Source organism: Streptomyces venetus, assembly GCF_039540295.1.
Lineage (GTDB): Bacteria > Actinomycetota > Actinomycetes > Streptomycetales > Streptomycetaceae > Streptomyces > Streptomyces venetus.
Genome location: NZ_BAABET010000005.1, coordinates 114,530 through 171,753 on the forward strand (window position 1 = coordinate 114,530; position 57,224 = coordinate 171,753).

At 70.2% G+C, this 57,224-nt stretch carries 48 protein-coding genes and 1 tRNA gene (2 of these 49 running past the window's edge); 25 read left to right on the forward strand and 24 right to left on the reverse strand.

Features of this window, described 5'->3' with window-relative positions; genetic code table 11:
* Window positions 1-677: the 5' portion of an ABC transporter ATP-binding protein gene (locus ABEA82_RS17595; protein ID WP_345662467.1), read on the reverse strand. Its footprint begins 112 nt before the window's first position; 677 of the gene's 789 nt are visible here — the first part of the coding sequence; the start codon lies at window positions 675-677; its stop codon lies beyond the left edge, outside the window.
* A gap of 385 nt (window positions 678-1,062) precedes the next feature.
* Between ABEA82_RS17595 and ABEA82_RS17600 the strand changes: the two genes are divergently transcribed.
* The 4 genes from ABEA82_RS17600 (at window position 1,063) to ABEA82_RS17615 (ending at window position 5,313) form a co-directional block, all read left to right on the forward strand.
* Window positions 1,063-2,556, forward strand: a complete 1,494-nt coding sequence (locus ABEA82_RS17600) for an MFS transporter (RefSeq protein ID WP_345662468.1) — start codon at window positions 1,063-1,065, stop codon at window positions 2,554-2,556.
* 20 nt (window positions 2,557-2,576) lie between these two features.
* A complete protein-coding gene (locus ABEA82_RS17605; protein WP_345662469.1) occupies window positions 2,577-3,092 on the forward strand; it encodes a GNAT family N-acetyltransferase in 516 nt (171 codons plus the stop codon).
* A gap of 170 nt (window positions 3,093-3,262) precedes the next feature.
* Entirely contained in the window at window positions 3,263-3,703 is a 441-nt protein-coding gene (locus ABEA82_RS17610) for a DUF485 domain-containing protein (protein ID WP_345662470.1), read from the forward strand.
* Entirely contained in the window at window positions 3,700-5,313 is a 1,614-nt protein-coding gene (locus ABEA82_RS17615) for a sodium/solute symporter (RefSeq protein ID WP_345662471.1), read from the forward strand. The genes ABEA82_RS17610 and ABEA82_RS17615 overlap by 4 nt, the downstream gene beginning before the upstream one ends.
* 258 nt (window positions 5,314-5,571) lie before the next feature.
* On the opposite strand, the gene ABEA82_RS17620 is transcribed toward ABEA82_RS17615, so the two are convergent.
* The 4 genes from ABEA82_RS17620 to ABEA82_RS17635 form a co-directional block, all read right to left on the reverse strand.
* Window positions 5,572-6,459, reverse strand: coding sequence for a coiled-coil domain-containing protein (locus tag ABEA82_RS17620; protein ID WP_345662472.1), 888 nt, complete (start codon window positions 6,457-6,459; stop codon window positions 5,572-5,574).
* 141 nt (window positions 6,460-6,600) lie between these two features.
* On the reverse strand, window positions 6,601-7,062 hold the full coding sequence (locus tag ABEA82_RS17625) for a carboxymuconolactone decarboxylase family protein (protein WP_345662473.1): 462 nt from the start codon (window positions 7,060-7,062) through the stop codon (window positions 6,601-6,603).
* 209 nt (window positions 7,063-7,271) lie between these two features.
* A complete protein-coding gene (locus ABEA82_RS17630) occupies window positions 7,272-10,073 on the reverse strand; it encodes an SUKH-4 family immunity protein (protein WP_345662474.1) in 2,802 nt (933 codons plus the stop codon).
* A gap of 8 nt (window positions 10,074-10,081) precedes the next feature.
* Window positions 10,082-11,086 (reverse strand): SMI1/KNR4 family protein, encoded by a 1,005-nt coding sequence (locus ABEA82_RS17635; RefSeq protein WP_345662475.1) that lies wholly within the window; start codon window positions 11,084-11,086, stop codon window positions 10,082-10,084.
* Between the two features lie 376 nt (window positions 11,087-11,462).
* Between ABEA82_RS17635 and ABEA82_RS17640 the strand changes: the two genes are divergently transcribed.
* Window positions 11,463-12,068, forward strand: coding sequence for a YwqJ-related putative deaminase (locus ABEA82_RS17640; RefSeq protein ID WP_345662476.1), 606 nt, complete (start codon window positions 11,463-11,465; stop codon window positions 12,066-12,068).
* A 56-nt stretch (window positions 12,069-12,124) separates the two neighbouring features.
* A complete protein-coding gene (locus tag ABEA82_RS17645) occupies window positions 12,125-12,619 on the forward strand; it encodes an SUKH-3 domain-containing protein (protein WP_345662477.1) in 495 nt (164 codons plus the stop codon).
* Window positions 12,620-12,656: 37 nt separating this feature from the next.
* On the opposite strand, the gene ABEA82_RS17650 is transcribed toward ABEA82_RS17645, so the two are convergent.
* Window positions 12,657-13,955 (reverse strand): sensor histidine kinase, encoded by a 1,299-nt coding sequence (locus tag ABEA82_RS17650; RefSeq protein WP_345662478.1) that lies wholly within the window; start codon window positions 13,953-13,955, stop codon window positions 12,657-12,659.
* Between the two features lie 167 nt (window positions 13,956-14,122).
* Between ABEA82_RS17650 and ABEA82_RS17655 the strand changes: the two genes are divergently transcribed.
* The 8 genes from ABEA82_RS17655 to ABEA82_RS17690 all read left to right on the forward strand — a co-directional run bounded on the left by ABEA82_RS17655 (window position 14,123) and on the right by ABEA82_RS17690 (window position 20,623).
* Window positions 14,123-14,983, forward strand: coding sequence for a hypothetical protein (locus tag ABEA82_RS17655; protein ID WP_345662927.1), 861 nt, complete (start codon window positions 14,123-14,125; stop codon window positions 14,981-14,983).
* Window positions 14,984-14,997: 14 nt separating this feature from the next.
* Window positions 14,998-15,073 (forward strand) — tRNA-Gln (locus ABEA82_RS17660).
* Window positions 15,074-15,204: 131 nt separating this feature from the next.
* Window positions 15,205-16,650 (forward strand): bifunctional UDP-N-acetylglucosamine diphosphorylase/glucosamine-1-phosphate N-acetyltransferase GlmU, encoded by a 1,446-nt coding sequence (gene glmU, locus ABEA82_RS17665; RefSeq protein ID WP_345662479.1) that lies wholly within the window; start codon window positions 15,205-15,207, stop codon window positions 16,648-16,650.
* Window positions 16,651-16,779: 129 nt separating this feature from the next.
* Window positions 16,780-17,760, forward strand: a complete 981-nt coding sequence (locus ABEA82_RS17670; protein ID WP_345662480.1) for a ribose-phosphate diphosphokinase — start codon at window positions 16,780-16,782, stop codon at window positions 17,758-17,760.
* Between the two features lie 189 nt (window positions 17,761-17,949).
* Window positions 17,950-18,546 (forward strand): 50S ribosomal protein L25/general stress protein Ctc, encoded by a 597-nt coding sequence (locus ABEA82_RS17675; RefSeq protein ID WP_003990804.1) that lies wholly within the window; start codon window positions 17,950-17,952, stop codon window positions 18,544-18,546.
* A 69-nt stretch (window positions 18,547-18,615) separates the two neighbouring features.
* On the forward strand, window positions 18,616-19,218 hold the full coding sequence (pth, locus tag ABEA82_RS17680) for an aminoacyl-tRNA hydrolase (RefSeq protein ID WP_345662481.1): 603 nt from the start codon (window positions 18,616-18,618) through the stop codon (window positions 19,216-19,218).
* A gap of 54 nt (window positions 19,219-19,272) precedes the next feature.
* Complete coding sequence (locus ABEA82_RS17685) at window positions 19,273-19,764, forward strand: hypothetical protein (protein ID WP_345662482.1); 492 nt, start codon at window positions 19,273-19,275, stop codon at window positions 19,762-19,764.
* A 148-nt stretch (window positions 19,765-19,912) separates the two neighbouring features.
* The gene (locus ABEA82_RS17690) at window positions 19,913-20,623 is read left to right on the forward strand and encodes an LPXTG cell wall anchor domain-containing protein (protein ID WP_345662483.1); all 711 of its coding nucleotides are present in this window, start codon (window positions 19,913-19,915) and stop codon (window positions 20,621-20,623) included.
* Between the two features lie 66 nt (window positions 20,624-20,689).
* On the opposite strand, the gene ppc is transcribed toward ABEA82_RS17690, so the two are convergent.
* On the reverse strand, window positions 20,690-23,422 hold the full coding sequence (gene ppc, locus ABEA82_RS17695; RefSeq protein WP_345662484.1) for a phosphoenolpyruvate carboxylase: 2,733 nt from the start codon (window positions 23,420-23,422) through the stop codon (window positions 20,690-20,692).
* Window positions 23,423-23,719: 297 nt separating this feature from the next.
* Here ppc and ABEA82_RS17700 point away from each other — a divergent pair, with 297 nt between their 5' ends.
* Window positions 23,720-24,739: an acyl-CoA desaturase gene (locus tag ABEA82_RS17700; RefSeq protein WP_345662485.1), complete on the forward strand. Its 1,020-nt coding sequence runs from the start codon at window positions 23,720-23,722 to the stop codon at window positions 24,737-24,739.
* Window positions 24,736-25,413: a TetR family transcriptional regulator gene (locus ABEA82_RS17705; RefSeq protein WP_345662486.1), complete on the forward strand. Its 678-nt coding sequence runs from the start codon at window positions 24,736-24,738 to the stop codon at window positions 25,411-25,413. The genes ABEA82_RS17700 and ABEA82_RS17705 overlap by 4 nt, the downstream gene beginning before the upstream one ends.
* Window positions 25,414-25,449: 36 nt before the next feature.
* On the opposite strand, the gene ABEA82_RS17710 is transcribed toward ABEA82_RS17705, so the two are convergent.
* Window positions 25,450-26,268 carry a trans-aconitate 2-methyltransferase gene (locus ABEA82_RS17710; RefSeq protein WP_345662487.1) on the reverse strand — a complete coding sequence of 273 codons (819 nt, stop codon included), beginning with the start codon at window positions 26,266-26,268 and terminating at the stop codon, window positions 25,450-25,452.
* A gap of 113 nt (window positions 26,269-26,381) precedes the next feature.
* On the opposite strand from ABEA82_RS17710, the gene tamR reads away from it, so the two are divergent.
* Window positions 26,382-26,879, forward strand: a complete 498-nt coding sequence (tamR, locus tag ABEA82_RS17715; RefSeq protein WP_345662488.1) for a MarR family transcriptional regulator TamR — start codon at window positions 26,382-26,384, stop codon at window positions 26,877-26,879.
* Here the strand turns inward: tamR and ABEA82_RS17720 are convergent.
* On the reverse strand, window positions 26,838-27,605 hold the full coding sequence (locus ABEA82_RS17720; RefSeq protein ID WP_031117914.1) for a LuxR C-terminal-related transcriptional regulator: 768 nt from the start codon (window positions 27,603-27,605) through the stop codon (window positions 26,838-26,840). The genes tamR and ABEA82_RS17720 overlap by 42 nt on opposite strands.
* A gap of 303 nt (window positions 27,606-27,908) precedes the next feature.
* Between ABEA82_RS17720 and ABEA82_RS17725 the strand changes: the two genes are divergently transcribed.
* The 4 genes from ABEA82_RS17725 (at window position 27,909) to ABEA82_RS17740 (ending at window position 30,915) form a co-directional block, all read left to right on the forward strand.
* On the forward strand, window positions 27,909-28,364 hold the full coding sequence (locus ABEA82_RS17725) for a GNAT family N-acetyltransferase (protein WP_345662489.1): 456 nt from the start codon (window positions 27,909-27,911) through the stop codon (window positions 28,362-28,364).
* 282 nt (window positions 28,365-28,646) lie between these two features.
* Window positions 28,647-29,099 carry a hypothetical protein gene (locus ABEA82_RS17730; RefSeq protein ID WP_345662490.1) on the forward strand — a complete coding sequence of 151 codons (453 nt, stop codon included), beginning with the start codon at window positions 28,647-28,649 and terminating at the stop codon, window positions 29,097-29,099.
* Between the two features lie 92 nt (window positions 29,100-29,191).
* Window positions 29,192-29,842 (forward strand): hypothetical protein, encoded by a 651-nt coding sequence (locus ABEA82_RS17735; protein ID WP_345662491.1) that lies wholly within the window; start codon window positions 29,192-29,194, stop codon window positions 29,840-29,842.
* A complete protein-coding gene (locus tag ABEA82_RS17740; protein WP_345662492.1) occupies window positions 29,839-30,915 on the forward strand; it encodes a hypothetical protein in 1,077 nt (358 codons plus the stop codon). Before ABEA82_RS17735 ends, ABEA82_RS17740 begins: the two co-directional genes overlap by 4 nt.
* 55 nt (window positions 30,916-30,970) lie before the next feature.
* Here the strand turns inward: ABEA82_RS17740 and galK are convergent, their stop codons facing one another.
* From galK to galT, 3 genes are read right to left on the reverse strand one after another with little or no spacing between them, the layout of a single operon-like run.
* Window positions 30,971-32,158, reverse strand: coding sequence for a galactokinase (galK, locus tag ABEA82_RS17745; RefSeq protein WP_345662494.1), 1,188 nt, complete (start codon window positions 32,156-32,158; stop codon window positions 30,971-30,973).
* Between the two features lie 27 nt (window positions 32,159-32,185).
* Window positions 32,186-33,148, reverse strand: coding sequence for a UDP-glucose 4-epimerase GalE (galE, locus tag ABEA82_RS17750; protein ID WP_345662495.1), 963 nt, complete (start codon window positions 33,146-33,148; stop codon window positions 32,186-32,188).
* Window positions 33,145-34,206, reverse strand: a complete 1,062-nt coding sequence (gene galT, locus ABEA82_RS17755) for a galactose-1-phosphate uridylyltransferase (RefSeq protein ID WP_345662496.1) — start codon at window positions 34,204-34,206, stop codon at window positions 33,145-33,147. The genes galE and galT overlap by 4 nt, the downstream gene beginning before the upstream one ends.
* Before the next feature lie 164 nt (window positions 34,207-34,370).
* On the opposite strand from galT, the gene ABEA82_RS17760 reads away from it, so the two are divergent.
* Together ABEA82_RS17760 and ABEA82_RS17765 are read left to right on the forward strand one after the other, a co-directional pair.
* Entirely contained in the window at window positions 34,371-36,050 is a 1,680-nt protein-coding gene (locus ABEA82_RS17760) for a sodium:solute symporter family protein (protein WP_345662497.1), read from the forward strand.
* 18 nt (window positions 36,051-36,068) lie between these two features.
* Window positions 36,069-36,383, forward strand: a complete 315-nt coding sequence (locus tag ABEA82_RS17765) for a hypothetical protein (RefSeq protein WP_345662498.1) — start codon at window positions 36,069-36,071, stop codon at window positions 36,381-36,383.
* 93 nt (window positions 36,384-36,476) lie between these two features.
* Here the strand turns inward: ABEA82_RS17765 and ABEA82_RS17770 are convergent, their stop codons facing one another.
* The 12 genes from ABEA82_RS17770 to rsmI all read right to left on the reverse strand — a co-directional run bounded on the left by ABEA82_RS17770 (window position 36,477) and on the right by rsmI (window position 55,133).
* Window positions 36,477-37,196, reverse strand: a complete 720-nt coding sequence (locus tag ABEA82_RS17770; protein WP_345662499.1) for a hypothetical protein — start codon at window positions 37,194-37,196, stop codon at window positions 36,477-36,479.
* Window positions 37,193-41,734, reverse strand: a complete 4,542-nt coding sequence (locus ABEA82_RS17775; protein WP_425588530.1) for an RICIN domain-containing protein — start codon at window positions 41,732-41,734, stop codon at window positions 37,193-37,195. Before ABEA82_RS17775 ends, ABEA82_RS17770 begins: the two co-directional genes overlap by 4 nt.
* Before the next feature lie 403 nt (window positions 41,735-42,137).
* Window positions 42,138-42,830, reverse strand: coding sequence for a helix-turn-helix transcriptional regulator (locus ABEA82_RS17780; protein WP_345662501.1), 693 nt, complete (start codon window positions 42,828-42,830; stop codon window positions 42,138-42,140).
* Between the two features lie 236 nt (window positions 42,831-43,066).
* Window positions 43,067-44,914: an outer membrane protein assembly factor BamB family protein gene (locus ABEA82_RS17785; RefSeq protein ID WP_345662502.1), complete on the reverse strand. Its 1,848-nt coding sequence runs from the start codon at window positions 44,912-44,914 to the stop codon at window positions 43,067-43,069.
* Window positions 44,915-44,984: 70 nt separating this feature from the next.
* The gene (locus ABEA82_RS17790) at window positions 44,985-46,784 is read right to left on the reverse strand and encodes an outer membrane protein assembly factor BamB family protein (RefSeq protein ID WP_345662503.1); all 1,800 of its coding nucleotides are present in this window, start codon (window positions 46,782-46,784) and stop codon (window positions 44,985-44,987) included.
* A 192-nt stretch (window positions 46,785-46,976) separates the two neighbouring features.
* Window positions 46,977-48,788: an ABC-F family ATP-binding cassette domain-containing protein gene (locus ABEA82_RS17795; protein WP_345662504.1), complete on the reverse strand. Its 1,812-nt coding sequence runs from the start codon at window positions 48,786-48,788 to the stop codon at window positions 46,977-46,979.
* A gap of 114 nt (window positions 48,789-48,902) precedes the next feature.
* The gene (locus tag ABEA82_RS17800) at window positions 48,903-49,805 is read right to left on the reverse strand and encodes a 4-(cytidine 5'-diphospho)-2-C-methyl-D-erythritol kinase (RefSeq protein WP_345662505.1); all 903 of its coding nucleotides are present in this window, start codon (window positions 49,803-49,805) and stop codon (window positions 48,903-48,905) included.
* The gene (gene rsmA, locus ABEA82_RS17805) at window positions 49,802-50,689 is read right to left on the reverse strand and encodes a 16S rRNA (adenine(1518)-N(6)/adenine(1519)-N(6))-dimethyltransferase RsmA (RefSeq protein ID WP_345662507.1); all 888 of its coding nucleotides are present in this window, start codon (window positions 50,687-50,689) and stop codon (window positions 49,802-49,804) included. Before rsmA ends, ABEA82_RS17800 begins: the two co-directional genes overlap by 4 nt.
* 176 nt (window positions 50,690-50,865) lie before the next feature.
* Complete coding sequence (locus ABEA82_RS17810; RefSeq protein WP_345662508.1) at window positions 50,866-52,437, reverse strand: resuscitation-promoting factor; 1,572 nt, start codon at window positions 52,435-52,437, stop codon at window positions 50,866-50,868.
* A 154-nt stretch (window positions 52,438-52,591) separates the two neighbouring features.
* On the reverse strand, window positions 52,592-53,482 hold the full coding sequence (locus tag ABEA82_RS17815; protein ID WP_345662509.1) for a TatD family hydrolase: 891 nt from the start codon (window positions 53,480-53,482) through the stop codon (window positions 52,592-52,594).
* Window positions 53,483-53,561: 79 nt separating this feature from the next.
* Entirely contained in the window at window positions 53,562-53,984 is a 423-nt protein-coding gene (locus ABEA82_RS17820; RefSeq protein ID WP_345662510.1) for a hypothetical protein, read from the reverse strand.
* A 303-nt stretch (window positions 53,985-54,287) separates the two neighbouring features.
* Window positions 54,288-55,133 carry a 16S rRNA (cytidine(1402)-2'-O)-methyltransferase gene (gene rsmI, locus ABEA82_RS17825; RefSeq protein WP_003990834.1) on the reverse strand — a complete coding sequence of 282 codons (846 nt, stop codon included), beginning with the start codon at window positions 55,131-55,133 and terminating at the stop codon, window positions 54,288-54,290.
* A gap of 85 nt (window positions 55,134-55,218) precedes the next feature.
* On the opposite strand from rsmI, the gene ABEA82_RS17830 reads away from it, so the two are divergent.
* Window positions 55,219-56,973 (forward strand): dolichyl-phosphate-mannose--protein mannosyltransferase, encoded by a 1,755-nt coding sequence (locus tag ABEA82_RS17830; RefSeq protein ID WP_345662511.1) that lies wholly within the window; start codon window positions 55,219-55,221, stop codon window positions 56,971-56,973.
* 138 nt (window positions 56,974-57,111) lie between these two features.
* Window positions 57,112-57,224, forward strand: the 5' portion of a protein-coding gene (locus ABEA82_RS17835; protein WP_345662512.1) for a penicillin-binding transpeptidase domain-containing protein. 1,519 nt of this gene lie beyond the right edge of the window; 113 of the gene's 1,632 nt are visible here — the first part of the coding sequence; its start codon is at window positions 57,112-57,114; its stop codon lies beyond the right edge, outside the window.

The window sequence follows — 57,224 nt, forward strand, 5'->3', positions numbered from 1 at the left end:
TCCGCGTAGGAGGCGGCGACCGGGTCGTGGGTGACCATCACGATGGTCTGGCCCAGTTCGTCGACCGAGCGGCGCAGGAAGCCGAGCACCTCGGCGCCGGCGCGCGAGTCGAGGTTCCCGGTCGGCTCGTCCCCGAAGATGATCTCGGGCCGGGCCGCCAGGGCCCGCGCCACGGCGACGCGCTGCTGCTGGCCGCCGGACAGCTGGGTGGGCCGGTGCCCCAGCCGCTCGGCGAGCCCGACGGTCTCCACGACCCGCGCCAGCCACTGCTTGTCGGGCTTGCGGCCCGCGATGTCCATGGGCAGCGTGATGTTCTCCAGCGCGTTCAGCGTGGGCAGCAGGTTGAACGCCTGGAAGATGAACCCGATGCGGTCCCTGCGCAGTCGGGTGAGCTTCTTGTCCTTCAGGCCGGTGATCTCGGTGTCGTCGAGGTAGATCTGACCGCCGGTGACGGTGTCGAGTCCGGCGAGGCAGTGCATGAGCGTGGACTTGCCGGACCCCGAGGGGCCCATGATCGCGGTGAACTGGCCGCGTGCGATGTCCACGTCGACGTGGTCGAGGGCGACGACACGGGTCTCACCGGACCCGTACGCCTTCACGACCTGCCGAGCCCGCGCGGCAACGGCCGTACGCCCTCCAGTACCCCCGTGCCTGGGAATGGTCACAGCCGATGTCACGGTATGTCTCCTATGTCGGTCAGCAGTTGATGACGTGCCTCAAGTCTTCCGGCGGGGTGGGGTCCCGCGCCCTGGTGCTCAGCGCAGTCTTTTCCTGTGGAAAACCCCACCCCCGCCGGTGTGTGAAACCGCCCCCCAGCGGCGTAAAGCCAGGTTAAGGACGGCCCCCCGGGCGTCTCGTCCTCCGCCGGTACGAACCCTCCCCAGGTCGTAGTACGGAGGTACCCCTAGGGGCAGTCCACCGAAGGGTGGAGACGCTCTCAGGGTTCGCTCCACCCCACGGCCCATTCAGGCTCCACCCTCCCGCGATGTCAGGGTCAAGTGGGAAGCTGTCCGGCGGCAGATAGGTGCAAGGGGCAGGCAGAACCGAGGGAAGGGTTCCGGGGTGGGAAGCACCAGACCGGCGACACATGAGGCAGCGCGTCCCGCCACGACCGGCCGGCGCGGAGCCGTCGTCGCCGCCCTGATGCTCTCGATGGCGCTGGCGGCGCTCGACGCCACCATCGTCTCCACCGCCGTCCCCCAGATCGTCGGGGACCTCGGCGGCTTCTCCGTCTTCTCCTGGCTGTTCTCCGGCTACCTGCTGGCCGTCACCGTCACGCTGCCCGTCTACGGCAAGCTCTCCGACACCTTCGGCCGCAAGCCGGTCCTGGTCGCGGGCTCGGTGCTCTTCCTGCTGGGCTCACTGCTGTGCGCGCTGGCCTGGAACATGGGGGCGCTCATCGCGTTCCGCGTCGTGCAGGGCCTGGGCGGCGGCGCCCTCCAGGGCACCGTGCAGACGCTCGCCGCCGACCTCTACCCGCTGAAGGACCGCCCCAAGATCCAGTCGAAGCTGTCCACCGTGTGGGCGGTGTCCGCGGTCGCCGGCCCGGGCCTCGGCGGGGTGCTCGCCGCGTACGCGGACTGGCGCTGGATCTTCCTGGTCAACCTGCCGATCGGCGCGGTCGCGCTGTGGCTGATCGCCCGTCACCTGCACGAGCCGCAGCGGGAGAAGGGCACGCACGCGCGCGTGGACTGGGCGGGCTCGCTCGCGGTGTTCGCCTGCGGCGGCGTCCTGCTCATCGCCCTGGTGCAGGGCGGGGTGGCGTGGCCGTGGCTGTCGGCGCCCTCACTCGCCCTGTTCGCCACGGGACTTGCCCTGGTCGCGGTCGTGGTGCTGGTGGAGCGCCGGGCGGCCGAGCCGATCATCCCGGGCTGGGTGTGGCGGCGCCGCACGATCGCGGCGGTCAATCTGGCCCTGGGAGCGCTGGGGCTGCTGATGGTCGCGCCGACGGTGTTCCTGCCCACCTACGCCCAGTCGGTGCTGGGCCTCGCGCCCGTGGCGGCCGGATTCGTGCTCTCCGTGTGGACGTTGAGCTGGCCCGTATCGGCCGCGCTCAGTCAGCACGTGTACCGGCGGATCGGCTTCCGCAACACCGCGATGCTGGGCATCGGAGCGGCCGCGCTGATCCTGTTCGCGTTCCCGTTCCTGCCGTATCCCGGTCGGGCGTGGCAGCCCACGCTGCTGATGCTGCTGCTCGGCGCCGCGCTGGGGCTGTTCCAGTTGCCGCTCATCGTCGGTGTGCAGTCGACGGTGGGGTGGGCCGAGCGGGGTACGACGACGGCGTCCGTGCTGTTCTGCCGGCAGACCGGCCAGACGATCGGCGCGGCGGTTTTCGGCGCGATCGCCAACGGGGTGCTGGCCGCCAGGCTCGGTGGCGCGAGCGACCTCGACTCGGTGACCCGGGCGCTCGCCTCGGGCACCGCACCGGAGGTGACCCGGCGGGCGATCGCCGACGCGGTGGACGCGGTCTACCTGGGTGCCTCGTGCGCGGCGGCCCTGGCGTTCCTGGTGCTGCTGTTCCTGGCGCCCCGGAAATTCCCGGTTCTCACGGACTGACGGTACGTATCCTCCCGCCCATGGTGACGTTGGAGCCCCTTCACGCGGATCACGCGGACGCACTGCTGGCCTTCGAGTGGGAGAACCGGGCGTACTTCGCCCGCACGGTGCCGGACCGCGGGGACGCCTACTTCACCGCGGCGGGCTTCGCCGCACGCCTGCGGGCGCTCCTGGCGGAGCAGCACGCGGGCGTGTGCCGCTTCCATGTCGTCCTCGGGGAGGAGGGCGAGCTGATCGGCCGGGTGAACCTGATGGACCTGGTGGACGGCAGCGCCGAACTGGGCTACCGCGTCGGCGAACGCGCGGCGGGCCGGGGCGTGGCGTCGGCGGCCGTCGCGCAGGTGTGCCGGCTGGCCGCCACCGACTACGGGCTGACGTCCCTCACCGCCGTCACGACCCTGGACAACGAGGCGTCCATGAGGGTCCTGGCCCGCAACGGCTTCACACGCGTCGAGGACACGACCGTCGACGGCCGTCCCGGGGTCCGTTACGTACGCCGGCCTCTCGACTCCGGGCCCGGGCCCGCGTCGGCGTGACGCGTCGGCACGGGTAACACCCGAGGTCGAAAGGGTAAGCGCATACCGACCAATCAGTTTGGCGAAACCCTCGCGCAGTCCGGGTACTCCGAAGTAACGTGCGTGGCCGCCTGCCCCCCACCTCCCTGCGGTCCGCCGCACCGGACCCGACCCGCGCAAGGAGCACCGGGATGTCCTACGACCCACCGCCCTCCCACCCGTACCGACCGCCCGGTTACTCCCCCTCCTACGACAGCTATCCCTGGGTGCCGCAACCGGAGCCGGAACCGGCGGCCGCGAGGCGTCCCCAGCACCACTACCCCGCGCTCGGGCACCACAGCGACCTGAGGGTCCTGCGCAGCGCCTACCGGTGGCAGCGGCGGGTGGCCACGCTCACGGCGCTCGGCTACTTCATCCTGTTCCTGCTGCTGTCCGCGTTCGCGCCGTCCTTCATGACGAGCACCGTCACCGACGGCCTGCCCACCGGCCTGCTGCTCGCGCTCGTCCAGGTCCCCGTCACCTGGCTGGCGATCGCCCTGTACGAACACACGGCCCGCCGCCATGTCGACCCGATCGCGGAACGGATCCGCAAGCAGGCCGAGCTGGACGCCAGGCGGGAGGGGGCACGGTGACCACCGAGTTCAGCGGCAACGCCCAGGCGATGTCCCTGGTCGGCTTCTCCGCCGTCGCCACGATCACGCTGCTGCTGTGCGTGATGACGGGCCCGGACCGGGACGACCTCGACGAGTTCTACACGGGCTACAGCTCCCTGTCCCCCATGCGCAACGGCCTGGCGATCGCCGGTGACTACATCTCCGCCGCGACCGTCCTCGGCACCGGCGGCGTGATCGCCCTGTTCGGCTACGACGGGACCGTCCTGGCCCTGAGTACGGCCCTGTCGCTGATGCTGCTGATGTTCCTGCTGGCCGAACCGCTGCGCAACGCGGGCCGGTTCACCATGGGCGACGCGCTGACCCGCCGTATGCCGGGACGCGCTGTCCGCATCGCCGCCTGCGCGGTGACCCTCGCGGCGCTGGTGCCGCTGATGCTGGTGCAGTTGGCGGGGACCGGGCAGCTGATGGCGTTCGTCCTCGGCTTCTCCGGCGAGTCGCTGCAGACCGGCTGCATCATCGGCGTGGGCGCGCTGATGATCAGCTACGCGGCGATCGGCGGCATGAAGGGCACCGCCCTCATCCAGATCCTGAAGATCGTGATGCTGCTCGGTTCCGGCATCGTCGTCGCCGTACTGATCCTGAACCGCTTCGACTGGAATCCGGGGGCCCTGTTCGACGCGGCCGCCGACCACAGCGGCGTGGGCCCGGCGTTCCTCTCCTCGGGCCTGCAGTTCGCCGGCGGACCCAGCCCCCGCCTGGACATGATCACCACACAGCTGACGGTGGTCCTCGGCGGTGGCGTCCTGCCACACGTCACCATGCGCATGTACACGGCCTCCAGCGCCCGGCAGGTACGGCGTTCCATGTCCTGGGCGGTGTCCGGCGTGGCCCTGTTCGTCCTCGTCATCACGGTCGTCGGCTTCGGCGCGACGGCCCTGGTCGGACGGGCGGTGATCGCGCAGGTCGACCCGCGGGGCAACACGGCCTATCTGCTGGGCTCCCAGGCGGCGTTCGGCGCGGACGTGTCGACGGCGGAGACGTTCCTGTTCACGACCGTCACCACGGCCGTCTTCCTCACGCTGCTCGCCTCCGTCGCCGGGATGATCCTCGCCTGCGCCAACTCCCTCGCGCACGACGTGTTCGCCGCCCGGGTGCAGGAGATGTCACCGCGCCGCGAGATGACGCTGGCCCGGATCTCGGCGCTGGCGGTGGGCCTCCCGGCGATCCTCCTGGCCACACAGGTCCAGCACCGCAGTCTGCAGCCCCTGGTGACGCTGTCGTTCTGCCTCGGCGCCTCGGCCATCGCGCCCGCCCTGGTCTACAGCCTCTTCTGGCGCCGCTACACCCGGACGGGCCTGCTCTGCACCCTCATCGGCGGTTCGCTGGCCGTCCTGCTGCTGATGCCGGGCACCAACCTGGTCTCCGGCTCGCCCGTGTCGGCGTTCCCCGACGCCGACTTCAACTGGTTCCCGCTCACCACCACCGGCCTGGTCACCATCCCCCTGGGCTTCGCCTTCGGCTGGCTGGGCACGCTGCTCTCCGGCCGTCGCAAGTCGGAGGAACAGCGCCACCAGTACGAGGCGGTGGAGGGCTGGATCCTCGCGGGGGCGACACGCAAGGACCGCTGACAGCGACCCCGCCCCGGCCGGCGGCCGCCGCACAACGGACACGCAGACGGCACGGCAGCCGAGAAGCCGCCGTGCCGTGCCATGCGGCACCGCACCTCGGGGCGGCACCGCACCTTCCATGCAGGACCGCACCTTCCGGGCGGCACCGCACCCTCCGTGCGGGACCGCACCCTCCGTGCGGGACCGCACCCTCCGGGCGGCACCGCACCTTCCGTACAGGACCGCCCCCTCCGTGCGGGACCGCCCCAGTACCGCAGGTCAGTCCGCCGCCGACTGCCCCGCCCACGCCGCCAGGTTGGCGTGGACGCGGTCGATGTGCGCCCGCACCACCTCCGCGTGCCGGGTGTGCTCGCGGAGCACCCGGTCCGTCTCCTGGTCGACGGACTCCGCGCGCTCACGGGCCTCGGCGACCAGCACCTCGGCACGCGCCTGCGCCTCCTCCTGCCGGGTCCGGGCCGAGATCTGGGCGTCGGCGAAGGCCTGTTCCGCCTCGGCGAGGGCCGCCTCGGCGCGCTCCACCGCCTCCGCGTGCCGCGCGTCGAGTTCCGCCGCCCGGGCCTCCTCCTCCCGCTCCACCTCGGCCCACCGCTCGGCGCGTTCCTTGTCCTGCTCGGCCAGCCGCCCGGACGTACGCAGCCGCACCTCCCGCAAGGCGGCCAGCGCCTCGCCCCGCTGTTCCTTCGCCTCGCCGCGGGCCGAGGCGAGGATCTCGTCGGCCTCGGCGCGCGCCGCGAGCAGCCGGTGCCGGGCGCGGTCGTCGGCCTCGGCCCGCACGGTGTCGGCCTGCGCCTGCGCGGACTCGCGCACATCGGCCGCGGACGTCCGCGCCTCGTTCACGAGTTGCCACGCCTCCTCCCGCGCCCGCTCCCGTACGGCCGCGGCCTCCTCCTGGCCGAGTTCGAAGAGCCGCCGGGCCCCCTCGCCGAGCGACTCGTAGGTCTGCGGCGCCAGTCCCGCCACGACCTCCCGCAGTTGCTCCAGCTCCGCGCCCATCTCCCGGGCGAGCACCGTCAGCCGGGCGGCCCGCTCCCAGGCCGCGTCGCGCCCCGCCGAGAGGGCGCCGACGTACTCGTCGACCTGCTGGGGACGGTAGCCGCGTCCCCGCACGGCCACGAAGCCGTGCGGAGACACCGATGCGCTGCTCATCCGGGGACCCCTCTCCACCACACCGACGCGAAACCGAGTACAAAACTGGATGATTTCGCACATCTTGGTGGATAAGGGGGAAGTGTTCATAACGCGACACTCCGCACCGGGGTAACGGCCCACGGCCGGGCCGCACGCCCCTCACCCCCAGGTGGTGCCCGCGGGCTCCTGGACGGTCGTGTTGATGCGGTTGAACATGTTGGTGACCGCGACGGTCAGGATCAGCGCGGAGAGCTCCTTCTCGTCGAAGTGGTCGGCCACCTCGTCCCACAGCGCGTCCGGCACCGACTCCCCCGACAGGTCCGACAGCCGCGTCATCGCCTCCGCCAGCTTCAGCGCGGCCCGCTCGGCGTCCGAGAAGAACGGCGCGTGCCGCCAGGCGGCGACGGCCGCGATGCGTTCCTCGCTCACCCCCGCCTTGCGGAGATTGGCGACGTGCCCGTGCACACAGGCGCCACAGCCGTTGATCTGACTGGCCCGCAGCCCGACGATCTCCGCCACGTCCTGCCGAAGCCCGCCCTCCCCGATCGCCTGGAAGAGGGTGCCGATGCCCTTCATCGCGCCGGGAAGGACGTACGCCGGGTTGGTCATTCGTGCCTGCATGGTCTCTGCCTCCTGCGTCGGCGGTGCTGCGCTGCTGCGCTGTCACTGCACTGACGGAGCGGCGGACCAAGGTGTGACAGCCCGGCCCGAAGAACCTGGAAGAAATCTCCGGAGAACCTTCCACCGCCCTCCCGGTACGAAAAAAGCCGGGCCCGGCCGCCCTACCAGCGACCGGACCCGGCTCCACGGACCACCTCAGCGGAGGCGCGTCACAGCAGTCCGTCCCACATCTGTTCCAGCAGCACCGACCACCAGCTCTCCGGCGATCCCAGCGCCGCCGGGTCCAGCGCGGCCAGCTGCGCCTGGAAGTCGACGGTCCAACGGCCCGCCTGCTCCTGGTTCAGCCCGAACCGCAGCCGCCACATCCGCCCGAGCAGCGCCAGGCACCGCGCGAACTCCGGCAGCCCCGTGTTCACGAACTGCGGCGGTACGGGCGCCCCGCCGGGCCCCGCCTCCACCGGCACCGCGACGATGTTCGCCGTGCCGTACTGCACACAGATCGCCTTGCCGAAGTCACTGCCCATCACCAGGTACGACCCCGCGTCCGGGGCCGGCTGCACCCCGCGCTCGGCCGCCAGCTCCGCCAGCGTCGGAACGGGCCGCCCCGGCTGGGCCTGCGCCCAGAAGAACGGACCCATGTCCACCGGCAGACCGGCCACCACCAGCGTGTGCGCCACGACCGGCGGCACACCCTGCCGGGACACGGCGGCCTGCTCGAACCGGAACACCCCCGGCCCGAACGCCGCACCCAGCTCCTGCGCGACCGCCTCCGGCGGAACCGGCGGCACCGCCTGCACCGGCGGCAACGGCGCCCGCACCGGAGCCGGACGCGCCGGACCGTCCGCCACCTGATGCAACTCGCCCTGGTGGGCCAGCAGTTGCTGCATGCCCTGCTGCCGGCTCGCATGGTCCGTGCCGTACGGCGCGATGCTCGTGATGCGCGCCTGCGGCCACTGCTCCCGGATCATCCGCGCGCAGTACGCGCCCGGCAGCTCGCACGACTCCAGCTCGGTGTGCAGCTCCAGCACCTGGCCCGGGGGCACGTTCATGGCCCGCAGCTCGTGGAAGATCTGCCACTCCGGGTGCGGCGTACCGGGCGCCGAACGCCGGATCAGCTGCTGCTCCGACCCGTCCTGCGCGCGGTAGCGCAGCACGGCCTGGTAGCCGGGACCGACCGTCGGCTGACCGGTGGGCTGCTGCGGATACCCGTACGCCGGCGGCTGCCCGGGAGCGGGCTGACCGGGCGGCGGCACCGCACCGGGCGGCGGCACCGCACCCGGCATCGCTCCGGGCGGCATGGGCGGGGCGGCGCCGGGCACACCGGCGGCACCCGGGGCGCCAGGAGCAGCGGGGGGTGCCCCGGGCGGCGCGCCCGGGGCCTGCGGCGGCGGAGGCACGCCCGGGCCGCCCGGCGGGGGCGTGGCCAGCATGGTCTCCGCGTGATGCACCGGGCCCGCACCGCCACCGGGGGCACCCGGGGCACCGGGACCACCGGGCGGATTCGGAGCTCCGGGCGGCTGCGGCGCACCCGGTGCCCCAGGAGCACCCGGAGGCGGCGGAGGCGCGCCCGGGCCCGGCCGACCGGGGTCGGCGAACACCGTGGCCGCGTGGTGGACACCGCCGGGAGGCGTGCCACCCGGCGCACCGGGCGGGTTCGGGGCACCAGGAGGCTGCGGCGCACCAGGAGGACCGGGCGGCTGCTGGGGAGGCAGCGGCGCACCCGCGACACCCGCACCCGAAGAGCCCCCGGGAACACCAGGACCACCGGGGCCACCGGGACCACCAGGAGCGGCAGGCCCGCCCGGGCCCTCGGCTCCAGGCCCCCCGGGCCCCTCAGGACCGAGCGCCGACACAAGCTGCGTGGGCACGTAACCACCCGCCGGAGTACCCGGCGCCCCGGGCCCCGACGGAGCAGGCGTGCCGCCCGGCCGCGCACCCGGCGTCCCCGGGGCGCCCGGCGGAGGCGGCGTCGTCGGACCCGCACCCCGCCCACGACCCGGCGGCGGAGCGGCCTTGCTGGTCGCGGCGTCCGCGATGTCACCGGCGTTCGGCGCGGGCGCGGGCGTACTCCCCTGCCCACCCTGCGGATACCCGTACGGCTGCCCACCCGGCGCGGGCGGAGGCGTACCGCCCTGCGGCACCCCACCGGGCGGCGTACCCGGCCCCCCGGGAGCCGCACCCGGCCCCGGCGGATAGCCGTAGCCCGGCGCACCACCCCGCGCGTTCGGCTCCTCGACCGCCGGCGACACCGCCGTCGGCGGAAGCCGGCTCCCCCCCGAGATCAGCGCCGTCTTGGCGTCGGGGGTCGCTGTCGGCGGCTGCGGCGCGTCACCGTCGGCCTCGCTCAGCGGCGGCGCGAAGACCGTCGCGGGCAGCGGCACGGAACGGTCGTCACCGGCATCCGCGTTCGTGTCCGTACCGGCCCACGGCGTCGCCCCGGCAGGCGCACCCGGCGCCACCTCCCCGGAGTCACCGGAGTCGCTGCCTCCAGCAGCCGGCCACGTCGTACCACTCCCGGAAACGGAATCCCCTGTGGAACCACCACCGGCAGGCTCACCGGCAGAAGGAGCGGCAGAAGGAGCGGAAGAAGCCGGCGCGGCGCCCGCCCCGGCACCGCCACCACCCCGCCGATCCGGAATCCCCATCTTGTCGGCGGCGTCCTGCAACCACTCCGGCGGAGTCAGCAGGAACGACGTCTGATTCAGATCCACCCGCGCGGGAGGCGCCGGCGCCGGATCCTCCGCCGCGTCCCGACGGCCGTACTCCTCCTCGTACCGGCGGATCACCTCACCCACCGGCAGCCCCGGCCACAGCGTCGCCTCGCCACTGTCACGCGCGATCACCAGCCGCTGCGCACCCCCGTCCGAACGCGGCCCGTCCGCACGGTCCTCGGCCCACACCACGAACCCGAGGTCGAACTCCCGCACCCGCACCTCACGATGCTGGTACGACGGCAGCTCCCCGTTGATCCACTCTTCCGCGCGCTCCTGCGCCTGCGCGAAGGTCACCATCGCTGACGTCACTCCCCCACAGCCGAGGACGACACCGCGCCCACCGGCGCCACACGCGCGAACCCACCGTCCACCATCAGGTTCGCCACCGTCTCCAACTCCGGCGGATTGCCCGCCAGCCGCGACAGGAAGACATCGAAGTCGTCCCCGCACGGCAGCAGCAACCGCTCCACCCGCTCCGCAGGCGGCAGCGAGGGATCCACGTCCCGCGCGTCGTCGTACGCGCAGAACCACACGGACCCGATCCGCTCGCCCTTCACCTTCACGGCCAGCAGCCCGCCCTGGACGAACGCGATCCCCAGGTAGTCCTTGGTCAGATGGTCACGCAGACACTTGTTGACGTACACCAGGTCATTGACCGCGGCCTCGTCGCGCACCGTGAAGAACGGCTGATCGATCAGCAGCCCCAGCTCCGCGTCCAGCGCGGCACCCACCGGCGCACAACCCCCCGCCGCCTTCAGGAACGACCGGTACGCGCCCGGCAGCCGGTAGCCGAGATCCTCCTCGACCCCCTGCACCTGCGACTCCGTCACCGCCACGCCCGACTTCGGCAGCCCGAAGTGCGCCGGACGCGTCTCCTGCAACGGCCGCGTGCCACGCTTGCCATGGTCGACACCCGACGTGGCCACACCGCCGTGATGCCGCAGCAACGCCTTCACCTCGACCGGAACCAGCTCCAGCCGCCGCGTGCCCACCGCGTGGTGCCACGTCCAGCCGTGCGGCGTCGCCACCGCCGGCACCGTGTCCCACAACTCGTGCCCGGACGCCGCCAGCGCCGAATTCGCCGACACGTAGTCCGTCAGCCGCAACTCGTCGACACCGAAACCCTCCGGCGGCTCCGCGATCTCCGCTGCCGCACGCGCGTAGGGCGAGAAGTCGGGGTAGCCATGCTCGTCGACCCGCACCCCCCTCGGGTGACGTGCCGCCCGGACCGGGTCCGGGAAATGCACGACCTGCCCGGCGTAGGCCGCGTTCGGCGGCGCGGCTCGCTGCCCGAGCCGACCTGTCGTCATGGCGGTTGCCCCCTGCGGCACTCTGTACGACCCGTATTCGACCACCCTCGGCGTCCTACGGCCCGTATCGACTGTCACGTCTGCTGTCTCGACTTCTCTGCACTCCACCACGCGCCCACCGCGCGGATCACCCTCCGGTTCACTGCATCGATCTCCGAACGGATCACCGCATGGCCCGCGGTGCCGACAGCCTATGCGGTACGGCGACACCGGTCACCGGCACCGGTCAGCACCCCCTCCGCTTCCGTGACCAGGCGTCACCCCACCGTGACGCCACGCCCCGGTACGGGCGTGTCACCACGCCCCAGCTTCCGCACCAGCCACGGCATTTGGCAGTCTGTGACCCCCGGGGGGATGCACGGAGGGGAAGACGATCATGAACGCGACACAGACGGGACCGCACACCGGCAGGTCCGCCGCCCCGCAAAACGGCGACCCGCGGCACGGCGACCCACGGCACGGCGACCCACGAGGCAACGACCCTCAAGCCGACGACCCACGGCACGGCGACCCCCGCATCGGCTGGAGCGCCACCGCGGCCACCCACACCCCCGTCCTCCACCACCGCCGCGACGGCATCCTCCCCACCGTCGCCGCCGCCCTCTCCGTCCGCGGCACCACCCTCACCGGCACCGCCGCCCGCGGCGACACACCCCCCACCCTGCACCCCCTCGTCCAGGACTTCCTGGACACCCTCACCAGCGCCCAACGCGACCGCTTCACCGGCCGCTGCGCCGAAACCATCCTCATCTCCCGCCACATCGCCGCCGCCGACACCGCCCGCAGCAAACGCGCGGCACGCAAACCCATGACCAACGGCGAAGCCCGCAAAGCCCTCAAACAGGCCAAACTCACCGCCCGCCGCATCCGCGAAGACGGCGACCCCCTCCACGGCAGCTTCGCCACCCCCTGCCGCGCCTGCACCGCACTCAGCGCCCACTTCGGCGTCCGCGTGGTCGACCCCGCCTCCCAGAACACCTGAGGCCACCCCCACCCCGAACACCACGCAACACGGCACCTCGACGAGACGAAGGGCAGATGCACACCGACCGCACCTCCAGCACCCGCTTCGCCGTACCCGTCGACGCCGCGCTGCGCGCCGCCGGCTGGCAACCCGGACGCTGGGACATCAAACAAGCCGAGATCTGGGCCGACGCCCTGCGCGACCACGCCTCACCCGCCGGCCACCGCCACAGCGTCTTCCCCGCCGCCGTCGAAGCCTGGGCCGAATTCGGCGGCCTCCACATCACCCCCACCGGCCCCGGCCGCCAGGTCGCCCCCGCCACCCTCCACCTCGACCCCCTGCACGGCCTCCACATGGCCCGCACCCTCGGCGACCTCGGCCGCGCCCTCGGCACCCAGGTCTGCCCACTCGGCGCCGAGACCGACCACCAAGGTCTCCTCGCCATCGACACCGACGGCCGCGTCTACACCCTCGACCACACCGGCGACTGGTACCTCGGCGCCGACATCGACCAAGCCCTCTCCACCCTCATCGCCGGCACCGAACCCAGCCGCCTGACAACCGCCTGACAACTACCTGACAACCGCCTGACAGCCACCTGACCGGCTACGACGCCGGAATCACCGCCGACACCCGAAAACCCCCCGCATCCGTCGGCCCCGACACGAACACCCCACCCAACGCCGACACGCGCTCCTTCATCCCCACCAGCCCGTTCCCCCCGGACGGCAACCGAGCCGACGACGCCGCCTCCTCCGGCGGCTCGTTCTCCACCTGCATCGCAAGCTCCGACACCCGATGCGCCAACCGCACATACGTCTTCGCACCCGCCGCGTGCTTATGGACGTTCGTCAACGCCTCCTGCACCACCCGATACGCCGTCTGCTCCACCTCCGGCGCATACGACCGCACATCCCCCTCCACCGACAGAGCCACCACCATCCCCGCCGCCGCCGACTGCCCCACCAACTCCTCAAGCTCCGCCAGACACGGCCCCTCGTCATCAGCCGCCCGCGAAGCCGCCGCCGCAGCAGCCACCCCCACCGCCGCCAACGGCACCGACGCGGCAGACACCCGCCGCCCCTCCCCACCACTGCGCAGCACCCCGAGCATCTCCCGCAACTCGGTCAACGCCTGCCGCCCCATGTCCCCCACCAGCGCCGCATTCCGCACCGCCTTCTCGGGATCCTTCCGCGCAACGGCCTGCAACGCCGCGGCATGCACCACCATCAGACTCACCCGATGCGCGACCACATCGTGCATCTCCCGGGCGATCCGCGTCCGCTCCTCGTTCCGGGCCCACTCCGCCCGCTCCTCAGCCCGCTCCGCCAGCAACTGAAGCTCCCGCTCCAGACTGTCCGCACGCTCCCGCAAGCTCTCCATCAGACGCCGCCGCGCCCCCACGTACAGCCCCAGCAGCACCGGAGGCGCCGTGAACCCCAGCGACATCGTGATCGCCGCGAAGGGCACGAACCAGTCCCCCAGCTCCAGATCCCCCCGCACCATGTCCTGCTGCGTCTTCACGAACGTCACGATGAGCGTCCCCACCAGCGACATCCCCGCCAGCGAACCGATGATCCGCCGGGGCAGCTCCGACGCGGCCAGCGTGTACAGACCGACCACGCCCATCAGGAAACCCATCTCGGCGGGCGTGATCGCGATCGAGACCAGCACCACGGCGATCGGCCACCGCCGCCGCACCACCAGCACGGCGCCGGCCAGCAGCCCGAACACCACCCCCGCCGCGACCGGGATCCCCGCGTCCCTGGCGAACGGGATCCCTTCCAGCGCGCACTCCAGCGCGGACACCACGGCCAGACTCACATCGAACACGGCACTGCGCCGTCTGCCCCACCACCACGGCCCTCCCCGGGCCGTCACATGGTCTTCCCCCGTCGCGGTCATGCCTCCAGCCTACGGGCGCCCACCGCCGGTTTTCCGATGAGTTTCCCGGACTGGCCTGCACCACACTCCGTGACCGTTCGGACGCGTTACCGCCCGATATCCCTCGAACTGCTGAATCGCTCACCGTTCGACCCCGGAAGCCTCCATTCCGCCCGGACGGTATGCGTATGACACATGCGTCTGGCAAATACGCCGACTTCGAAGGGCTGCGGGAGAGGGCGGTGGCGTTGCGACGAGCCGGCCTCAGCCTCCGCCAGATCCGCGACGAACTGAAGATCTTCAACAACGACATCCTCAACCAGCTGGTGAAGGGCGAACCGCCACCGGCCTGGACGAAGCGCCCGAACGCGAAGGACGACCTACGAGAGAAAGCGAGGGAGCTCCGACTCCAGGGCTGGACGTACGACCAGATCGAGGTGGAGCTGGGGTGTTCGAGGAGTTCGGTGTCGCTGTGGGTGCGAGATCTCCCGAAGCCCAAGCCTCGATACACCCCAGAGGAACAACGGGCGCTCATGCAGGCAGGCCTCGCACGCCTCCGCGCCACGCAGGACGAGGAGCGCAAGCAGACCAAGGAGAGTGCAGCGCAGGAGGCCGGCGACCTCACGGACAGGGAATTGTTCCTTACAGGCGTTGCCCTGTACTGGGCCGAGGGCGCCAAGAGCAAGCCGTACGACCGGCGCGAGCGGGTCGTCTTCGTCAACAGTGACCCTGGCGTGATCCAGGTCTACCTGGCCTGGCTCGACCTGCTCGGGGTGAGCAGGGAACGCCTGCGCTTCCGGGTGCTCATCCACGAATCTGCGGACATCGACGCGGCCCACCGCTTTTGGGCAGACCTGGCTGACGTCGACCCCTCAGTCTTCGCCAGGCCGACGCTGAAGAAGCACAACCCGAAAACCGTCCGCAAAAACACCGGCGCCGACTACCACGGCTGCCTCGTCGTCACCGTGGCCCGAAGTGCCGAGCTGTACAACCGCATCGAGGGCTGGTGGAGCGGCATCGTTGCCCACGCTCAAGCACGTCTCCGGTAAGGTCTGAGGCGCTGTCCCCCGTGGTGTAACTGGCAGCACACTGGTTTTTGGTACCAGCAGGACAAGGTTCGAATCCTTGCGGGGGAGCCACCAGCACCCAAGACCTCAGTTCGGGTCCCGACCGACAAACCCCCGGTCGGGACCCGCACCCATACCCCCCACAAAACCCCCCGGTATCCTGCGGATGTCACCCCACCCCATCCACAGCCGAAGGGCATCCCGTGAGCGCCAACCGCCCGGCAGCCGTCGTCGTTCTCGCAGCGGGTGAGGGCACCCGTATGAAGTCGGCCACACCCAAGGTCCTGCACGAGATCTGCGGCCGCAGTCTCGTGGGGCATGTGCTCGCCGCCGCAGGTGAGCTGAACCCCGAACACCTGGTCGTCGTGGTCGGCCACGCCCGGGAGAAGGTCACTGCCCACCTCGGTGACATCGCCCCGGACGTCCGCACCGCCGTGCAGGCCGAGCAGAACGGCACCGGGCACGCCGTACGGATGGGCCTCGAAGAGCTCGGCGGGTCCGTCGACGGGACCGTCGTGGTCGTGTGCGGGGACACTCCCCTGCTCAGTGGCGCGACGCTCCAGGCCCTCGCCGCCACTCACTCGGCCGACGGCAACGCGGTCACGGTGCTGACCGCCGAGGTGCCGGACGCGACCGGCTACGGCCGGATCGTCCGCGACGACACCGGGGCCGTGACCGCCATCGTCGAGCACAAGGACGCCACCGACGCCCAGCGGTCGATCCGTGAGATCAACTCGGGTGTGTTCGCGTTCGACGGGCAGCTGCTGGCCGACGCGTTGAAGAAGGTGCGGACGGACAACAGTCAGGGCGAGGAGTACCTGACCGATGTGCTGGGGATCCTGCGCGAGGCCGGTCACCGGGTGGGTGCGTCGGTGGCCGGCGATCACCGTGAGATCGCCGGTATCAACAACCGTGTGCAGCTGTCGGAGGCCCGCCGGATTCTCAACGACCGGCTGCTGACCGGAGCGATGCTGGCGGGTGTGACGGTGATCGACCCGGCGACCACCTGGATCGATGTCACCGTCACGTTCGAGCAGGACGCCGTCGTCCACCCCGGCACGCAGCTGCACGGCGCCACGCATCTCGCGGAGGGCGCGGAGGTCGGTCCCAACTCCCGGCTGACGGACACCCGGGTGGGTGCGGGTGCGCGGGTGGACAACACCGTGGCGGTGAGTGCCGAGGTGGGTCCGGAGGCGTCGGTGGGGCCGTATGCGTATTTGCGTCCGGGGACCCGGCTGGGTGCGAAGGGCAAGATCGGGACGTTTGTGGAGACGAAGAACGCGACGATCGGGGAGGGGACGAAGGTGCCTCATCTCTCGTATGTCGGGGACGCGACGATCGGTGAGAAGTCGAACATCGGTGCCGCGAGTGTCTTCGTGAACTACGACGGTCAGGAGAAGCACCACACGACGATCGGTTCGCACTGCCGTACCGGTTCGGACAACATGTTTGTGGCGCCTGTCACGGTGGGGGACGGTGCGTACACCGCCGCTGGGTCGGTGATCACGAAGGATGTGCCGCCCGGTTCGCTGGCCGTGGCCCGTGGTCAGCAGCGGAATATCGAGGGTTGGGTGGCTCGTAAGCGTCCGGGGAGTGCGGCGGCGAAGGCGGCTGAGGAGGCTTCCCGGGGGTCGGCCGAGGAGGGCTGACCGGAAACCGGTGCTACAAACACGGCGTACGGTGATAAGTGCATACCCGCACCCCCACCAGCTGAGACAGCCTCTCGCAAGCCGGCTGAGAGGTCATTCGAGCTGCGAAACCTCTGAGGAGAAAGTGCTGTGACCGGGATCAAGACGACCGGCGAGAAGAAGTTGATGTTCTTCTCCGGCCGCGCCCACCCCGAGCTTGCCGAGGAGGTCGCCCAGCAGCTGGGTGTCGGGGTCGTCCCGACGAAGGCCTTCGACTTCGCGAACGGTGAGATCTATGTGCGTTATCAGGAGTCGGCGCGTGGTGCCGACTGCTTCCTGATCCAGAGCCACACGGCTCCGATCAACAAGTGGATCATGGAGCAGTTGATCATGATCGACGCGCTGAAGCGTGCGTCGGCGCGGTCCATCACGGTCATCGTGCCGTTCTACGGTTACGCGCGGCAGGACAAGAAGCACCGGGGGCGTGAACCGATCTCGGCGCGTCTGATCGCGGACATGATGAAGACCGCGGGTGCGGACCGGATCCTGACCGTGGATCTGCACACGGACCAGATCCAGGGTTTCTTCGATGGTCCGGTGGATCACCTGTTCGCGCTGCCGTTGCTGGCGGACTATGTGGGCGCCAAGGTCGACAAGGGCAAGCTGACGGTGGTGTCTCCGGACGCGGGCCGGGTGCGGGTCGCGGACCGTTGGTGTGACCGGTTGGGTGCGCCGCTGGCGATCGTGCACAAGCGGCGGGACAAGGACGTCGCGAACCAGGTGACCGTCCACGAGGTCGTGGGTGAGGTCGAGGGTCGGGTGTGTGTCCTGGTGGACGACATGATCGACACGGGTGGGACGATCTGTGCCGCTGCGGACGCGTTGTTCGCGCATGGTGCGGAGGACGTGATCGTGACGGCGACGCACGGTGTGCTGTCGGGTCCGGCGGCGGACCGGCTGAAGAACTCGCGGGTGAGTGAGTTCGTGTTCACGAACACGCTGCCGACGCCGTCGGAGCTGAGCCGGGATCTGGACAAGATCTCGGTGCTGTCGATCGCGCCGACGATCGCGAGTGCGGTGCGTGAGGTGTTCGAGGACGGTTCGGTGACGAGCCTGTTCGACGAGCAGTAGGAGTCCCTGGTGGGGCTTGTGTAGATCGTTTTGGGTGTGGCCTCTCTGGCCGAGTAGACTGCTGCAGTTGCTCGGCGAGGGAGGCCGTTCCCGTTTGTGGGATGCGGTGGTCCGTTATCGACGCGCTCTTCGTAGCAGGCCGTTCGTGGCCGGGTGACCACGTCCATACCTGACTTTCGAGGAGTGAGCATGTCCGAGGTGAAGATCTCCGCCGCGACGCGCACCGAGTTCGGCAAGGGTGCCGCGCGCCGTATCCGTCGTGAAGACAAGGTTCCGGGTGTCCTGTACGGGCACGGTTCGGACCCGCTGCACGTGACGCTTCCGGGCCACGACCTGCTGATGGCGCTGCGTACGCCGAACGTCCTGATCGCGCTGGACATCGACGGCAAGACCAAGGAGCTGGCGATTCCGAAGGCCGTGCAGCGTGACCCGCTGAAGGGCTTCCTGGAGCACGTCGACCTGCTGCTGGTGAAGCGCGGCGAGCGGGTGAACGTGGACATCTACGTGCACACCGAGGGTGAGCTGGCCCCGGGTGGCTTCCTGCTGGAGCACGTGCTGAACGCGCTGCCGGTCGAGGCCGAGGCGACGCACATCCCGGAGTCGGTGACCGTCTCCGTCGAGGGTCTGTCGGCCGGTGACTCGATCCTGGCCAAGGACATCACGCTGCCCAAGGGCACGACGCTGGCTGTCGAGGAGGACACGGTCGTCCTTCAGGTTCTGGCCGCGCAGGCCGAGGAGGCCGTGGAGGGCGAGGAGACCGAGGGCGAAGAGGCCGCCGAGGCCTGATCCTCATCGTCGTCGTTTCGTCGGCCGCTGTTCCCGTGCGGAGCAGCGGCCGACGCGTATGAAGGAGACATGGACGTGACGACCGATGCCGCCGCTCCCTGGTTGATCGTGGGGCTGGGTAATCCGGGGCCGGAGTACGCGGGGAACCGGCACAACGTGGGTTTCATGGTGGCCGATCTGCTGGCGGATCGGGTCGGGGGGAGGTTCAAGCGGGCCGGGAAGGCGCAGGCGCAGGTGATCGAGGGGCGGATCGGGCCTGCGGGGCCGGCGAACCGTCGGGTGATTCTGGCGAAGCCGATGTCGTACATGAATCTGTCGGGCGGTCCGGTGAACGCGCTGCGGGACTTCTACAAGGTGCCGGTCGCGCATGTGGTGGCGATTCACGACGAGTTGGACATCGATTACGGGACGTTGCGGTTGAAGCTGGGGGGCGGGGACAACGGGCACAACGGGTTGAAGTCGATGACGAAGGCGTTCGGGTCGGAGTATCACCGGGTGCGGTTCGGGATCGGCCGGCCGCCGGGGCGGATGCCGGTGGCGGATTTCGTGTTGAAGGATTTCTCGTCGGTGGAGCGCAAGGAGCTGGACTACTTCGTGGACCGTGCGGCGGACGCGGTGGAGTGTCTGGTGATCGAGGGGCTGGAGCGGGCGCAGAGTACGTACAACTCCTGACTTGTCACCCGTCGAGGTTGACGGGCCCTTGAGGCATGGCCAATGATCCCGGCCATGCCTGCCTCTGCCGCCTCCTCTCGCCAGGCCTCGGTCACCGTGCTGCGGTTCGGGCGGTTCGCGGCGATGGGTACGGTCGCGGTGCTGATTCTGATCGCGGGTGTGTGGGCGTCGTGGGGTACGGCGCAGCACGTGATGCTGACGAAGGGCCGGGAGAGCGGCACGGTCGAGGTGACGCGGTGCGGTGCGGACATGTGCACGGGCCGGTACACGCCCTTGTCGGAGGGGTCGCAGCCGCGGGCGCGGGTCGAGCTGGAGAAGTCGGTCGCGGTGGAGAAGGGCCGGACCTACACGGTGGTCATGAAGCCCGGCGGTGATGACGCGGTTCGGTCGGGTCCGGCCGGGGTGTTGTACGCGTGGATTCCGCTGGGTGGTGCGCTGTTGCTGGCGTCGGTGGTGGTGGCGGGTGGTCTGCGGCGGACGCGGGTGGCGTGGGCGTTGGCGTTGTCGGGGGTGGGGTTGCTGACGGCGGCTTTCGTGGCGGTCTGAGGTGTTCTCGGTGTTGTCCCCTTCCTTGGTTTTCTTGGTGTGGCCGAGCGTTGTGTGTTCGTGATTGACGTGGCTTCGGGTGGGGCTGGAAGCTGAGCCGCCCCCTCCACATCTTCCCGGTCACTTCTCGAAGATGGACTGCCTGCCCATGCGTACCCTTCCCCGCCTCGGCGCTGTCTGCGCCGCTGCTTCCGTGGTCCTCCTGCTCGCTCCGGTCGCCCGTGCCACCCCTCCCGGTGACAACGGCACGGTCAAGATCCATGACGCTTCGACGGGTGAGGAGTTGCGGCGTAACGAGCCGCATGTGTGCACCTTCTACCTGGATGCTTTCGGTTTTGACGGCGGTCAGCAGGTCGACTGGCACATCGACGCCGTTCCCCCGAGTGAGAACAGGGGGGAGACGGTCGGGTCCGGTTCGCTGACGCTGGACGGCGAGGGGCACGGCCGTTCGGAGGATCTGTCGCTGCCCGACGGGCACTACAAGCTGTTCTGGAACTTCGACGGTGAGAAGGGTGCCGCGAAGCACAAGGTGTTCTGGACGGACTGCGAGGACGGGCAGGAGCCGGGTGGTTCGACGCCGTCCGGGCCGGCTTCCTCGTCGCCGTCGTCCGGGGTGTCCGAGGCGCCGTCGGGTGAGCCGGGGGCGTCGGGCGAGCCGGGGGCGTCGGCGTCGCCGAGTTCGCCGGCCGGTGGGGGTGTGACGGCGTCCTCGTCGGCGTCTGCGCAGGGCGGTGCCGGGGGTGATCTGGCCGAGACGGGCAGTGGGGCTCCGGTGGGTCTGCTGTCGGGCGGTGCGGTGGCGCTGGTGGGGTTGGGCGGGTTCCTGGTGTTCCGTCGCCGGAGGTTCGGTCGCGGCTGATGCACGACATGACCGTGCCCCCGAGCCTGTACGGGCTCGGGGGCACGGTCGTGTCCGGGAGAGGGCTCAGCCGGTGTTGCGCAGGCCGGCTGCCACGCCGTTGACGGTGAGGAGCAGGGCGCGGGAAAGCAGCGGGTCGGGCTGTTCGCCGGCTTCGACGGCGTCGCGCTGCCGCTTGAGCAGGGCGACCTGGAGGTAGGAGATGGGGTCGAGGTAGGCGTCGCGGATGGCGAAGGTCTGCTTCAGGACGGGTGCGGCGTCGAGGAGTTCCTGTTCGCCGGTGACGCGCAGTACTTCGCGCACGGTGAGTTCGTGTTCGGCCTTGATGGTGTCGAAGACGTGCTTGAGCTCGTCGGGGACGAGGGTGTCGACGTAGTGCTGGGCGATCCGCAGGTCGGTCTTGGCGAGGGTCATCTCGACGTTGGAGATGAAGTTGCGGAAGAAGTGCCACTCCTGGTGCATCTCGTCGAGGACGGTGTCGAGGCCGGCCTCGCGCAGTGCCTTGAGGCCGGAGCCGACGCCGAACCAGCCGGGGACGATCTGCCGGGACTGGGTCCAGCCGAAGACCCACGGGATGGCGCGCAGGCCGTCGAGCGAGACGCCGGAGCCGGGGCGGCGGGAGGGCCGGGAGCCCAGGTGCAGGTCGGCGAGCTGGTCCACCGGTGTCGACGCGAGGAAGTACGTCGGCAGGTCGGGGTCCTCGACGAGGCGGCGGTAGGCGGCGTGGGCGGCGTCGCTCACGACGTCCATGGCGGCGTCCCAGCGGGACAGGGCCTCGACGGACTGTCGGGGGGCGGTGTGCAGGGCGGAGGCCTGGAGGGTGGCCGCGACGGTGAGTTCCAGGTTTTCCCTGGCCAGGGACGGGATGAGGTACTTGTCGGAGATGACCTCGCCCTGTTCGGTGACCTTGATCTCGCCTTCGAGGGTTCCCCAGGGCTGGGCGAGGATGGCGTCGTGGGTGGGGCCGCCGCCGCGGCCGACGGTGCCGCCGCGGCCGTGGAAGAGGCGCAGGCGGACGCCGTAGCGGTGGGCGACGTCGCGCAGACGGCGCTGGGCGCGGTGGATCTCCCACTGGCTGGTGGTGATGCCGCCGAACTTGGAGGAGTCGGAGTAGCCGAGCATGACCTCCTGGACATCGCCCCGGAGCGCGACGAGGCGCCGGTAGGACGGGTCGGAGAGCATGTCCTCGAGGATGGTGTCGGCGGCCTTGAGCTCGTCGGTGGTCTCCAGCAGCGGGACGATGCCGATCTTGGCCCAGCCGGCGTGGAGGTCGATGAGGCCGGCTTCGCGGGCGAGGACGGCGGCGGCGAAGACGTCGTCGGCGCCCTGGCACATGGAGATGATGTAGGACTCGATGACCTCGGGTCCGAAGACTTCCAGGGCCTTCTTCACGGTCTGGAAGACGCCGAGGGTCTTCTCGCCGGGCGCGTCGACGGGTGCGGGGGTGGGGGCGAGGGGCCTGCGTGACCTGAGTTCCTTGGCGAGGAGCTTGGCGCGGTAGTCGCGGGGCATGTCCGCGTAGCGCCAGGATTCCTCGCCGAGGCGGTCGAAGAGCTGGCCGAGGGCGTGGTGGTGGGCGTCGGCGTGTTCGCGGACGTCCATGGTGGCGAGCTGGAGGCCGAAGGCGGCGAGGGTGCGGATGGTGCGGGCGAGGCGGCCGTCGGCGAAGAGACCGCCGCGGTGCTCGCGCAGGGAGCGCTGGATGATCCGCAGGTCGTCGAGGAGTTCGGCGGTGCCGAGGTAGTCGCGGCCGTCGCGGTGGGCGGTGCCCTTGGCGAGGCGCTTCTTGGTGTTCTCCAGCTTCTGCCGGATGCAGGTGGCCTTGAGGCGGTAGGGCTCTTCGGCGTTGAGGCGCTTGTAGCGGGGGCTGATCTCGGGGAGGTTCTCCAGGTCGGTCTGGAGGGAGGTCAGCAGTTCGTCGGTGGCGCCGGCGTAGCGGATGGAGTTGGAGAGGAAGCCGCGGAGTTCGTCGATGGTCTCCAGGGCGTCGTTGATGCCGTGCTCGTGCTGGAGGATGAGGACGTCCCAGGTCACCTGGGGGGTGACGTTGGGGTTGCCGTCGCGGTCGCCGCCGATCCAGGTGCCGAAGGTGAGGGGGCGGGTGTCGTCGGGGAGCTTGACGCCGGCGCGCTCCAGTTCGGCGGTGAGGTCCTCCAGGACGTCGCCGACGGCGCCCGCGTGGAGTTCGTCGAGGTAGTAGATGGCGTTGCGGGCCTCGTCGGCGGGCTCGGGGCGGACGACGCGCAGTTCGTCGGTCTGCCAGACGAGGTCGATGTTCTCGGCGAGCCGGATGTCGAGGCGGCGGCGGTCGGACTCGATGACGGGGGTCTCGAGGAGCGCGGCGACGCGCCGGAGCTTGTTGAGGACCGACCGGCGTGCGGCTTCGGTGGGGTGTGCCGTGAACACGGGGCGAACATTGAGGTGGCGAACGGTCTCGCGCAGGTGTTCGGGGTCGGCGTCCTTGAGCCGGTCGGCCGTGCGGGCGAGGAGTCCGCCTTCGGCGGCGCGGCGGGCGCGCAGCTCGCGGCCGCGGTGGACCTGCTCGGTGACGTTGGCCAGGTGGAAGTAGGTGGAGAAGGCGCGGACCAGCTTGGCCGCGGTGTCGAGTTCGGTGCCGCGCAGCAGCTCGGCGGCGGCCTCGCCGTCCTCTCGGGTGAGGCGGCGGACCTTCTCGACCAGGTCCAGGAGCTCGGGGCCCTCCTGCCGGACGAGGGTTTCTCCGAGGAGGTCACCCAGTCGGCGGATGTCGGCACGCAGCTCACTGCTCGTCGTCGTGGTCTGGTCGTCGGCACTGCTCACAGGTGCGGCTCCTTGCAGTGTTGAAGCTCGTCTGGGAGGGGAACCCGAACGGCGTCTCGCGCGGCGGGTGCCGCATACGGGCCGGACATCCGGGAAGAAATCAGAGCGGACCGCGCTGTCCGACCGACTCCAGGATAGGTGTCGGCGGGGACGCGCAGGCTCTCGGGCTCTTGCCGCCGGGCGGCGCACTGCCATACTTACGATGCCGTAGGTTACGGAACCGTAGGAAGCACCGTGCGGGTCCCCGTAGCCCGGCTACCCCCACTTCTCCATCCACATACCCCCCAGGGGACGCGTATGACCAGTAGTTCCGACGTGATCGAGAACGCCCCGAAGGCGCCCGGTCAGGCCACCGACGCCGCTGCGCCCACCGCCACGCTGGGTGGCGAGAAGAAGCGGTCCATCGAGCAGATCGCCCTCCTCCTCTTCATCACCGTCCCGTTCCTCGCTCTGCTGGCGGCGGTGCCGCTGGCGTGGGGCTGGGGGGTGAGCTGGCTGGACCTCGGTCTGCTGGTTTTCTTCTACTACCTGGGCTGCCACGGCATCACGATCGGCTTCCACCGTCACTTCACGCACGGTTCCTTCAAGGCCAAGCGGCCGTTGAAGATCGCGCTGGCGATCGCGGGGTCGATGGCGGTGGAGGGTCCGCTGGTGCGCTGGGTGGCCGATCACCGCAAGCACCACAAGTTCTCCGACGCCGAGGGCGACCCGCATTCGCCCTGGCGGTTCGGCGAGACCCTTCCGGCCCTGATGAAGGGCCTGTGGTGGGCGCACATCGGATGGATGTTCGATGAGGAGCAGACGTCGCAGGAGAAGTACGCCCCGGACCTGATCAAGGACAGGACGCTCCGCGCCATCTCCCGCCAGTTCGTCCTGTGGACGGTGCTGTCGCTGGCCCTTCCGGCGCTGATCGGCGGGCTGGTCACGATGTCCTGGTGGGGCGCGTTCACCGGGTTCTTCTGGGGTTCGCTGGTGCGGGTGGCCCTGCTGCACCACGTGACGTGGTCGATCAACTCGATCTGCCACGCGGTGGGCAAGCGGCCCTTCAAGTCCCGCGACCGCTCGGGCAACGTGTGGTGGCTGGCGGTGCTGTCCTGCGGTGAGTCCTGGCACAACCTGCACCACGCCGACCCGACGTCCGCGCGGCACGGTGTGATGCGCGGCCAGCTGGACTCCTCCGCCCGGCTGATCCGCTGGTTCGAGATGCTGGGCTGGGCGTACGACGTGCGCTGGCCGTCACGCTCGCGTATCGATTCGCGCCGTAACACCGGGGAAGGCGGCTCCCGGCGCGGGAAGGAGCCCGCCAAGGCGGCATGATGGTCGCTGTGGCGACCGACTCGAGCAGCACCCCCAGCAACGACAAGCCGCGGCGAGTGCGTCGCACCCGGATGACCGGTGCCGAGCGCCGTCAGCAGCTGCTGGAGATCGGTCGCACGCTCTTCGCCGCGAAGGGCTTCGAGGGCACGTCGGTGGAGGAGATCGCGGCGAAGGCCGGGGTCTCCAAGCCGGTGGTGTACGAGCACTTCGGTGGCAAGGAAGGCCTCTACGCGGTCGTGGTGGACCGCGAGATGCGCCGCCTGCTGGACATGGTCACCAGTTCGCTCACGGCCGGTCACCCCCGCGAACTGTGCGAACAGGCGGCCTTCGCCCTGCTGGACTACATCGAGGAGTACACGGACGGTTTCCGCATTCTGGTCCGTGACTCCCCCATCCCCCAGTCGACCGGTTCGTTCGCCTCGCTGATCTCGGACATCGCCACGCAGGTGGAGGACATCCTGGGCCGCGAGTTCAAGAGCCGCGGTTTCGACTCCAAGCTGGCCCCGCTGTACGCCCAGGCTTTGGTCGGCATGGTCGCGCTGACGGGCCAGTGGTGGCTGGACGTACGCAAGCCGAAGAAGGCCGAGGTGGCCGCACACCTGGTGAACCTGGCGTGGCACGGCCTGGACGGGCTGGAGGCGAAGCCGCACCTGATAGGGCGTCGCAAGGCGTGACGCCCTGCCGGGGCAGGTCGTCGAGAGCCTCGGCCGTCAGCCTTCCTTGCGGGCCACGGCGAACACGCGCCGGAACGGGAAGGGTGTGCCGTGCGGCCCCGCCGGATAGGCCTCGCGCAGGGCGGCCCGGTACTCGGTGACGAAGTCCTCCCGCGCCTCGGGGTCGTCGGCGAGGGCGGTCAGCACGGGCCGCAGCCCGGTCCCCTTCACCCAGTCGAGCACGGGGTCCTCGCCCTGGAGGGGGTGGAGGTACGTCGTCTCCCACACATCGGCGGTGCAGCCGAGTGAGGTGAGGTGCCCGAGGTAGGCCTCGGGCGTGAGGACGGCGTCGTCGTGGCGCAGGGTGCCGGCGAGCCGGTCGCGCCAGCGCGGCGCGTGGGTGAGTTCGCGCAGGATCCGGTGGCTGGGGGCGTCGAAGTTCCCCGGCACCTGGAAGGCGAACGTCCCGGAGGGTTTCAGCGCGTCCACCCAGTCGGCGAACCGCTCGACGTGCCCCGGCACCCACTGGAGCGTGGCGTTGCTGAGGATCAGGTCGTACGGCTCGTCGGGTACCCAGGTCCGGACGTCGGCGTATGCGAAGCCGAGGTGTCCGCCGCCCGGGGTGGTCCCCTCGTGGTCGACGTGGGCCTTGTCGAGCATCTCGGTGGAGTTGTCGTAGCCGGTGATGCGGGCGGTGGGCCAGCGGGCGGCGAGCAGCGCGGTGACGTTGCCGGGGCCGCAGCCGAGGTCGGCGATGCGGGGCCGGGCGCCGGGCAGGTCGGGGACCCGCGCGAGGAGGTCGGTGAAGGGGCGGGCGCGGTGGTCGGCGTGGCGGAGGTACTGGGCGGGGTCCCAGGTGGGGGCTGCTGCGGGCATGAGTCCTCCTGACGTCCTCGTGATGACACTCAGCGTGACAGTGAGCTTATCTTGATGTCAAGAAAATGGATGTCAAGAGACTCTACGTCGACACAACCCTTACACTGATCGTCATGGAGGACGAGGTCGACCGGCTGGTCGCAGCGTGGCGTCGTGAACGCCCTGACCTCGACGTGGAACCGCTCGAGGTGCTCAGCCGCGTGAGCAGACTGGCCCGGCATCTGGACCGGGCACGCCGACTGGCCTTCTCGGAGCACAATCTGGAGCCGTGGGAGTTCGACGTCCTGACGGCCCTGCGCCGCGCCGGCACGCCGTACCAGCTCTCGCCGGGACAGCTCCTCACCCAGACCCTGGTCACGTCGGGCACGATGACGAACCGCATCGACCGGCTGGCGAAGAAGGGCCTGGTGGAACGCCTTCCGGACCCCAACGACCGCAGGGGCGTCCTGGTCCGTCTGACGGACGAGGGCAGGGACCGCGCGGACCAGGCCCTGGCGGGTCTGCTGGACCAGGAGCGCGCGATCCTCGCGGAGCTCTCCCGCGCCCAGCGCGGCGAACTGGCGGGGTTGCTACGCCAGCTGACCGCCCCGTTCGACAACATCCCCGGCTAGGTCGACGGGCCCGACCCCGGCCCGCCGGGCCAGGGCGACCGCGGCGAGCGTGGAATGCACGCCGAGCTTGCCGAGCACGTTCTGCATATGGGTCCGCACGGTGTGCGGCGACAGATACAGGCGCTCGGCGACGGCCTTGCGCCCCAGCCCCGCGACCATGCACCGCAGCACTTCCCGCTCACGCGGAGTGAGGGACTCCACCAGCCGCTCGCTCTCGGTGCGGTGCTTGCGGGCGGCGGTCAGCTCTCGCAGCACTCCGGTGAGCAGGGCGGGGGGCAGGTGGGTCTCGTCGCGCAGCACCCCACGGATGACGGTGAGCAGCCGGGACAGCGAGCAGTCCTTGGCGACCCATCCGGAGGCCCCGGCCTGCAGGGCGAGCGCCGCCCGCCGCGGATCGTCCTTCTCCGCGAGCACGACGATCCGTACGTTCGGCTGCGCGGAGCGCACCCCCGTGACGAGGGAGATCCCGTCGACGAGCCCGTCCTCGTTGCCCTCCTGCACGGGTACGGCCGGCCGGGCGCCCGGCACCTTGCCACCCAGGTCGGCGTCGACGAGCAGCACGTCGAACCGCCGCCCCTCCGCGACGGCGCGCTCCAGGCTGCGCAGCGCGGCCGGGCCGCTGCCGGCCGCGGAGACGTCGACATCGGGCTCGGCGGCCAGGGCCGCCGCGAGTGACTCGGCGAAGATGCGATGGTCGTCGACGACCAGGACTCGGATGCGAACCACGTAACCCCCTTCCCCGAGCTCACGAAGAGCGGGGATACCCCATCGTCGGATGCCGACACCGCGCGGGTACGACGCCGGAGTGACCAGATCCGCGGCGTCTGTCCGTCCGTCCTCGCCGCGGCCTGACGGGGCGCCGCAGCCGCACGGCCGCCGCCGTGCAGAAACCGGTACCCCCACCCCGGGCGTCGTACCCGGCTGTCTCGCCCCCTGATCGGCACCAGCCCCCACCGGTGCTGTTCATCAGGGTACGGACGGGGGCCCGGAGCGGAAGGTTATTTGCAGAACTGACTGTCCGACGCGTTTATGGTGTGCCGCATGTTCCGTCTTGAGACAGAAGTCGACAAGGCCCGACGTGATCTGCTCCGCACACGCCTGCGAGAGACGAACACAGCCGCCTCCCCGGTCCTGCGCGCCCTGCGCGGAACACCCGGCGAGCGGGACGTCCCGTTGCACGTGTGGGCTGTGAACGACACCGACGAACTCGCCGGCGGGCTGGTGGGTTACACCTGGGCGGCCTGGCTCCACGTGACGTACCTGTGGGTCGACGAACGCCACCGCGGCCGAGGCCTCGGCGCCCGGTTGCTCGCGGAGGCGGAACACCTCGCCACCACGACCCGCGACTGCCGCGCGGCCCGCCTGGAGACGTGGGACTTCCAGGCGCCGCGCTTCTACGTGAAGCAGGGTTACCAGATAGCGTGCGCGATCCCTGACTATCCGCCAGGCATCACGGAGTACTTGCTGACGAAGCGGCTGGGCTGAGCGGCGGGATCGGAGTGCGTCTCCTCGGCGATCCAACGTCCCAGGTCACCGATAGCGTTGATCCGTTTGAGCCACCCCCTTCAACAGGAGCACACAGTGAACCGCCCCGCTCGGCTCGTGACGGCCGCGCTCACCACCTCCGCGGCCCTGCTGCTGACCGCCTGCGGCTCAGAGAGAGCTGAAGCACCGTCGGCTTCGCCGCCGACATCCACCTCCGCTTCCGCTTCCGCTTCCGCGAGCACGGGCGGGACGCCCCGACCCGACATCGAACTGCCTTCGGACATGAAGCTGAAGTTCGAGGGGCAGCAGACCGGGGACGCCACGAAGGACGCGATTCTCGCGGACAACGAGCAAGCCGAGGGCACGGTGTGGCAGGCCATGGCGTACGGCGACATGAAGAAGTCAGGCATGGCCTTCTACTACACGGACGACGCCCTGGCCGGCGTCTACGAGTACGCGAAGGGCGCCATCGCGAAGAAGACCAGTTGGGCCGGCACCCTGCGCTACTTCGACCGCCGGGTGACGGTGTTCGACAAGGAGTCGGCGGCTCTGACGTTCTGCGTCGACGAGAGCAGGGCGGACCTCAAGAACCGCGAGACGAACAAGATGCAGCGCACCAAGACCACGCCCAACAGCTACGTCTTCTACAACCTGGGCGTGAAGAAGAACGAGGCCGGTGTCTGGCAGACCTGGGATCTCACCGAGGACAGGGGGTCGCAGAAGTGCCAGCCCTGACCCTGTGCGCGAAGACCGCGGGCGCAAAGAACCAGGAGAGCTCGGATAACGTTGCTTCGCTTGAGCTAACTTCACCTCAACGGGAGTCCCACGTGAATCGCCCCGCCCGGCTCGCCGCAGCCGTGCTCACCGCATCCATGGCCGTGTTGATGACCGCATGCGGGTCGGGAGGAGGCGACTCGACCTCAGACCCGATCGAGGGTGCGGACAGTGGAGACGGGAAGACGTCGGCCAGCCCCGCCGCCTCGACTTCGCCGGGCGGTGTCAAGCGGCCGGAGATCACGCTCTCCAAGGACTTTCAGGCAGACTTCCAGACCTGGACGAACAGCGATCCGAAGCTTCAGGCGATCCTGAACGACGGCCGCGAGCAACTGCGGGCGAAGTACGCCGCAGTCATCAACTCGGATCTGAACTCCCAGGCAGTTGCCTTCTACAGCTCGGAAGCCACCCAGGTATCTGCTCGCAAGTGGATCAAGCAGTTCGTCCAGGACGACGACGACATCATCGGCAAGGTCACTGCCTTCAACCCCAAGGCTCTGATCAGCGACACCGGATCCGGCGTCCTCTTCTACTGCGTTGACGAGCGCCAGGCCTCCACGAAGAACCGCAAGACCGGAAAAGTCGTGAAAACTCCGGACAAGCCCGAGTCGGTCCTCCAGTATCGAACCCGGCTGGACAAGACCTCGCAGGGCGTGTGGAAGACAACGTCCGTGACCGTGGTGGCAGGTGGATGCAGCCGATGAGGCTGGCTGCGAAGGCGGGCGCTCTGGTCACCGTCTCACTCTGCGCAGTGGTCTTGTCCTCCACAGCGGCGTATGCCCTCGGAGATGACGGCATCGAGCCGCCGTCCTCGGGGGACGCGTCTGGCGCTGCATCCGGCAACACGCTGACCGCTTCGGCCACCACCACAGGCATCAAGGTCAAGCAGGTCAGCGGTGGTACCTCGGGCGGCTCCACCAAGTCGCTCGCCCCGGTGGACCCCAACTGGGAGCCTCCGGCGTGCTGGTACGAGCCCGTGGCGACGCCTCAGCAGCTCAAGAGCGCAGTGGACCGCCTGAAGAAGAACCCCAACGAAAATCTGGTGCCCGTCACCCCCACACTCAGCTGGGGGGAGGAATTGATGGTGGATCACTACGAGAAGGGGCAGGACAACACCGACAGCGGGTTCAGCTACAAGAACTACAACCTGGGCAAGAAAGGCATGTTCTGGCGAGGAGTGGTCAACAAGAACCGGGAAGACGACCCCGAGTCCGCCGCCTGCGAGCGGAACCTGTTCTGGCAGAACTCCAACACTCTCCCTGCCGACGACCACGCTCCCACCCCTGACGTCCTGGCCGGCTACGCGTACGACAAGATCAACGTGCCGCAGACCGAGGTCGAGTTGAAGCCCTCAGTCAGGTCGACCGTGAACCTGCCGACCTGGGTGTGGCTGGACAAGGCGGCCTTCAAGGAGGTCAAGGTCCGCGCCGAACTGCCCGACGCCGGCGTCTGGGCGGAGACCACGGCCAAGCCAGTCGCCCTGCACCTGAACCCGGGCACCGAGGACGCCGAGACCTATCCGGCCTCCGGCGACTGCGCGATCAATGACGACGGCTCCATCGGTACGCCGTACACCAAGGGCGATGCGAGGCGGACTCCGCCGTGTGGCATCCGGTATCTCCGCGCCACGACCGGCGCGCCATACCAGCTCAAGGCGTCGATCACCTGGCAGATCTCCTGGGAGGGATCGGGAGGCGCGCAGGGCGATCTGCCCGACGGGACCTTCGAGACGACCCAGGCGATGACGGTCCAGGAGATCCAGTCCGTCAACCGCTGACGCATGCGGGAATGCCGGGCGCCCTCGCGATGAGGGCGTCCGGCATTCAGGCGGGTCAGCGCAGGCGGCGGGCGCCCGCTGACGGGACCGCTTCGAAGACGCGGGGTGTCGTGAAGCCCGCTGCTGTGAAGGCCTCGGTCACTGCCTTGGTGATCGGGTCGACGTCCGTCTCCTCCGTGAGGACGATCGCCGAGCCGCCGAAGCCGCCGCCGGTCATGCGGGCGCCGAGGGCGCCGGAGGCGAGGGCCGTGTCGACGACCAGGTCGAGTTCGGGGCAGGAGATGCGGAAGTCGTCCCGCAGCGATGCGTGGCCCTCGACCAGGATCGGGCCGATCGCGCGGGTGTCGTCTCCCGACTCCAGCAGGGACACCACACGTTCGACGCGCTCGTCCTCCGTGACCACGTGCCGGACCAGGCGGCGGACCTCCTCGTCGTCACCGAGGCGGGCGAGGGCCGCGTCCAGCTCCTCGTAGGGGATGTCCCGGAGGGCGTTGACGCCCAGCAGGGCCGCGCCCTTCTCGCAGCCGGCGCGGCGCTTGCCGTACTCGCCCTCGCTGTGGGAGTGCTTGACCTGGGTGTCGACCACGAGGAGGCGCATGCCCTCGGCCGCCAGGTCGAAGGGGATCTGCTTCTGGGAGAGGTCGCGGGTGTCGAGGAAGAGGGCGTGGCCCGCCTCGCAACACGCCGACGCCGTCTGGTCCATGATGCCGACCGGAGCGCCGACGTAGACGTTCTCCGCGCGCTGGCAGAGGCGGGCCAGTTGCCAGCCCCTCAGACCGAGGGAGAAGAGGTCGTTCAGGGCGAGTGCGACCACGACCTCCAGGGCCGCGGACGACGAAAGGCCCGCGCCCGACGGGACGGTGGAGGCGAGGTGGATGTCCGCGCCCGTGACGGCGTGCCCGGCCTCGCGCAGGGCCCAGACCACGCCCGCCGGGTACGCCGTCCAGTTCTTGTCCGACTCGGGGGCCAGGTCGTCGAGGCGGAGTTCGGTGACTCCTCCCTCGGCTCCCTCGACGTCCGCCGAGTGCAGGCGCAGCACCCCGTCCTCGCGGGCGGACACCGCCGCGACCGCCGTGTGCGGCAGGGCGAACGGCATGACGAAGCCGTCGTTGTAGTCCGTGTGCTCGCCGATGAGGTTGACGCGGCCGGGCGCAGCCCACACGCCGTGCGGCTCGGCGCCGTACAGCTCCGTGAACCGTTCGGCGACCGCCTCGGCGACCGTGTCGGCAACAGCCTCGCTCATGCCTGACCCCTGACCCTTCCGTACGTTCTAGTTGCCGCGCCGCTGCGCGAAGTCCCACGCGTCGGCGACGATTCCCGCGAGATCCGCGCGGGACGGGTTCCAGCCCAGCTTCTCGCGGGCCGTGGCGGCCGAGGCCACCAGGACCGCCGGGTCGCCGCCCCGGCGCGGGGCCACGACCTCGGGGATCGGGTGGCCCGTGACCCGGCGGACCGTGTCGATGACCTCGCGGACCGAGAAGCCGTTGCCGTTGCCGAGGTTGCAGATGAGGTGCTCGCCGGGGGTGGCGGCCTTCAGGGCCAGCAGGTGGGCCTCGGCGAGGTCCGCCACGTGGATGTAGTCGCGTACGCAGGTGCCGTCGGGCGTCGCGTAGTCGTCGCCGAAGACGGAGATCGAGTCCCGCCTGCCCTGTGCCACCTGGAGCACCAGCGGGATGAGGTGGGACTCGGGGTCGTGGCGCTCGCCGTGCTCGCCGTACGCCCCGGCCACGTTGAAGTAGCGCAGGGACACCGCGCCCAGGCCGTGTGCCGCCGCCTCGCCGGTGATCATGTGGTCCACCGCGAGCTTGGTGGCGCCGTAGGGGTTGGTGGGGGACGTGGGCGCCGACTCGACGATCGGGACCTCGTCCGGCTCGCCGTAGGTCGCCGCCGTGGAGGAGAAGACCAGCGTGCGGACGTCCGCCTCGCGCATCGCGGCCAGCAGGGCCATGGTGCCGGCGACGTTGTTGTCCCAGTACTTCTCGGGCTTCGCGACCGACTCGCCGACCTGCGAGAACGCGGCGAAGTGCAGGACGCCGTCGTACGAGGAGTCCAGCCATTTGGCGGCGTCGCGGATGTCGCCCTCGATGAAGGTGGCGCCCGCCGGAACGCCCTCACGGAAGCCGGTGGAGAGGTTGTCCAGGACGACGGCCTCGTGCCCCGCCTCCAGCAGGTGCTGGGCGACCACGCTGCCGACGTATCCCGCGCCGCCTGTCACCAGGTACTTCCCGCTCATGAACTCGCTACCTCTCGCAGTCGCTCGGCCGCGCGCTCCGGCGGCACGTCGTTGATGAACACGTTCATGCCGGACTCGGAACCCGCGAGAAACTTCAGCTTGCCGGAAGTGCGGCGGATGGTGAAAAGCTCGAGGTGGAGCGCGAAGTCCTCACGGACGACCCCGTCGAACTCCTCCAGCGCGCCGAACGGGGCCTGGTGCCAGGCCGCGATGTACGGCGTCGGAGGCTCACCCTCACCGAAGATCCGGTCGAAACGCCTCAAGAGTTCCAGATATACCTTGGGGAACTCTGTGCGCGCGGCTTCGTCCAGGCCGAGCAGATCGGGGACGCGGCGCTTGGGGTACAGGTGGACCTCGTATGGCCAGTGCGCCGCATAAGGCACGAATGCCACCCAGTGTTCACCCTCCAGGATGACTCGTTCGTCGGCGAGTTCACGCTCCAGGACGGCGTCGAAGAGGTTCTCCCCGCCCGTCATCTCCTTGTGGGTCGCGACGGAGCGGAGCATGAGCGCGGTACGCGGGGTGGTGAAGGGGTAGGCGTAGATCTGCCCGTGCGGGTGCTGGAGGGTCACGCCGATCTCGGCACCCCGGTTCTCGAAGCAGAACACCTGCTCGACGGAGGGGAGATGGGACAGCTCCGACGTGCGGTCCGTCCACGCCTCCAGCACGAGGCCCGCCTGCTCCTCGGAGAGGGCGGCGAAGGACGCGTTGTGGTCGGAGGTGAAGCAGACGACCTCGCAGCGGCCCGAGTCGCCGGCCAGCGAGGGGAAGCGGTTCTCGAACACGACGACGTCGTACGACGAGTCCGGGATCTCGCTCAGCCGGTCGCCCTCGGAGGGGCACAGGGGGCACTCGTCGGCCGGCGGGTGGTAGGTGCGGCCCTGGCGGTGCGAGGCGATGGCCACGGAGTCGCCGAGCAGGGGGTCGCGGCGGATCTCGGACGTGGTGACGGTGCGGTCCAGCGGGCGGCGGTCGGTGGCGTCCCGCACGCTGTCGTCACGCAGGTCGTAGTAGATGAGCTCGCGACCGTCGGCCAGCCGGGTCGAGGTCTTCTTCACGCCGGACTCCTCATCCTTCAAACATAACCCAACATATCAAAACAGCCACTCTCTCAATCGTCAACATCACGATCCAACAAAGAGCATCATCAGAACGGTTCAGTTACTGAACGTGGAGGCGTAAATTCCGCGAGGTATCGGTTCACGCAACGAAGCGAGGGCTAGTGCAAACCCCCACATATCTGGCAGCCGAGCTACGTCTCCCCACGAACTGGCTCGACTACACGATCCTCGGCATCTACTTCGTCGTCGTCCTCGGCATCGGCTTCGCCGCCCGGCGCTCGGTGAAGACCAGCCTCGACTTCTTCCTCTCCGGCCGTTCCCTGCCCGCCTGGGTCACCGGTCTCGCGTTCGTCGCCGCCAACCTGGGCGCCACCGAGATCCTGGGCATGGCCGCCAACAGCGCGCAGTACGGCGTCTACACGACGCACTGGTACTGGATCGGCGCCATCCCGGCCATGGTCTTCCTCGGCCTGGTGATGATGCCCTTCTACTACGGGTCCAAGGTCCGCTCGGTCCCCGAGTTCCTGCTGCTGCGCTTCGACCGGGCCGCGCACCTCCTCAGCTCGGTCCTCTTCGCCTTCGCCGCCATCCTCATCGCCGGCGTCAACCTCTACGCCCTGGCCATCGTCGTCGAGGCGCTGCTGGGCTGGCCGGAGTGGGTGGCGATCGTCGTCGCCGGCTTCTTCGTCCTGGCGTACATCACGCTCGGCGGCCTGTCCTCGGCGATCTACAACGAGGTCCTCCAGTTCTTCGTCATCCTCGCCGCACTCATCCCGATCACCGTGCTCGGCCTGAAGAAGGTCGGCGGCTGGGACGGCCTGTCCGACTCCCTCACCAAGACCCACGGCGCCGACTTCATGACCTCCTGGGGCGGCACGGGCATCGGCAGCGACAACCCGCTGGGCGCGAACTGGCTGACGATCGTCCTGGGCCTCGGCTTCGTCCTCTCCTTCGGCTACTGGACGACGAACTTCGCCGAGGTGCAGCGCGCCCTGTCCGCGAAGAACCTCTCGGCGGCGCAGCGGACCCCGCTGATCGCCGCGTTCCCGAAGATCTTCATCGTGTTCCTGGTCATGATCCCGGGCCTGGTCGCGGCCGTACTCGTCCCGAAGATCGGCACGTCCGGCTCCGACCTCCAGTACAACGACGCCATCCCGTACCTGATGGAACAGCTGCTGCCCAACGGTGTGCTGGGCATCGCCGTGACGGGTCTGCTCGCGGCGTTCATGGCGGGCATGGCGGCCAACGTGTCGTCGTTCAACACGGTGTTCACGACGGACATCTGGGCGAAGTACGTGGTGCGGGGCCGCGAGGACGAGTACTACGTGCGCTTCGGCCGGCTCATCACCGCGGTCGGGGTCCTGGCCTCCATCGGCACGGCGTTCCTCGCGAGGTCCTTCTCGAACATCATGGCCTACCTCCAGACGCTGTTCTCCTTCTTCAACGTGCCGATGTTCGTCGTCTTCATCATCGGCATGTTCTGGAGGCGGGCCTCCATGAAGTCGGGCTTCTGGGGGCTGATCGCGGGCACCACCGCGGCGATGGTCAACTACTTCGTCCTCTACAAGCAGGACATCGTCGAGATCCCCTCCGACCAGGGCGCCAACTTCGTCTCCGCGATCGCCGGGTTCGTCGCGGGCGCGGTCGTCATGGTGGCGGTGTCGCTCTTCACAGCGCCGAAGCCGGCCGAGGAACTCCAGGGGCTGGTCTACGGCACGACCTCCCCCGGCATGGCGGAGCCACCGGCGCCCGGGGACGAGGCCTGGTACCGCAAGCCGGCGTTGCTGGGCTGGGGCGCGGTCGTGCTGGCCGCGGCCTGCTACATCCCCTTCTCGTTCTGACCGACGGAGGATTGAGAGATGTCCGAGTTCTACTCCGAGAAGGACGTGCAGCGGGAAGTCACCGACCTGGAGGGCAAGTCGGCGACCGCTGCGAAGCTGTTCGACATCCGTCGGATCATCGGCGGACTGTTCGTGATCTACGGGGTGATCGTCACGATCGCCGGCCTCACGGCGTCCGACGCCGACATCGACAAGGCGGAGGGGGTCAACATCAACCTGTGGACCGGCTTGGGCATGCTGGTGCTCGGCCTGTTCTTCCTGGTGTGGCTGAAGCTCCGGCCCGTGGCTCCGCCGCCGCCGGGGGGTGTGCCGGAGGGTGAACCGAGGGAGTGATGGCGGGCGCGCGGGTGCGCGACTGGGCGTCGCCTGCCGGTGAAGCGGAGGGGAGGGCCCCGTTCCGCTCCACCGGCTGCCGCCGACGGGCAGCTACAACTGGTGGTCGCCCCGCCAGGTGACCGACGTCATCGCGGCGAGACCACCGTTGGCGATGCCTCGGTACGTTACGGTCCGAGCCGGGCCGAGCTCCCGGGCAAGACGCTCCGACAGGTCCCTGCCTTCCTCGAACAGGCGCTGCCACTCATCGTCGTCGCCGTCGTTCATCAGCGTCGTCTCGATCGCCCCCTTCCACTGGTAGAAGGCCGTCACGAGATCATCGGACAGATGGAGGGCGGCAGCAGGATCGTCCGGAGCCAGGCTGCCGAACCCCTCCGCGTGCAAGGGATACAGGCCGTACTCGCCCTCGACGGTGATGTCGAGCGGGTGGGGTGGAGCGTCATGGGCGTCGACGGTCCAGTGCAGCCGCTCGCACCCCCAGCACACGAACTTCTCCTCCTGGTGCCGTTCGTCCCAGAAGCGGACCACCCAGCCGGGCCCGAGGTGCTTCGCCACCAGCCGGGCGATCTCCAAACCTTGCTTCACGTGCTTGCGCAGGGCCGGGCGGGCCTCGAAGCCGTCGGTGGGACGGGCCCGGTTCCATTCGGTCAGCCTGCGCACGACGTCGTCGGGCAGTCCAAGTGCGTGGTCGGCGACCGGGAGAGTGCGGGTGAAGTCCTCGACTCGGGCGTACGCCCCGGCGTCCGTGGCGTACAGCGGTGAGCCGTCGCCACGGGCCCGTACGAGGAGGTGCTCAGGATCCCTGTGAGTCATGCCGGATTCGCTCCAATCACCCGTCCCTTGTTCTGGCCGTGCTCGCCGATGGTGATGGCCACCCGTTGGGATGTCCCGTTGTACACCGTCTCGAAGATCGGCCTGGTCGGGGTCTGGTGGCCGACGATCTTCCCCTCACTCAGTGCCTTGTTGAGGAGCTTTGGAATCTCCTCGATCGGCACGCCACGCTGGGCGAAGTCTCCTCCGTGGCGGAAGACGACGTGGACGAGGCCCTTCTTCACGTCGCCGCCGTCGAGCCACGCGAGCGGCATCCCTGGCCGGGAGTACGGGACCACCCAGAAGAGGCTCTTCTGGTCGAAGTCGATCCCGGCTTCCTTGAGCTTGTTCACATACCTCATGTCCAAGCCGGGAGCAGCGGCCTTGGCACGCTCCACCATACGGATCGACAGGCGAAGCCCCATGCCGGCCTCACTGGTGGCATCCGCGAGTTTGTCCGCAGTGACGCTCTCACCGTAAATCTTCTTCAGTTCGGCCAGGACCTTCTCCGCGTCCCGGCCGGTCCTGATGGCGTCTTCGACCCGCTCGGCGAGCTTGATGGCCTTGGCGAACTTCGCCGCCATCGTGGGACCGCCGAAGGCCGCCGCTGCCCACGCGCACCCTGATCCGGTGCCGCCGTCCTCGCTGGGCGTCGCCTTGTGGTAGCAGTCGGCGAAGTCCTTGACGAACATCTCGTAGCCGAGGCTGGCCGCGAGCCCGGCGAGGTTTTTGAGCCCGGCCTTCTCCACCTCCCAGAAGCTGAAGTGGTAGGTGCGTTCCTCCTTCATCCCCTTCTTCGTGTCCGAGGTGAGGAAGAACGTGTCGGCATTCGGACAGCCGGCCTCGGTGGCGGGCACGTCTGGGTTGGCGCAGTAGTAGTAGCTGACGTGGGCGTCGAAGTGGAACTCGAACGTCACGGTGCAACCATCGAGCGTGAGGGTGCATCCGTTGAGCTGCTTGGGCTGTTCGACGAGCTCGATCTTGTCGAGGACAAAGAACGTACGTTCGACGCTGGTCCCGGACCCTGATGAGACGTTCTTATTGGCTTCCTTCCGTTCCGCGGACTCCGCTGCTTCCTGCGCTTCGTCCGCGTACTTCTGCGCGTCCTTGGCCGCTTCCTCGGCTTCAGTCGCGGCGGCATCGGCGCGGTTGGCCGCTGCCCGGGCGTCCTTGGCGGCTTCCTCGGCCGCAGCGGCGGCAGTGCGGGCGGCTTCGGCGTCGAGGGCTGCCTGGTCGGCCGAGTCGCGGGCGTTCTTGGCGTGGTTCTCGGCGCGGCCTGCTGCCTGGTCGGCGGCTTGGGCGTCCTCGGTGGCCTGGCGGTTGTACTCGACGGTGCGGGCGAGGGACGCGGCTGCCTTGGATGCGGCCTTGGCGGCGTCCGCGGCGTAGCCGAGGGCCTCCTTGGCGTAGGTGCGGGCGTCCGAGGCGTGGCCGGCTGCGTTGGCGGCGTGCTGGTAGGCGGCCTTGGCGTCTCCCTTCGCCTGGTCGGCGAGGTTCTTGGCGGCTGAGGCTTCGGCCGCAGCGTTCTTGGCGTGGGCGTCGGCGACGGACTTCTGCTGGTCGGCGATCGTCTTGGACGCCTGGCCGGTGAGGACCACCAGACCGGCGGCCGAGTCGGTGTCGACGTAGGGCGAGCCGAGCTGGATGGCGTCGTTGGCGGGCTTGGCGACCTGGGCTGCGGCTTTGCCTGCGTCCACGGCGGCTTGTGCGGTGACATGGGCGAAGCCCGCCGCCTTCGCCGAGGCGGCCAGTGCCTTGCCGGCCTCCTTGAACGCCGCGTCCGCATGGGTCTTGGCGGTCTTGGCCTGCTTCTCCGCCTCGTCGGCCAGTGCGACCGCCGTCTTGGCCTCGGAGGAGGCGTGCTCGGAGGCGTCAATGGCCTCTGCTGCGGCGCTCGTCGCGGTCTTCACCGCAGCGTCGGACTTCAGCTTCGCGGCCTGGGCGGCATCCGCGTGCGCGCGGGAGCGCTTGGCGGCTGCCTCGGCGCGGGTGGCTGCCGCGTCGGCGTCTGCGGCAGCCTTGGTCGCTGCGTCCGCTTCGGAACGTGCCCGGGTGGCGGCTGCTTCGGCGTCGTCGGCGTGCTTGTCCGCCGCATCGGCCGCGGCGCGGGCGCCTTCGGCCGCGTCGCCGGCCTCCAGGGAGTCGGCGTAGGCGGCCTTGGCGTCGGCCTTGGCTCGGGCCGCGTCGGCCTTCTGCTCCGCGTCCCATGCGTCGTCCCGCATGGCCTTGGCGTGGTCGCGGGCCGTGACCGCGGCGTTCTTCTTCTCGACCGCCGTGCCTTCGGCCGCCTCGGCCTTGTCCTTGGCGTCCTTGGCCTTTGCCGCCTCCCCTTCGGCGTTCTTCCGGTGCTGGGCGGCCTCGGCCTGCTTGGCCGCGGCCGTCTTCTTCTCCGCCTCGGCCGTCTTCTCCTCGGCCTCGGCGGCCAGGCGCTTGGCGTGGGCCTCGGCGGCGGCCGCCTTGGCCTCGCCCTCGGCCTTCAGCGCCTCGGCGAGCTTGGCCTCGGCGGTCTCCTTGTCCTTCTTGGCGTTGTCGCGGTGCACCTTCGCGCCGTCGGCCGCGGCCTTCGCCTGGGCCTCGGCCACCGCTGCGGCGGCCTTGCGGAACTCTGCCTTCGACTGAGCCGCCTGGGCCAGGGCCCGTTGTGCGATGGTCGCGCTGTCACCGGCGGAGGCGCGCGTGGCGGCTTCGGCGGTCGTGCCGGCCTTCACCATCGCTTCGAGGGCCGCTGCCGCACCCTTGGTGACCTGGGCCTTCTGCTGGCCGACCAGCAGGCCCCGGCCGCGCGGGGCACCGGCCTCGTCGGCGACGGCGTACGCGGCCTGCTGCGCGATGTCAGTGGCGGTGGCGTTTTTCTGCGCCACCGCCAGCTGGGCCTTGAGAACATCGAGTTGCTTCTTCGCCTGCGCCTGCGCCGCCGCGACGCCCTTCTTGGCCTGGTCGAACTGCGCCTTGTCCGGATAGAACTGGGTGCCCGCGCCCTCGTGGCCCTTGGGGACCATCCGGAACTTCTGCGGGTTCGTGCCGTTGCACGTCCACAGCCAGGAGTCTTGACTGTTGTCGAACTTGTGCAGGTCCAGGCACTTGTCCGTGACCACGTTGCGCAGTTCGCTGACGGCGCGGACGTCGAACTTCCACTCCTGCGCCGCGCTCTCGTTGCACGTCCAGATCTGGATCTTCGTGCCGTTGGCAGGGTTGCTGTTCTCGACGTCCAGGCACTTGTCGGACTTGACGTTGACGAGGGCGTAGCTGTCGCTGGAAGCAGCGCGAAGCCGCCACTGCTGCCCCAAGGCGTTGTTGCAGTTGTAGATCTGCACTGGGGTGCCGGAGGTCGTCTTACCGCCCTCCGCGTCCAGGCACTTGCCCTCGGCCGCCTCGACCTGGATGACAGCCGGGGAGTCACCGATCCAGCCCGCACCGCCGGGAGCCCAGTAGTCCTGCCAACGGACCAGACGGTCGGCGACCCACGAGTGCCCCAGCAGGTTCCCCAACGCCTTCGCGCCGGCGGCCAGGGCATTGGTGGCGCCCTTGCCGGCATTCAGGATCTGATTGCGCTGGGTGGCCTGCGAGGTGATCTCCCGCTGCCACTCCGAAGCGGCCGTGTCGGCTATGCCGCCCAGGGCCCTGTTCGGGTCGATCGGATCCCGCCAGGCACATGACGCGTATCTGGTCTTCAGGTCCTCGACCGCGATCCGGTGTTCCGCCGTACCGGGCTCCGGCGCGGTGCGGGGGAAGCCGCCCGAGGTCAGGAACAGACGGGCGTCATCGGCGCCCTTGCCGCCAAAGGTACTGACGAAGGCCTCGAACGCGCGATGTTCCTCGTACTGCCGCTGCCGCTCCTCGTTGGGCAGGTCCGGGTCATATGGCTTCTCGCCGTAGAGCGGGGTGCCCTGATCGGTGACGACCTTCAAGGTCTTCTCGTCGGCCTTGGGTGTGGGGTCCTCGTAGAAGTCGCCCTCTTGCTTCCAGAACCTGTCGGCGATCCACTGGGTCAGACCCGTCTGGCTGTGGAAGTCCTTCTCCTCATCACCTGGCCCTCCAGGAGGCCAGTGGAAACCGGTGACGGTGAACCCGCCGGGAGTCTCCAGGCCATCCAAGGGCTTGGCCCACTCGTCCCGAAGGGCGTAGGCGGCATCGAGCTCCTTCTTTGCCGCGTCCCTGTCCCGCTTGTACGCGACGGCCAGCTGGGTGTCTTCCCAGTACTTCCGGTCGGCCAGGGCGTGCAGCTTGTCCGGCGGTTGGTTGAGCCCGTCCTGCGCGGTCGCGGTCATGGACGGCCCACCCAGGCGGAGCACCTCCGCCATCAAGCACTGGTCCTGCCGCAGTTGCTCGGCGGCCGTGTCGTCGGCCCAGTCGTTCGAGTCGGCCGCCGGGGCTGCTGCCTCCGTGCCGGTGAGCCGATCCAGCACATCGGGCTGGACCGCCAAGCCGGCCAGTACGGCCACGGCCACCGCGGATGTGACGACAGAGGTCAGGAACCGGGGTCGGCCCGATCTGGGCGTGAAACGGGTTCTGGGCAGGAAAGGCCCGGGTCTTGGGCGCAAGAAAGCATCCCCCTCATCGCAAAGGAAGGCGTCCGGGGGTGCCCGTCAGACGGGGCGGAGGAGATGCGTGAAGAGCCGGCTTCGCGGCATGACGGTGCAGCCTCCCCGTGGCGACGGTGTCCCCCCGGTCGCCGATGACACGCGCTGTGGCGGAGTGGTCAGCTCCTCCGGCGCGACGATCACTTTAGGTACAGGAGTTCGAACCAACCAGGGCGTTTCTTCGAGGCCGGAGCGGTATGGCGCGAAGGGAGCCATAGGGCTTCACCGACCCGGCGGGCACAAGATCCCGTATCACCTGGGGATTTACTGTGTACGTCCCGTGAAAACGGCGTCGGTCAGGGGGCCACGCCGGGATGAGATCGACCAGAAGCCAACCGTGCCATACCGCTCGGCGTACAGCCGGTCAGGCCTCCGCCCCCGGGGCCCGGGTCACCGGGCCCGCCCTGTCCAGCAACCCCGTGCGCGCAGCCAGTGCCGCTGCCTCCAGGCGGGAGCCGACGCCCAGTTTCATCAGGACTCGTTGGACGTGGGTGCGGGCCGTCGACGGGGCGATGCCCATGCCTGCTGCGATCAGGCGGGTGTCCTCGCCGTCCGCGACGCGGACCAGGACCTCGACCTCCCGAGGGGTGAGGAGCTGGAGCAGGCGCTGGCCCTCGTCGTCCGGTTGGGCGGCCGGGTTCAGCAGTTCGCTGAAGGCTCCCTGGAGCAGCTGCGGCGCCACCGCCGCCTCACCGGCCCTGGCCTTCATGATCGCGCGCTCGACGCCCTCTATGCGCTCGTCGTGCCGGACGTAGCCGGAGGCTCCCGCCGCGAATGCCGCCGCGATGCCGCGGGGGCTCGGCACCGGCCCCAGGACCAGCACCGCCACCTGCGGACGCTCCCGCTTGATCCGCACCACCGGGTCGAAGATCCCCGGCTCCGCCGGTGTCGCCGTTCCCAGCAGGCACACCTCCGGCGCCCGCGTGATCACCAGCTCCGCCGCCCCCGCGGCCGGCGCCGCCGCGGCCAGCACCCGGTGCCCCCGCAGCTTCAGCGCGGAGGCCAACGCCTCGGCCAGCAAACGGTGGTCGTCGACCACCATGAGCCGCACTCCCATCGAGTAACCCCCCAGTCACCCCGGTCCCCCAGATGGAAGCCCCCCGGCTCCCCGCCTTCATGCCCCCGGAAGCTACACGCTTGTTCGACGTTGCGCTCCCCCTACCGGCGAGAATCGCCCCGATCACCGAAATTCCTGTCATGAGAGGTTGACGGGACCCACGCGAACGGCCCCGCCCCTGAACAGGGACGGGGCCGAACCGGCACTCATTCGGTCAACGAGCAGCCGTGCAACGATCAGCTCGTGCCGAAGCCCACCGCGAGGTACTCCTTCTCGGTCGCGCTGCCGGACGGCTTGCTCGCGAACACCTTGGACATGAACAGGTGCCCGTCGGCGAACAGCAACTCGGAGTAGTCCGGCGACATCCTGGCCTCCACGTCGCGCACCGCTTCCGTCGCCGGGTTCTCCAGCAGCTTGGTCTGCTTGAGGTCGCCCCCGTCGAGGCTCACGATCTGCCCGCCCTTGTCGTAGGGCGGCCGCTTGTACGCGATCAGGTTTCCGCCGTCCATGCGCAGCGGCGAGATGGTGTAGCCGTTACCCGCGTCCGCCCGCTGCCCGGTCTGCTTGCCGGTGGCGAGGTCGAAGGACACGATCTCGTTGGTCTGGCTGTACTCCTCGCCCTCGCCGTCGTGCTCCTCGGTCGGGATGTACAGCCGGTCGTTGCCGACGGCCAGCTGGTTGCAGGACTCGACGCGGCTGACGCCCTCGCAGCGGGCGGCGAACTGCTTGCCCGGCGCGGAGATGCGCGTGCGCAGCTTGCCCGTCTTGTTGTCGATGGAGAAGAAGTCCGAGATGCCGCTGCCGTCGCCCGCGGAGTCACCGACGTCGGCGGCGACGACGAGCGGGTTGGTCGACACGATGCTCGCGTACTCGATGCCCTCGGCCATCTGGTACTCCGAGATCACCTTCCCGGACTTCGGGTCGATGGTCTGGATGTGCAGCTGCCGCTGCTCGTACGAACCGCACTTGCGCACCGCGACGAGCTTCTCGCCGCCGCCGTACCCGGCGTCGTAGCAGGAGTCGCTCGGCTTGGGGCTCCACAGGAGCTTGCCGGAGACGTCGAAGGCGGCGCCGCCGCTGGTGCTGCCGGCGGCGACGGTGTCACCGCTGATCGTGACGTTGTCGAAGCTGATCAGCTGGTCACCGGTCTTGGCGGTCTTGGTCCACAGCTTCTTGCCCGCGTCGAGATCGATCAGGGCGACCTGGCTGCACCCGTGCGAGGGCTCGGCCTTGGTGGGCATCGCGGGCTGGTAGAGGATCGCCGTCAGGTTGTCGTCGGTGACCTGGCGGCTGGCCTGGCAGACCGGGCCGGACAGCGGGATCGTCCACAGCTTGCTGCCCTTGTCGCGGTCGTAGCCGTTGATCTCGGCGATGCCGCTCTTGACGTACGCCTTGTCGGTGAGCCACGAGCCGGAGACGACGATCGAGCTGTCGTTCTTCACCTCGGGTGCCGGGATCTGGAAGAGGACCTTGGAGGCGGGGTCGGCCGGTGCCTTCTCCTTGCCGCCGGGGCTGGTGCCGCCGTTGCCTTCGTCCGTGCCGCCGTTTCCGCCGCTGGAGTTCGCGGTGTCGTCCTTGCCGTCGTCCTTGGACGAGGAGTACCAGACACCGCCGCCGATGATCAGGGCGATCGCCACGACCGCGGCGACGATGATGGCCAGCTGCGCGTTGAACTTCCCGCCCCCGCCGGGCTGACCGGGCTGACCGGGCTGCGGCTGGAGCGGCACGGTCGCCTGCGGGTATCCGTAACCCGGCTGCCCGTAAGGCGGCTGCTGCGGCTGCCCGTACGGCCCCGGCTGCTGTGCCGGATAGCCGTAACCGGCCGGAGCCTGCGGCGGCTGAGGAGCGGCCTGCGGATAGCCGTATCCCGGCGTCGGCTGCTGCGTGGGCGGTGCGGGCGGCGTCTGCGGAGCCGGGGGTGTCTGCGGTGCCTGTGGAGTCGGCGGCGTCTGCGGTGCCTGCGGATAGCCGTACCCCGGCTGCGGCTCCGGGGCCTTCCCGAGATTCGGGGGCTGGTCCTGAGGCGGTCCGAAGCCTCCGCCGGGGGCGGGCTGCTGAGGCGGCGGGGGCGGCGGCTGGGTCATGACGTGAGTACCTCGGGGAAGGGGACGGACGACGAGGGGAGTTCGAGAAGGAGGAACAGAGGAGGAAGAGTCACTTGCCGTAGGCGAGCATCAACTTCTCCTTCGTGTCGTCGTTCCCGCTCAGCCGGGTGCTCGAGATGTAGAAGCGCCCGTCCACCCAGTCGATGTCCTTGGAGAAGAAGCCGTTCTCGATGTCCGCGGCGCCCTGTGGGTTCTGGAGCAGCTTGACCGGCTTGTGGCCGCTGCCGCCGGTCGGGATGGACACGACCTGGCCGCCCGCGTCGTACGACGGCTCCACATAGGCGATGAGCTTGTCGCCCTCGATCTTCATCGGCAGCATCGACTCGTCGGCCGGGGACTTCACGCGCCACTTCTCCTTGCCGGTGGCGAGGTTGACCGCGACGATCTCGTTGGCGCCGGTGGTCGCCTCGGTCGGCAGGTAGAGCGTGGTGTCGTCGGCGGCGACGCCCTGGCAGCCCTGGAGGTCGCGCTCGAGGATGGCCCAGCCGCACTCGGGGGCGAAGTCCTCGTCGAAGCCGACCTGGGACTGGAACTTGCCGCCGGAGGTGAAGGTGGAGATGTTCCAGGCCTTCTTGTCCTCGTTGGTGCTGTAGACGACCAGCGGGCTCACGGAGTAGGTGCGCGCGACCCGCCAGCCCTTGTCGAACTTCTGGGTCCACTCGACCTTGCCGGTGCGCGGGTCGAGCTGCTGCACCTCGTCGTGCTCGTTGGTGCCTCCGGCGCCGCAGGAGGAGACGGCGATCAGCTTCTCGCCGCCGGCGAACGCGGTGGGGAAGCAGGACGCGCCGTAGCGCTTCTTGTCGAAGAGCTTGTCGCCGTTGGTGATGTCGTACGCCGTGCCGGACTGGGAACGGCCCACCATCAGCGTCTTGCCGGTGACGGTCAGCTCGACGGAGAGCGTGGAGTCGAACAGGGCGCCGTCGGCGACCTCCTGCTTCCAGCCCTTCTCCCCGGTGTTCAGGTCGATTTCCTGGAGCTGGTTGCACTCGGCGCGGTCGCTGCTGCCGCTCATGTACGCGACGATGATCTTGTCGTCGGAGGTCTTCTCCGGAGTGGTCGCGCAGATCTTCTGCGGGAAGGTGATCGGGTCCCAACTGGGCTTGCCGTCACCGACGTTGTAGGCGAGGAGCTGCTTGTACGCCGCCTTCACCGCCGTCTTGTCGGTGATCCACATGCCGGGGGCCTCGGCGCCGGAACCGGGCGCGTCGGGCCCCTCCTTGTACCAGAGGACCTTCGCCTCGCCGGCCTGGCGGCCCTCGTTGAGGTTCTCCGGGTCCTCACCGCCGTCGCCGTCGCCGTCACCGGGGTTGACCGGGGAGGCGCCCTGCTTGCCGTCGCCGCTCTGCTGGGCGACGGGCTTCTTCTTGCCCTTGCCGTCGTCGCCGCCGGTGACCGCCCACACGGTGCCGCCGACCACGAGCAGCGCGGCGACGGCCGCGCCGATGATCAGGGCGGGCTTGCCCTTGAAGGGGTTGCCGGAGCCGCCCCCGGGGGGCGGGGTGCCGGGCCCGCCCGGGTACTGCGGCTGCGGCGGCGGGTAGCCGTAGCCGGGCTGGCCGTACGGTCCGGGCTGCTGCGGCTGGCCGTAGGGGCCGGGCTGCGGCTGCGCATACGGACCCGGCTGCTGCGGCTGCGCATACGGACCCGGCTGCTGCGGCTGCGCATACGGTCCGGGCTGCTGCGGGTAGCCGTATCCCGGCTGCGGCGGGCCCTGCGGAGGCGGCGGCGTCTGAGGCGGGCCCTGCGGCGGTGGCGGAGTCTGCGGTGCTCCAAAACCACCACCCTGCGGCGGCTGGCCCTGCGGTGCGCCGAAACCACCTTGCGGCGGCTGACCGGGCGGCTGGGTCATCAGCGGTTTCCCCCGTTCGATCACTGATTTTTAGCCACGCCCTGAGGTACGCGATGAGCTCAGAGTCGCTTCATAAAGTTCTAAGACGACTCTTTCTATCACCAGGTTCCGACAGCGCACCGGGCCGATCACCCCCTGTTCCCAAGGGAGGACCGGCCCGTGATGCCGTCGTTACGCGCCTTCACGCACCCTTCACGCGTCCTCGGCGAGTTCCAGCCACCGCATCTCCAGCTCCTCGCGCTGCCCGACCAACTCGCGCAGTTCGGCGTCCAGTTCGGCCACCTTCGCGAAGTCCGTGGCGTTGTCCGCGATCTGCGCGTGCAGTTTGGTCTCCTTCTCGGAGACCTTGTCGAGCTGCCGCTCGATCTTCTGGAGTTCCTTCTTCGCGGCGCGCTGGTCGGCGGCGCTCTTCTCCGGGGCCGCGGTCTGCGGCGCGGAGGCGGGGCCCGAGGAGGCGGCCGCGGCCTCCTCCATGCGCTGTCGGCGCTCCAGGTACTCGTCGATGCCGCGCGGCAGCATCCGCAGGGTGCCGTCGCCGAGCAGGGCGAACACCCGGTCGGTGGTGCGCTCGATGAAGAACCGGTCGTGGGAGATGACGATCATCGAGCCGGGCCAGCCGTCGAGGACGTCCTCCAGCTGGGTCAGCGTCTCGATGTCTAGGTCGTTGGTGGGCTCGTCGAGGAAGAGGACGTTGGGCTCGTCCATGAGCAGGCGCAGCAGCTGGAGCCGCCGCCGCTCGCCGCCGGACAGGTCACCGACCGGCGTCCACTGCTTCTCCTTGCCGAAGCCGAACGTCTCGCACAGCTGCCCGGCGGTCATCTCGCGGCCCTTGCCGAGGTCGACCCGCTCGCGCACCTGCTGCACGGCCTCCAGCACGCGCGTGTTCGGATCGAGTTCGGCGACCTCCTGCGAGAGGTAGGCCAGCTTCACGGTCTTGCCGACGCGGACATGCCCGCCGGCGGGCTGTGCCTCGCCGTCGGTCCGGGCCGCTTGGGCCATGGCCCGCAACAGGGACGTCTTCCCGGACCCGTTGACGCCGACGAGACCGATCCGGTCGCCCGGACCGAGCTGCCAGGTGACGTGCTTGAGGAGGACCTTGGGGCCCGCCTGGACGGTGATGTCCTCCAGGTCGAACACGGTCTTGCCGAGCCGCGAGGACGCGAACTTCATCAGTTCGCTGCTGTCCCGGGGCGGCGGGACGTCCTTGATGAGCTCGTTGGCGGCCTCGACGCGGAAGCGCGGCTTGGAGGTCCGGGCGGGCGCACCGCGCCGCAGCCAGGCCAGCTCCTTGCGGACGAGGTTCTGCCGCTTGACCTCCTCGGTGGCGGCGATGCGCTCACGCTCGGCGCGCGCGAAGACGTAGTCGGAGTAGCCGCCCTCGTACTCGTAGACCGCGCCCCGCTGCACGTCCCACATGCGCGTGCACACCTGGTCGAGGAACCAGCGGTCGTGGGTGACGCACACCAGGGCCGAGCGGCGGTTCTGCAAGTGCCGGGCGAGCCAGGAGATGCCCTCGACGTCGAGGTGGTTGGTGGGCTCGTCGAGGACGAGCAGGTCCTGCTCCTCGATGAGCAGCTTGGCGAGCGCGATACGCCGCCGCTCACCGCCGGACAGCGGCCCGATGACGGTGTCGAGCCCCGCGGGGAATCCAGGCAGGTCGAGCCCGCCGAACAGGCCGGTCAGCACGTCCCGGACCTTGGCGTCGCCGGCCCACTCGTGGTCGGCCATGTCGCCGATGACCTCGTGGCGGACGGTGGCCTCGGGGTCGAGGGAGTCGTGCTGGGTGAGCACACCACTGCGCAGTCCGCCGGAGTGCGTGATGCGCCCGGTGTCGGCCTCCTCCTGCTTGGCGAGCATCCGGATCAGCGTGGTCTTGCCGTCGCCGTTGCGGCCGACGACGCCGATGCGGTCCCCTTCGGAGACGCCGAGGGAGACCCCGTCGAGCAGGGCGCGGGTGCCGTACACCTTGCTGACGTTCTCGACATTGACCAGGTTGACGGCCATTACTCTCCTGACAGGCGGGACGATCGACTCTCCAGGGTAGTCGGGCCGCGGGGTGCTCCGGCCGGGGTCCTCAGAAGCTCTCGGACGCCTCCCGGGGTCGTCGGCACCGCCCGATCAGGCGGCGCCGGCGACCGTGGCCCCGGGCGCCGGCCCCAGGGCCGTGCGCACGGTCCGGCACGTGCCGGACGCCACCAGCGCCTGCGCCACCGCGGCCGCCGACTCCGGGTCGCGGACGAGGAAGGCCGTGGTCGGGCCGGAGCCGGAGACCAGGGCGGCGAGGGCCCCGGCGGCACGGCCGGTGGCCAGGGTCTCGGCGAGCTCCGGGAAGAGGGAGAGGGCGGCGGGCTGGAGGTCGTTGGAGACGGCGGCGGCGAGCGCGTCCGGGTCGCCCTTGGCGAGGGCGGCGATGAGTTCCTGGGAGGCGACCGGGTCCGGGATGTCCGTGCCCTCGCCGAGACGGTCGAACTCCCGGAACACGGCCGGGGTGGACAGGCCCCGGCCGGCCATCGCGAACACCCAGTGGAAGGTGCCGCCGGTCTCCAGGGGCGTCAGCTGCTCGCCCCGCCCGATCCCGAGGGCCGCCGCGCCCACCAGGCTGAACGGCACGTCACTGCCCAACTCGGCGCAGATGCCGAGCAGTTCCTCGCGGGAGGCGCCGGTCCCCCACAGCGCGTCGCAGGCCACCAGGGCACCGGCGCCGTCCGCGCTGCCGCCCGCCATGCCGCCGGCGACGGGGATGTCCTTGGCGATGTGGATGTGGACGCCGGGGTCACGGCCGTACCGCGCGGCGAGCGCTTCGGCCGCTCGTGCGGCCAGGTTCGTACGGTCCAGCGGGACCTGGTCCGCGTCCGGGCCCGCGCAGGTGATGCGCAGCTCGTCGGCGGGGGTGACGGTGACCTCGTCGTAGAGGCCGACCGCGAGGAAGACGTTGGCCAGGGGATGGAAGCCGTCGGAGCGGGCGGGGCCCACCGCCAGCTGGACGTTGACCTTGGCGGGGACGCGGACCGTGACGCTCACGCGGGCTCCTTCTCCTCGTGCCGGTTCGCCTTGTGCTCGGCGATGCGCGCGAACTCTTCCACGGTCAGCGACTCGCCCCGGGCCTGCGGGGAGACACCGGCGGCGACCAGGGCCGTCTCGGCGGCGGCGGCGGAACCGGCCCAGCCGGCGAGCGCGGCCCGCAGTGTCTTGCGGCGCTGGGCGAACGCCGCGTCCACGACGGCGAAGACCTCGGCCTTCGACGCCGTCGTCTTCACCGGTTCGGTCCGGCGGACCAGGGAGACCAGGCCGCTGTCGACGTTGGGCGCCGGCCAGAACACGTTCCGGCCGATGGCTCCGGCGCGCTTGACCTCGGCGTACCAGTTGGCCTTGACCGAGGGCACGCCGTACACCTTCGAGCCGGGGTCGGCGGCGAGACGGTCGGCGACCTCCGACTGCACCATGACGAGGGTGCGTTCGATGGTCGGGAAGGTGTCGAGCATGTGCAGCAGCACCGGGACGGCCACGTTGTAGGGGAGGTTGGCGACCAGTGCGGTCGGGGCGGGGCCCGGCAGCTCCGTGACGTGCATCGCGTCGGAGTGGACGAGGGCGAAGCGGTCGGCGCGGTCCGGCATGCGGGCCGTGATGGTCGCGGGCAGCGCGGCGGCGAGCACGTCGTCGATCTCGACGGCCGTGACGCGGTCGGCGACCTCCAGCAGCGCGAGCGTCAGTGACCCGAGCCCCGGGCCCACCTCGACGGCGACGTCGTCGGGGCGGACCTGTGCGGTGCGGACGATGCGGCGGACGGTGTTCGCGTCGATCACGAAGTTCTGGCCGCGTTGTTTGGTGGGGCGTACGCCGAGGGTGGTCGCGAGCTCGCGGATGTCGGCGGGGCCAAGGAGGGCGTCGGGGGTGGGGCTGGTCACGGGGACAAGGGTACGGGGGGTTTTCGCGGGTGGGTTTCCTGGTCCTCGGGGTCGGGGCTGGGGGCGGGGTGTTGCGCAGCCCGGCGTAGCGGGGTGCCTCCCCCAAGCTCTCGGCTTCGCTCGAGCAGGGGGGACCCCCATCGCCCCAGCGGCACGACTGCCCGCAGCTCACGCAGCTAGCTGTGCAAGCGGCCGCCGCAGTGGGGCCATGGGCTTGTGCCCTGTCTCACGTAGAGCTTCTTCGCTCGGTAGGTCTGTTCGGCCGCGGGGGCGTCCTGGGGGCGGCCTCGGCCGCCGAGGGACTGCCAGGTCTGGGTGTCGAACTGGTAGAGGCCGCCGTAGGTGCCCGAGGAGTCGACCGCGTCGGGGCGGCCGCCGGACTCGCAGGCGGCGAGGCCCTGCCAGTCGAGGTGGTCGGCGCCCTGCACGGAGTCCGGGGGCGGTTTGGTGCCGACCTTCACCAGTTGCGGGCGCGCCGCGCGCACCAGCTCGGCCTTGATGCGGCGCGGCTTCTGCTTGACGCCGTTGACCGTGCGCAGGGAGTAGGTGACGCGACGCAGACCGGGCTCTCCGGCCTGTTCGACGACCTCCGTGCCGCGGAACAGGGCCGGGTCCTCGGTCCGCCGCACGGGGAACGGGATCGGTTCGTCGCGGACCTCCCTGCCGCCGGTGATCCGCAGCACCGTGACGGTCTGCCCGTCGCGCGGGAAGCTGCCCTGCGGGACCGACGTGGTGTCCTGGCCGCGCAGCGTGATGCCGGCCTCCTCGACCGCGTCCAGCACGGTGGCCGCGTTGGTGCGGACGGTGCGGGCCCGGCCGTCCGCCATGATCGTGACCGTGCGCTCGGTCCGTACGTCCAGCGCGAGCCCCGCACGGCCGATCCGCCGGGCGCGGGACGCGGAGACGTACGCGCCCTCCTGGCGCACCCCGAGTTGCCTGAGCGCCCCGGCGACCGTGTGCGCCGTCGTCCACACCTCGCGCCGGTCGCCGTCGAGGGTGAGCCGCACGGGGCGGGCGTAGTGCACGGCGATCTCGTCGCCGCTGGTGATCCGCGCGCCGGGGCCGGGCGCGACCACGTCGTGGGCGCCGATCTCGACGCCCTCCTCCGCCAGCAGCTCGGTGACGTCGTCGGCGAAGGTGTGCAGGGTGCGGGCCTTGCCGTCGACGTTCAGCTCGATAGCCTTGTCCTTGGCGACGAACGCCGTGGTGCCGCCCGCCAGGAAGGCGACGACCAGGGCCTGCGGGAGCAGCCGCCGCATGGAGCCGTCGCCCGGGCGCTCGACGTAGCGCGTCTTGCGCCGGCGCGCGGATCTGCGGTGGGAGCCGGTGTGCGCCCCCATACGCGATCCGGCACGTGCCTCGGCGCGGGCTTCGGCACGTGATCCCGCGCGAGCTTCGGCGCGTGATCCGGCACGTGCCTCGGCGCGTGATCCGGCCGGCGTTTCCGTGCGCGTGTCCGGACGCGACTCCGGGCGCGGCTCGGGGCGGGGGCCCACGCGGGGCGGGCCGACGGTGAACGCCGGTGCCGGTGCGGGGCCCGTGGGGCCCTGCCGGGGCAGCCCGGGCAGCCCGGGCAGGGGCGCTTCCTCGTAGGCGGGCCGGTAGGTGTCCCCGTGGACGCCGGCCGTGCCGTGACCCAGCGTCTCGGCGGTGTGCGGATCAGCCGGGGGCGCGTCGTAACCGCCGTACAGCGGGTCCAGGTAGGCCGGGCCGTACGTCTCGTACGTCTCGTAGTGCGAGTTGCTCACGCCGACGCGCTCCAGGGGCCGAGGGGGTCCAGAGGGGTCCGGATCGGGCCCCCAGAACCTAGCGGAGCGGCCGTCACTCTCCAAAGCGACGCGACTACGCACAGTCGTGCGGTGCGGGTGACGGAATCGACGGAGGCGGCGGATCAGCCGCGGATCAGTAGCCGAAGGCGCGTGCCGTGTTCGCCGCGAGGGCCGTCGCCAGCGTGTCCTCGTCGATGCCGCGCACCTCGGCCATGGCCCGCACGGTGATCGGCACGAGGTACGGGGCGTTCGGCCGACCGCGGTACGGCGCCGGGGTGAGGAAGGGGGCGTCCGTCTCGACCAGCAGCAGCTCCGGCGGGGCCACCGCCACCGCGTCCCGCAGGTTCTGGGCGTTCTTGAAGGTGACGTTGCCGGCGAAGGACATGAAGTAGCCCGCGCTCGCGCAGATCTCCGCCATCTCGGCGTCGCCGGAGTAGCAGTGGAAGACGGTCCGCTCGGGAGCGCCCTCCTCCTTCAGGACGCGCAGAACGTCGGCGTGGGCCTCGCGGTCGTGGATGACCAGGGCCTTGCCGTGCCGCTTGGCGATCTCGATGTGGGCGCGGAAGGACCTCTCCTGGGCCTCCTTGCCCTCGGGCCCGGTGCGGAAGTAGTCGAGGCCCGTCTCGCCGACGCCCTTGACCTGCTCCAGCGCGGCCAGCCGGTCGATCTCGGCAAGGGCCTCGTCCAGTGCGGCCTGCCCGCCCGGTTCGCGCGCGCCCTGGCGCGACCAGCCGTCCGGGTCGCCGTGGACGATGCGCGGGGCCTCGTTCGGGTGCAGGGCGACGGTCGCGTGCACGGCGTCGTACGCCGCCGCCGTCTCGGCGGCCCACCGGGAGCCCTTGAGGTCGCAGCCGACCTGCACGACCGTCGTCACTCCGACCGACGCCGCCTTCGCCAGCGCCTCCTCGACCGTGCCGGACTGCATGTCCAGGTGGGTGTGGGAGTCGGCGACCGGTACCCGCAGGGGTTCCGGGAGGGGCGGGGCCGCGTTCTTGTCCTGCCGGCCGGAGTCGTTCGAAGGCATGCCCCGATCCTACGAAAGGGCGACGCCCGCCCCGATGGGGGAGGACCGGGGAGGGCGTCGACAAGGGGAGCCGGACGGGTCAGCTCGCCTTGCGCTGGAAGGGGTGCAGCAGGTCGGACAGGTGCCAGTGGTGCTCGCGCTTCTCCTCGTCGCCCGCCTCGTCGGTCCCGGCGTCCGCCGTCGGGGCCTGCACGGGCCCGGCCGGGGACACGCGCTGGGGCCGGTGCGCCGCGTCATGGGCCGACGCGACCCGCCCGGCCCGCATGATCCGCAGGACGTGACCGTCACAGTTGTGGCAGGTGGGCTTGGACAGAGGGGAGGGCACGACCTTGCCGTCCACGACGTAGAGGACGAACTCGTGCCCGGTGGCGTCGGTGTGGTGCTCTATCTCGAACGACTGCTCCCAGCCGTGCCCGCATCGCATGCAGGCGAAGGAGTACGACTCGTGGACGACGGCGTTCGCACCGGCGCGGAGCCCGGTCTGCCCTGCGATCTCACTCATGCCAGCTCCTGTTGGTCCGCTGAGGCGTGAGGACGATTCCGTCCCCGCGACCCAGTGGACTCCTCAGCCGGCCGGAAGGCAGCAGACCTGCTGGAGTATTGGCGCCGATTTGGGCCTTCCTTGCCTCAGCGGCGGGTCCCCTTTGCTCACCCATGGGGCGCGCGCTCAAACGAAAAGCGCCCTGCTCAGAGGCTATTCAGCGCCCTCTTACAAGACACGCCCTGGGGGACGTGTCCCAAGGGGCGCGGGGCTGTGCCTATATGCGGCTCCGCCGCGTGGGCCCGAGCAACCCCGCACAACCCGTCACCCGGAATTCTTCGCGGCGACAACAGCATCAAAAACCACCCGCTTCGGCACCCCTGCCTCCTGCGCCACAGCGGCGATCGCCTCCTTGCGCCGCTCCCCCGCCTCCTCCCGCACCCGGACCCGCCGCACGAACTCCTCGGGCCCGACGTCCTCCGGCCCCTTCTCCGGAGCCCCCTCCACCACGACGGTGATCTCCCCCCGCACCCCCTCCGCGGCCCAGGCCGCCAGCTCCCCCAGCCCCCCGCGCCGGACCTCCTCGTACGTCTTCGTCAGCTCCCGGCACACCGCGCCCCGCCGCTCCGCGCCGAACACCTCGGCCATCGCGGCGAGCGTGTCGTCCAGCCGGTGGGGAGCCTCGAAGTACACGAGCGTCCGCCGTTCCCCGGCCACCTCCCGCAGCCGCCCCAGCCGCTCCCCCGCCTTGCGCGGCAGGAACCCCTCGAAGCAGAACCGGTCGACGGGCAGCCCCGACAGCGCGAGCGCGGTGAGCACGGCCGACGGCCCGGGCACGGCGGTCACCCGCACGTCCCTCTCGACGGCGGCCGCGACCAGCCGGTACCCGGGGTCGGACACGGACGGCATCCCCGCGTCCGTGACGAGCAGCACCCGCGCCCCGCCCACCAGCTCCTCGACCAGCTCCGGCGTGCGCGCGGACTCGTTGCCCTCGAAGTACGACACCACCCGCCCCTTGGGTGTGACGCCCAGCGCCTGGGTCAGCCGCCGCAGCCGGCGCGTGTCCTCGGCGGCGACGACGTCGGCTCCGGCCAGCTCCTCGGCGAGCCGGGGCGGCGCGTCCGAGATGTCGCCGATGGGGGTGCCTGCGAGTACGAGGATTCCGGTCACGCCCCCATCCTCCCAGGGGCGGGTGTTGCGGACGCATACCGGCCATGCACGGGACTCACACAGCACGGTTCCCTACGATGGCGCGGTGACCAGTACCGCGTCCTCCACGGACACCCGGCAGGGCCAGGCCCCGCACGAGCAGCGGCCGTCCTGGCAGCAGCGGCTGCGCCGCTTCGGCTATCAGCAGCCCGCGAGCGACGCCCGTGAGCCTCGTGACGTCCGTGATCGCCTGGTGCCGCCGTACACCGAGCCCAGCCCGCGCCTGTGGGCCGCGCTCGGCATCCCGTACACGAGCGCCGGGCGGCTGGTGCGCTGGTCGGGCTGGATCGGCCCGCTGCTCGTCACGCTGCTGGCGGGGGCGCTGCGGTTCTGGAACCTGGGCAACCCCAAGGCCGTGATATTCGACGAGACGTACTACGCGAAGGACGCGTGGGCGCTCGTCCACCGCGGTTTCGAAGTCAACTGGGACAAGAACGCCAACGACCTGGTCCTCTCGTCCGGCGGGCACGTCACCATCCCGACCGACGCGGCGTACGTCGTGCACCCGCCGGTCGGCAAGTACGTGATCGGGCTCGGGGAGCTGCTGTTCGGCTTCGACCCGTTCGGCTGGCGGTTCATGACCGCGCTGCTCGGCACGCTCTCCGTGCTGCTGCTGTGCCGGATCGGCCGGCGGCTGTTCCGCTCCACCTTCCTGGGCTGCCTGGCGGGCGCGCTGATGGCGGTGGACGGCCTGCACTTCGTGATGAGCCGCACGGCGCTGCTCGACGGCGTGCTGATGTTCTTCGTGCTGGCCGCGTTCGGCTGTCTGCTGATCGACCGGGACAAGGCCCGCGCGAGACTCGCCGCGGCGCTCCCGGTGGACGCGGACGGCCGGGTCCGTCCCGACCGGCACACGGCGGAGACGGCCCGGCTGGGGTGGCGTCCCTGGCGCTGGGGCGCGGGCCTGATGCTGGGCCTGGCCATCGGCACGAAGTGGAACGGCCTCTACATCCTGGCCGCGTTCTGCCTGATGGCGGTCCTGTGGGACGTCGGCTCGCGCAAGGTGGCCGGTGCCCGGCACCCCTACGCGGCGGTCCTCAAGCGCGACACGGGCCTCGCGTTCCTCGCCACGGTCCCGGTCGCGATCGTCACCTACCTGCTGTCCTGGACCGGCTGGATCCTCTCCGCGACCGACGGCTCGGGCGGCTACTTCCGCAACTGGGCGGCGACCAGCGGCAAGGGCGGCAGCTGGACCTTCCTGCCGGACTGGCTGCGCAGCCTGTGGCACTACGAGCACCAGGTGTACGAGTTCCACGTCGGCCTGTCCTCGCCGCACACCTACCAGTCGAACCCGTGGAGCTGGCTGGTCCTGGGCCGCCCGGTGTCGTACTTCTACGAGTCCCCGGCGCCCGGCCGGGACGGCTGCCCCGCCGACGCCGGTGAGAAGTGCGCCCGCGAGGTCCTCGCCCTCGGCACGCCGCTGCTGTGGTGGGTGGCCTGCCTCGCGGTGCTCTACGTCCTGTGGCGCTGGCTGCTCCGCCGCGACTGGCGCGCGGGCGCCATCGCCTGCGGTATCGCGGCCGGCTACCTGCCCTGGTTCATGTACCAGGAGCGCACGATCTTCTTCTTCTACGCCGTCGTCTTCCTGCCGTTCCTGTGCCTTGCGGTGGCCATGCTCCTGGGCGCGATCATCGGACCGCCCCGTTCCTCCGACACCCGCCGTGTCGTGGGCGCCACGGGCGCGGGCGTCCTGGTCCTGCTGATCGCCTGGAACTTCATCTACTTCTGGCCCCTGTACACCGGCCAGGCCATCCCGATCGACGACTGGCGGTCGCGGATGTGGCTGGACACGTGGGTCTGACGGATGTGACCTATGTTCGGCCACGAATCGAAAAGCCCACCCGGGCAGTAACCGCTTCCGCATAGAGTGCCCCCGGTACAGAGCTTTCTGAACGCGTTCAAAGGAGCGCGGAAGGCTCAACGGGGAGGGGACCGCCCTATGGGCAAGGGGGTCAAGGTCGCCGTCATAGGCGGCGTGTTCGCGGTGATGGTGGGTGGGGCCGGGTACGGGGCCTACAACCTCGTGAGCGCGCTGAACGGCGACGGGGGCAC

Excerpts from the sequence above, each read along its gene's own strand:
- ABEA82_RS17700 (WP_345662485.1), top strand. The coding sequence starts at position 23,720 with ATGACCAGTAGTTCCGACGTGATCGAGAACGCCCCGAAGGCGCCCGGT.
- ABEA82_RS17740 (WP_345662492.1), top strand. The coding sequence starts at position 29,839 with ATGAGGCTGGCTGCGAAGGCGGGCGCTCTGGTCACCGTCTCACTCTGC.
- ABEA82_RS17610 (WP_345662470.1), top strand. The coding sequence starts at position 3,263 with ATGTCCTACGACCCACCGCCCTCCCACCCGTACCGACCGCCCGGTTAC.
- ABEA82_RS17690 (WP_345662483.1), top strand. The coding sequence starts at position 19,913 with ATGCGTACCCTTCCCCGCCTCGGCGCTGTCTGCGCCGCTGCTTCCGTG.
- ABEA82_RS17765 (WP_345662498.1), top strand. The coding sequence starts at position 36,069 with ATGTCCGAGTTCTACTCCGAGAAGGACGTGCAGCGGGAAGTCACCGAC.
- ABEA82_RS17640 (WP_345662476.1), top strand. The coding sequence starts at position 11,463 with ATGAACGCGACACAGACGGGACCGCACACCGGCAGGTCCGCCGCCCCG.
- ABEA82_RS17645 (WP_345662477.1), top strand. The coding sequence starts at position 12,125 with ATGCACACCGACCGCACCTCCAGCACCCGCTTCGCCGTACCCGTCGAC.
- ABEA82_RS17675 (WP_003990804.1), top strand. The coding sequence starts at position 17,950 with ATGTCCGAGGTGAAGATCTCCGCCGCGACGCGCACCGAGTTCGGCAAG.
- ABEA82_RS17650 (WP_345662478.1), bottom strand. The coding sequence starts at position 13,955 with ATGACCGCGACGGGGGAAGACCATGTGACGGCCCGGGGAGGGCCGTGG.
- ABEA82_RS17685 (WP_345662482.1), top strand. The coding sequence starts at position 19,273 with ATGCCTGCCTCTGCCGCCTCCTCTCGCCAGGCCTCGGTCACCGTGCTG.
- galE (WP_345662495.1), bottom strand. The coding sequence starts at position 33,148 with ATGAGCGGGAAGTACCTGGTGACAGGCGGCGCGGGATACGTCGGCAGC.
- ABEA82_RS17620 (WP_345662472.1), bottom strand. The coding sequence starts at position 6,459 with ATGAGCAGCGCATCGGTGTCTCCGCACGGCTTCGTGGCCGTGCGGGGA.
- tamR (WP_345662488.1), top strand. The coding sequence starts at position 26,382 with ATGGAGGACGAGGTCGACCGGCTGGTCGCAGCGTGGCGTCGTGAACGC.
- ABEA82_RS17605 (WP_345662469.1), top strand. The coding sequence starts at position 2,577 with ATGGTGACGTTGGAGCCCCTTCACGCGGATCACGCGGACGCACTGCTG.
- ABEA82_RS17795 (WP_345662504.1), bottom strand. The coding sequence starts at position 48,788 with ATGGCCGTCAACCTGGTCAATGTCGAGAACGTCAGCAAGGTGTACGGC.
- galK (WP_345662494.1), bottom strand. The coding sequence starts at position 32,158 with ATGAGCGAGGCTGTTGCCGACACGGTCGCCGAGGCGGTCGCCGAACGG.
- ABEA82_RS17790 (WP_345662503.1), bottom strand. The coding sequence starts at position 46,784 with ATGACCCAGCCGCCCGGTCAGCCGCCGCAAGGTGGTTTCGGCGCACCG.
- ABEA82_RS17770 (WP_345662499.1), bottom strand. The coding sequence starts at position 37,196 with ATGACTCACAGGGATCCTGAGCACCTCCTCGTACGGGCCCGTGGCGAC.
- ABEA82_RS17655 (WP_345662927.1), top strand. The coding sequence starts at position 14,123 with ATGACACATGCGTCTGGCAAATACGCCGACTTCGAAGGGCTGCGGGAG.
- ABEA82_RS17780 (WP_345662501.1), bottom strand. The coding sequence starts at position 42,830 with ATGGGAGTGCGGCTCATGGTGGTCGACGACCACCGTTTGCTGGCCGAG.
- ABEA82_RS17820 (WP_345662510.1), bottom strand. The coding sequence starts at position 53,984 with ATGAGTGAGATCGCAGGGCAGACCGGGCTCCGCGCCGGTGCGAACGCC.
- ABEA82_RS17815 (WP_345662509.1), bottom strand. The coding sequence starts at position 53,482 with ATGCCTTCGAACGACTCCGGCCGGCAGGACAAGAACGCGGCCCCGCCC.
- ABEA82_RS17705 (WP_345662486.1), top strand. The coding sequence starts at position 24,736 with ATGATGGTCGCTGTGGCGACCGACTCGAGCAGCACCCCCAGCAACGAC.
- ABEA82_RS17725 (WP_345662489.1), top strand. The coding sequence starts at position 27,909 with ATGGTGTGCCGCATGTTCCGTCTTGAGACAGAAGTCGACAAGGCCCGA.
- ABEA82_RS17630 (WP_345662474.1), bottom strand. The coding sequence starts at position 10,073 with ATGGTGACCTTCGCGCAGGCGCAGGAGCGCGCGGAAGAGTGGATCAAC.
- ABEA82_RS17635 (WP_345662475.1), bottom strand. The coding sequence starts at position 11,086 with ATGACGACAGGTCGGCTCGGGCAGCGAGCCGCGCCGCCGAACGCGGCC.
- ABEA82_RS17785 (WP_345662502.1), bottom strand. The coding sequence starts at position 44,914 with ATGACCCAGCCGCCGCCCCCGCCGCCTCAGCAGCCCGCCCCCGGCGGA.
- ABEA82_RS17625 (WP_345662473.1), bottom strand. The coding sequence starts at position 7,062 with ATGCAGGCACGAATGACCAACCCGGCGTACGTCCTTCCCGGCGCGATG.
- ABEA82_RS17730 (WP_345662490.1), top strand. The coding sequence starts at position 28,647 with ATGAAGCTGAAGTTCGAGGGGCAGCAGACCGGGGACGCCACGAAGGAC.
- pth (WP_345662481.1), top strand. The coding sequence starts at position 18,616 with ATGGACGTGACGACCGATGCCGCCGCTCCCTGGTTGATCGTGGGGCTG.
- ABEA82_RS17710 (WP_345662487.1), bottom strand. The coding sequence starts at position 26,268 with ATGCCCGCAGCAGCCCCCACCTGGGACCCCGCCCAGTACCTCCGCCAC.